Annotated in this window: 38 protein-coding genes and 1 riboswitch; of the genes, 7 read left to right on the top strand and 31 right to left on the bottom strand. The window is 42.5% G+C overall.

Going from position 1 to position 45,450, the window contains the following annotated elements:
• Positions 1 to 40 precede the first annotated feature (40 nt).
• The 5 genes from F947_RS07830 to acs form a co-directional block, all read right to left on the bottom strand.
• Positions 41 to 1,237: a Wadjet anti-phage system protein JetD domain-containing protein gene (locus F947_RS07830; protein ID WP_004974289.1), complete on the bottom strand. Its 1,197-nt coding sequence runs from the start codon at positions 1,235 to 1,237 to the stop codon at positions 41 to 43.
• Entirely contained in the window at positions 1,230 to 4,607 is a 3,378-nt protein-coding gene (locus F947_RS07825; protein WP_004974287.1) for an ATP-binding protein, read from the bottom strand. Before F947_RS07825 ends, F947_RS07830 begins: the two co-directional genes overlap by 8 nt.
• Positions 4,595 to 5,428: a DUF4194 domain-containing protein gene (locus F947_RS07820; RefSeq protein ID WP_004974284.1), complete on the bottom strand. Its 834-nt coding sequence runs from the start codon at positions 5,426 to 5,428 to the stop codon at positions 4,595 to 4,597. The genes F947_RS07825 and F947_RS07820 overlap by 13 nt, the downstream gene beginning before the upstream one ends.
• Positions 5,429 to 5,438: 10 nt before the next feature.
• Entirely contained in the window at positions 5,439 to 6,899 is a 1,461-nt protein-coding gene (locus F947_RS07815) for a DUF3375 domain-containing protein (RefSeq protein ID WP_004974283.1), read from the bottom strand.
• A gap of 192 nt (positions 6,900 to 7,091) precedes the next feature.
• The gene (gene acs / locus F947_RS07810) at positions 7,092 to 9,035 is read right to left on the bottom strand and encodes an acetate--CoA ligase (protein WP_004974281.1); all 1,944 of its coding nucleotides are present in this window, start codon (positions 9,033 to 9,035) and stop codon (positions 7,092 to 7,094) included.
• A 469-nt stretch (positions 9,036 to 9,504) separates the two neighbouring features.
• Here acs and F947_RS07805 point away from each other — a divergent pair, with 469 nt between their 5' ends.
• Positions 9,505 to 10,491 (top strand): mechanosensitive ion channel family protein, encoded by a 987-nt coding sequence (locus F947_RS07805; protein WP_004974276.1) that lies wholly within the window; start codon positions 9,505 to 9,507, stop codon positions 10,489 to 10,491.
• On the opposite strand, the gene F947_RS07800 is transcribed toward F947_RS07805, so the two are convergent.
• The 5 genes from F947_RS07800 to prfB form a co-directional block, all read right to left on the bottom strand.
• Entirely contained in the window at positions 10,465 to 11,178 is a 714-nt protein-coding gene (locus F947_RS07800) for a 16S rRNA (uracil(1498)-N(3))-methyltransferase (RefSeq protein ID WP_004974271.1), read from the bottom strand. The two genes, F947_RS07805 and F947_RS07800, sit on opposite strands and share 27 nt — an antisense overlap.
• 2 nt (positions 11,179 to 11,180) lie before the next feature.
• Positions 11,181 to 12,461 carry a 3-deoxy-D-manno-octulosonic acid transferase gene (locus F947_RS07795; protein WP_004974270.1) on the bottom strand — a complete coding sequence of 427 codons (1,281 nt, stop codon included), beginning with the start codon at positions 12,459 to 12,461 and terminating at the stop codon, positions 11,181 to 11,183.
• 84 nt (positions 12,462 to 12,545) lie between these two features.
• Positions 12,546 to 13,625 (bottom strand): alkene reductase, encoded by a 1,080-nt coding sequence (locus tag F947_RS07790; protein ID WP_004974267.1) that lies wholly within the window; start codon positions 13,623 to 13,625, stop codon positions 12,546 to 12,548.
• Positions 13,626 to 13,645: 20 nt separating this feature from the next.
• Positions 13,646 to 13,945 carry an ArsR/SmtB family transcription factor gene (locus tag F947_RS07785; protein WP_019837093.1) on the bottom strand — a complete coding sequence of 100 codons (300 nt, stop codon included), beginning with the start codon at positions 13,943 to 13,945 and terminating at the stop codon, positions 13,646 to 13,648.
• A gap of 157 nt (positions 13,946 to 14,102) precedes the next feature.
• Positions 14,103 to 15,198 (bottom strand): peptide chain release factor 2 gene (gene prfB / locus F947_RS07780; RefSeq protein ID WP_096901669.1). Its coding sequence is split into 2 segments (ribosomal slippage): positions 14,103 to 15,125 and positions 15,127 to 15,198, totalling 1,095 coding nucleotides; the frame shifts between segments, so codons are not numbered across the junction.
• A gap of 572 nt (positions 15,199 to 15,770) precedes the next feature.
• On the opposite strand from prfB, the gene F947_RS07775 reads away from it, so the two are divergent.
• Both F947_RS07775 and F947_RS07770 read left to right on the top strand, forming a co-directional pair.
• Entirely contained in the window at positions 15,771 to 16,547 is a 777-nt protein-coding gene (locus tag F947_RS07775; protein ID WP_004974263.1) for a putative porin, read from the top strand.
• Between the two features lie 174 nt (positions 16,548 to 16,721).
• Positions 16,722 to 17,471 carry a putative porin gene (locus tag F947_RS07770; protein WP_004974262.1) on the top strand — a complete coding sequence of 250 codons (750 nt, stop codon included), beginning with the start codon at positions 16,722 to 16,724 and terminating at the stop codon, positions 17,469 to 17,471.
• Between the two features lie 58 nt (positions 17,472 to 17,529).
• Here F947_RS07770 and recJ read toward each other — a convergent pair whose 3' ends face one another.
• The 10 genes from recJ to F947_RS07720 form a co-directional block, all read right to left on the bottom strand.
• Entirely contained in the window at positions 17,530 to 19,233 is a 1,704-nt protein-coding gene (recJ, locus tag F947_RS07765) for a single-stranded-DNA-specific exonuclease RecJ (RefSeq protein WP_004974261.1), read from the bottom strand.
• 13 nt (positions 19,234 to 19,246) lie between these two features.
• The gene (gene pdxH, locus F947_RS07760; protein ID WP_004974260.1) at positions 19,247 to 19,903 is read right to left on the bottom strand and encodes a pyridoxamine 5'-phosphate oxidase; all 657 of its coding nucleotides are present in this window, start codon (positions 19,901 to 19,903) and stop codon (positions 19,247 to 19,249) included.
• A gap of 13 nt (positions 19,904 to 19,916) precedes the next feature.
• Complete coding sequence (gene glmM / locus F947_RS07755) at positions 19,917 to 21,248, bottom strand: phosphoglucosamine mutase (protein ID WP_004974259.1); 1,332 nt, start codon at positions 21,246 to 21,248, stop codon at positions 19,917 to 19,919.
• 142 nt (positions 21,249 to 21,390) lie between these two features.
• A complete protein-coding gene (gene guaB, locus F947_RS07750; RefSeq protein ID WP_004974257.1) occupies positions 21,391 to 22,857 on the bottom strand; it encodes an IMP dehydrogenase in 1,467 nt (488 codons plus the stop codon).
• Between the two features lie 328 nt (positions 22,858 to 23,185).
• Positions 23,186 to 23,551: a YkgJ family cysteine cluster protein gene (locus tag F947_RS07745; protein ID WP_004974255.1), complete on the bottom strand. Its 366-nt coding sequence runs from the start codon at positions 23,549 to 23,551 to the stop codon at positions 23,186 to 23,188.
• Positions 23,552 to 23,657: 106 nt separating this feature from the next.
• Entirely contained in the window at positions 23,658 to 24,455 is a 798-nt protein-coding gene (locus F947_RS07740) for an oxygen-binding di-iron domain-containing protein (RefSeq protein WP_004974253.1), read from the bottom strand.
• A gap of 185 nt (positions 24,456 to 24,640) precedes the next feature.
• On the bottom strand, positions 24,641 to 25,216 hold the full coding sequence (locus F947_RS07735; RefSeq protein ID WP_004974251.1) for a TMEM165/GDT1 family protein: 576 nt from the start codon (positions 25,214 to 25,216) through the stop codon (positions 24,641 to 24,643).
• Between the two features lie 71 nt (positions 25,217 to 25,287).
• A riboswitch (yybP-ykoY riboswitch) is annotated at positions 25,288 to 25,448 on the bottom strand.
• Between the two features lie 98 nt (positions 25,449 to 25,546).
• The gene (locus tag F947_RS07730) at positions 25,547 to 27,529 is read right to left on the bottom strand and encodes a 2-oxo acid dehydrogenase subunit E2 (RefSeq protein WP_004974249.1); all 1,983 of its coding nucleotides are present in this window, start codon (positions 27,527 to 27,529) and stop codon (positions 25,547 to 25,549) included.
• A 2-nt stretch (positions 27,530 to 27,531) separates the two neighbouring features.
• On the bottom strand, positions 27,532 to 30,234 hold the full coding sequence (gene aceE / locus F947_RS07725) for a pyruvate dehydrogenase (acetyl-transferring), homodimeric type (protein WP_004974248.1): 2,703 nt from the start codon (positions 30,232 to 30,234) through the stop codon (positions 27,532 to 27,534).
• 368 nt (positions 30,235 to 30,602) lie between these two features.
• Entirely contained in the window at positions 30,603 to 31,286 is a 684-nt protein-coding gene (locus F947_RS07720; RefSeq protein ID WP_004974246.1) for a M23 family metallopeptidase, read from the bottom strand.
• Positions 31,287 to 31,392: 106 nt separating this feature from the next.
• Between F947_RS07720 and F947_RS07715 the strand changes: the two genes are divergently transcribed.
• Entirely contained in the window at positions 31,393 to 31,833 is a 441-nt protein-coding gene (locus tag F947_RS07715) for a DciA family protein (protein WP_004974242.1), read from the top strand.
• 97 nt (positions 31,834 to 31,930) lie between these two features.
• Here the strand turns inward: F947_RS07715 and lpxC are convergent, their stop codons facing one another.
• From lpxC to gshB, 8 genes are all read right to left on the bottom strand, one after another.
• The gene (gene lpxC, locus F947_RS07710) at positions 31,931 to 32,833 is read right to left on the bottom strand and encodes a UDP-3-O-acyl-N-acetylglucosamine deacetylase (protein ID WP_004974240.1); all 903 of its coding nucleotides are present in this window, start codon (positions 32,831 to 32,833) and stop codon (positions 31,931 to 31,933) included.
• Positions 32,834 to 32,956: 123 nt separating this feature from the next.
• A complete protein-coding gene (gene ftsZ / locus F947_RS07705; protein WP_004974238.1) occupies positions 32,957 to 34,138 on the bottom strand; it encodes a cell division protein FtsZ in 1,182 nt (393 codons plus the stop codon).
• A gap of 159 nt (positions 34,139 to 34,297) precedes the next feature.
• Entirely contained in the window at positions 34,298 to 35,560 is a 1,263-nt protein-coding gene (gene ftsA, locus F947_RS07700; protein ID WP_004974236.1) for a cell division protein FtsA, read from the bottom strand.
• 67 nt (positions 35,561 to 35,627) lie between these two features.
• Positions 35,628 to 36,482, bottom strand: a complete 855-nt coding sequence (locus tag F947_RS07695; RefSeq protein WP_004974235.1) for a cell division protein FtsQ/DivIB — start codon at positions 36,480 to 36,482, stop codon at positions 35,628 to 35,630.
• Positions 36,483 to 36,484: 2 nt separating this feature from the next.
• Entirely contained in the window at positions 36,485 to 37,414 is a 930-nt protein-coding gene (locus F947_RS07690) for a D-alanine--D-alanine ligase (protein ID WP_004974232.1), read from the bottom strand.
• Positions 37,415 to 37,470: 56 nt separating this feature from the next.
• Positions 37,471 to 38,919, bottom strand: a complete 1,449-nt coding sequence (gene murC / locus F947_RS07685) for a UDP-N-acetylmuramate--L-alanine ligase (RefSeq protein WP_004974230.1) — start codon at positions 38,917 to 38,919, stop codon at positions 37,471 to 37,473.
• A 3-nt stretch (positions 38,920 to 38,922) separates the two neighbouring features.
• Positions 38,923 to 40,026, bottom strand: a complete 1,104-nt coding sequence (murG, locus tag F947_RS07680) for an undecaprenyldiphospho-muramoylpentapeptide beta-N-acetylglucosaminyltransferase (RefSeq protein ID WP_004974229.1) — start codon at positions 40,024 to 40,026, stop codon at positions 38,923 to 38,925.
• 319 nt (positions 40,027 to 40,345) lie between these two features.
• A complete protein-coding gene (gene gshB / locus F947_RS07675; RefSeq protein WP_004974228.1) occupies positions 40,346 to 41,290 on the bottom strand; it encodes a glutathione synthase in 945 nt (314 codons plus the stop codon).
• Between the two features lie 116 nt (positions 41,291 to 41,406).
• Here gshB and F947_RS07670 point away from each other — a divergent pair, with 116 nt between their 5' ends.
• Both F947_RS07670 and F947_RS07665 read left to right on the top strand, forming a co-directional pair.
• Positions 41,407 to 41,604 (top strand): DUF3565 domain-containing protein, encoded by a 198-nt coding sequence (locus F947_RS07670; protein ID WP_004974221.1) that lies wholly within the window; start codon positions 41,407 to 41,409, stop codon positions 41,602 to 41,604.
• 85 nt (positions 41,605 to 41,689) lie between these two features.
• Positions 41,690 to 42,568, top strand: a complete 879-nt coding sequence (locus F947_RS07665; protein ID WP_004974219.1) for a viperin family antiviral radical SAM protein — start codon at positions 41,690 to 41,692, stop codon at positions 42,566 to 42,568.
• An 8-nt stretch (positions 42,569 to 42,576) separates the two neighbouring features.
• Here the strand turns inward: F947_RS07665 and F947_RS07660 are convergent, their stop codons facing one another.
• The 3 genes from F947_RS07660 to pyrE are packed head-to-tail and all read right to left on the bottom strand — an operon-like array spanning position 42,577 to position 43,991.
• On the bottom strand, positions 42,577 to 42,864 hold the full coding sequence (locus tag F947_RS07660) for a hypothetical protein (RefSeq protein WP_004974218.1): 288 nt from the start codon (positions 42,862 to 42,864) through the stop codon (positions 42,577 to 42,579).
• Positions 42,833 to 43,285 (bottom strand): hypothetical protein, encoded by a 453-nt coding sequence (locus F947_RS07655; RefSeq protein WP_004974216.1) that lies wholly within the window; start codon positions 43,283 to 43,285, stop codon positions 42,833 to 42,835. Before F947_RS07655 ends, F947_RS07660 begins: the two co-directional genes overlap by 32 nt.
• Positions 43,286 to 43,340: 55 nt before the next feature.
• A complete protein-coding gene (gene pyrE / locus F947_RS07650; protein WP_004974213.1) occupies positions 43,341 to 43,991 on the bottom strand; it encodes an orotate phosphoribosyltransferase in 651 nt (216 codons plus the stop codon).
• A gap of 39 nt (positions 43,992 to 44,030) precedes the next feature.
• On the opposite strand from pyrE, the gene F947_RS07645 reads away from it, so the two are divergent.
• The gene (locus tag F947_RS07645; protein ID WP_004974212.1) at positions 44,031 to 44,849 is read left to right on the top strand and encodes an exodeoxyribonuclease III; all 819 of its coding nucleotides are present in this window, start codon (positions 44,031 to 44,033) and stop codon (positions 44,847 to 44,849) included.
• Positions 44,850 to 45,450 lie beyond the last annotated feature (601 nt).

Below are 45,450 nucleotides of genomic sequence, written 5' to 3'. Positions count from 1 at the left end.
GTTTAAACATTACACCCCTTATTATCAATCAAATTAATTTTCAAAGTAACTCTAAATAACGATGCACCCAATCAACCGAAATGCGCTCTTGCTCTAAACGCCTATTTTTAAATGTCTGTGCACGCAAATCATGAAATAATTTTAACTCGTCAGCAGTGAGATATTGTGGCTCACTAAAAATAGAGTCTGGTTCATCCACCATATGATTTTGGAACTGTAACACTGTGGCTTCATCCATCATTAAAGCAATCACGTGTGGAATTTTTTGCCGAACCATACTTAAAATATTTAAACCTTCAGAGTCGATATCTCCCCAATAAAAAACCTGTTTATACTGTAACCACTTGGCCTTCATCCATGTAATATTTTTACCCCCACCACAAACCACAATACTATTTTCCAAGTAAGGGCACGCTAAACCTGACTGAATATTTTCAACTACAATTATTCGTTCCGCAGGTAACTCAAATTGATCTAGCACCTCTGTAGACAATTGAAAAACGGGGAGTCCTCCCAATTTTTCCTGCACATTTGGGCAGACGGGTTTGATCGTCAACCAACCTTTGGGGCTATCTAAGCAATCTAGCCATGCCAACAACCCTCCAGCCAGTACGATCTCATCATCATAAAGTACATTGCAAATTGCCTCCGTCAGCAATAAGTTCTGCTCAAGAAACTTCGTGTTTACAGCGCTTAATGGCAAGGCCCTTAAATAAAGCCCTGCCCCCATATTCGGTTTCAGCTGTTCAATCAGCTGAATCAACCATTGCCATTCTTGTTGGCTATAGCGTTCTATCTGCTCTAAATGATGAATTAAAGTTTGAAATAAACGGTGCTGATGACGATCATGCACAAAAGACTGCTTCAAAAAGCTGGATATTTTATCCAACCAGTTTTCAAGTTGTTGCTCTGTTCCTAAAAGCTCAGTAAGCTGCTGTAAAGAAAAAATTCGTAACTTTACTGGAACACGTTGTTCTGAAAGTTGTCGATACTGCCGTTCTTGCCATTCAACCAGTTCAGGATAAGCAAAATCTGTCCACGCTTTAAAAAAAGCATGAAAATGACCCAAATTATCTCTAGCTTGTTGGTCTGTGGGCACTTTCAGTGAAATTTCGATTGGAAAAGGACGTTGATTTAACAACCGCTGCTTTAAATTTCGACGATTTTCCCATTCTTTTTTATGCAAAATACCCAAAACGGTATTTGGAAGTAATCCCCACTTCTCAATTTTAGGCATCTAACTGCACCCCAAACTGTTGTGCCTCTCTATGCAGTTGCTGTTGTTTTTGCGCCATTTTTTCATCAATTTCCTGCCAAGTAATTTCACATAAATGACTTTCATGTTTCTCAATATCTCGCTCGGCAATTAATAAAGAACGTGCTGACTCACGCGCTAAATTTAAGTTTTTATAAGGTGTGATTAAATTAACATGAATTTTCAACGCCTTAAATACTTTGAGTACTCGACGACTAACCGCTTCAGCTGTGTTTGAAAAAGCTTCATCTAAAAACACTGTACTGTAGATTGGATAATCATAGCCGTCTGGTGTTAATACATAAGCCAAACTCGCTGCCACAATGGTTCCAGCAAAAGATTCTTTTTCTCCGCCAGATTTACCACTCGATGACTCCAAAACATCTCGTATTTCTTCTGTGGCCAAATCGACTTCTTCTGCATAGAAAGACATTTGATGACGAGGATCAAGTAAACGCTGGCTTTCAAAAGTATGCGCTGTAACCGAGTTACTCGCTTTTTCTAAAATAGAAATTAATTCAGCTAACTTTTTAAAACGTTGTTCATATTCAATACTATTAATACTAGATATGACCCATTTTAGTTTTTGCTCAAAATCTATGACGTGTGGATACTTTTCCTTTTTGTATCCTAGTCTTAGATAGCTGCCAGACTTAAATTCTGTACGCCGTAAAACCTGATTAATTATGGCAATACGGTCAGTAATTTCTTCTCTATCTGCCTCAAGGCGATTCTGAATCACACTTAAAGACTGCATGGTATGTTTTTGCAGACGCTGTTCAAACTGTTCAACTAAGGCAGGCAAACCTTCCTTTTCTAGTTCATGAAAATAGGCAACGCAATCATCCAATGCGGCCAAACCAACTGCCCATTCACGTTGTAATGCAATATGTGACCATTTATCCTTGCCACGAAACTGACCAATAATGTACGTTGCGCTATTTTTTGCTGAGGTATTTTGGTTGCTGGTATGTTCAATTAAACGCTCTAGCTCTTTTTCCACAGCAGTAAGATAAGCATCCTCCAACCGAGGTGTTTCTCCTATACGCTGTAGCAACAGTTCTCTGGCTTGTTCTGGAACACCTTGGTTTGCTGCCTTTTGCGCTTGTTGTTGTTGTTTTTCTGCATCACTGAATTTCTGTTTGAGTTTCCCCCAAGTGTGTTGTAACTGTCCTTTCTGTTCCTGTAGTTGTTTTAATTCCTCTTTTGCAAGCTCCCAACGTTGTCGAGCTTGTTCAATATTGGTATCTGCCCGCTGTAAATGTTGCAAGTCATTGCTGGTCTGTTGCTGGCGCTCTGTCCAATAAGGAATATTTATCATATCCCATTGGTAACGTAACATTCGCTCCCACAAACTCTTATGCTGTGTTACCTGATCTAACACCTTACGCGATTGTGCAACACTCAAGGCATACTGTTCCAACTGTACCTCAAGTTGTTTCGCTTCATGCTTTAATAAATTTAAACGTGAAGTATTGGAAAATCCCAAACACCAAATTTTTCGATCATCAATCCGCTGTTGATCTTTTTTCTCAAAACGACCTTGCTCACGATGAATTAAGCCCTGTTGTGTCATAGAAAAAGGCGTTGTATTCATGATTGTTGTATCTGCCACACATTGCAGATCAAAGCGAAGCAGATGTTGTTTTAACCAATCACGATATGGATGCTCTCGCCAAACCAATTTCCGCAGAAAACCATTTTCTTTAAAATACACACTTTCTGTAGCATCAAGATGGATCACCTGTAAACGCACATGGGTTTTATTATGACGCGCATTCACCCATTGAGTGACCATCGAATAACGATCTTTCGGCACCAATAACGTTGTTTTTAAACCACCTAATGCTCGTTCAATTGCGCCTTGCCAGATTTTTTCAGCCTCTTTTACATCAATGAGCTCACCAATAAACATTAATTCATGTTCATCAAAATCTAAGTGCTGTCTAAGCTCATCTCTTAAACGCAATAAATGTACATCATGAATATTACTATTAGGTCTGGTTTCTATTTCCTGAATATCGCTTTGAGTTTCTTTCAGTTGCTGTTGCGTTTGTGCGTATTTGCTACTGACTTGAGCAAACTCATCTTGTCGTTGGGTTTTCTCTTGCCCAATATTTAGAAGCTGCTCATGGGCTATTTTTTGGTTATCAATTAAATTTTGCTCGGTTAAATCATCTTGCAATTGTAATTGCTGAGCATCTTCCTGATAGCGCGATGCCTCTATGGTTAATTGCTTTAACTGACGCTGTATCAGTTCTAGCTCTTTTTGTAAGTTTTCAATCCGATTACCGCCGACTTGTAAATAGTCTTCATGGCAGCGCTCTTGTCGTTTTTCCGCATCATGTTCTTGTTGTTCTAATTGCTTAAACTGCGTATGTAATCGCTGTATCTCTTGCTCCAGCTGATGTATTTTTTCAGTCCAAAACTGAACATACAATTCACCTAAATATGCAGGAAAAGCTTGTTTTTCGAGCTGTAGATTATTCAGTTGCAGAGTTAACGCTGTTATTTGAACAGCTAACTCAGGTAATTTCTGTAAATGTAGGACTTGTTCACGCGCATCTACCAAATGCTTATAGTTTGCCTCTAAGTCAGCAAACTCATTTACTGCAGTCTGTGCCAAAGCACGAACCTGGCTTGGTTCTAAAACCAACTCGCGAATTAATTTAGTCAAATCATCAATTTTCTTTAAGCCTAAAGCACGTGATAACAACGCAGGTGCATTTTTATTATCCATAAATAAATATTTACGATACATCTCCTGATAGTCTTCAAATTTGCTATCAAAATAATGCACGCGTGCATCTGTTTTAGGATTAAAATGTTGTTTTAGCTGGCGAGTATTACCGTCTGCAAATTTTTCTAACACTTCAGTCAGTTGCACATTACGACTTGCAATCATATATAAACGATTCACTTCACTCAGCGAATGTTGACCTTGTCCAACCCAAAACAATCCAATTAAAGTAATCATCGAACCGTCATCAGCGGTATATAGCGCTCTTAATGCTGTTGTCACTGCTTTTTCACGCTTATTTTTTACTCGCGTTCCAGCCCCATCATGTTCTGAACCAAAACTACCACGCATATAAGAGAGTAATGTACGGTCTGAGCGATCGCCCTGCGCAGCTGCTACGTTAAAACTAGCTTTACTTGCAGGTTGTAACAATGCCATTAAACCATCAATAAAGGTAGATTTACCTGCACCATTATCTCCCGTAATAAGTGTCCCTTCAGGATCAATACGTGCGGTATGCAAGTTATGGAAGGAGCCCCAGTTAAATACTGAAATTTCTGACAAGCGAATTTGGCCTTGTGCAAATAAAGTTGAGAGGGTCATTTCTTGCATGATGATTCTCCATATTCTTGTTCGGATTGCTGCAACTTGGCCTTTGCTGCTAATTGTTGATATTCAGATAATAAACTTTGTAAAAACTCGGCATTCACGACATAGCGGATAATTGGCGTAATTTCATAACGCCCTTCTTCACCACGCAGTCCCGTTAATACTTTTTTCTCAATAAATTTTTCTAATGCTGCATTTAGCTTTTTACGATCTTTGCTGTCATGATTCGTTAAAGGAATAAATGGAATTAAACTGCTCTGGATTCGCTCAACATCAATAATAATTTTTTGCTCACCCGCAGTTTCCCGCTCCTGATAATACTTCCGCAAAATAAGTAAAATTAAGGTGTCATATACAGTCAAAGTTCGTTTTCGTATCAGTACAGGAAAATCATCCAAAGGCTGGTTCTCATCTTCCTGTTCATCCTCAATACTTTTGAGATTGATGATATAAGCCACCCCTTGCTTGGCATCCAAAACCAACTGGATATAAACCTCTGCCAAATGTCTACGAATTTCCGCTTCATATCGGCACAATAAATCAAAAAGTTTTAAGTTTTCTGCTGCAAGAATAACCCCTTGACGCATGAGATAGACCAATACGCGTCGGGCTGCATGTGGCATAAGCGCATCTGTATCACGATCCTGAGCATGCTCCATCTCTGTTTGATTATCTGCATGTTGTTCCTCTGCCCCAGTTGTAGCAAACGAATCTTCTACAGGCTGATTAGCTTGGATTTCTATATTTTTCTCTGAATTTGAAGATGGTCTGCGTACCATTTCAAAGAAGTTGTCATGCTGTTGTATCTTATTTTCTGATTGCATCTCGATCTCCTTAAAGTGCCAGCTCATCTATATTTTTGGGAAATAAATCTGCACTCAAGTAATACACTGGAATACTGGCCTGCAAATGCACACCTGAACGATCCTTAAGTTCAACTTGCTCGGTATGCTGCATTTGTGGTGCTTTAATGGCTTTTGCTATACGCAAATAAGCAACAAGTTCTTCAAGCCCCGCTTGTAAAGGATGTTCATGTGTTAAGTGGGCAATACTCATCACCCCTTTCTGTGCGAGCGTTTGATATACTTTTTCAGCAACAGCACGAACCCGTACATTGTCTAAGTACTTCAGCATCTGATCACTAGGTTCAGTCTTGTTTTGTTGCTCTTCGACCTCACGTGTATCCATATGTTCTGTGGGACTTTTTAAAGCAAGACTTTCAGGCGAATTCAGCTGGATGGAACCCACGGCTAAATCCACTTGTACTTCTGTTTTTAAATCACACTCCGATTCCAACAATGCCACTGCATTTTTTTCTAATTCCGACAACAACTGATCAATCAAACGGTTGTCCAATGCTGCACCACTTTCAATATAAGCTCTCAAACCTTCTTCTGTACGACGTCGGACTTGGAAAACTCGGCTACTTTCGCGTCCTAACTCACGCATTAACTGACCTAAATATTTACGTTGAGATTCGCTTAATTGTTGTGCAATAGGATGATTCAAAATACTGCGTAACTGCTCTCTAAACTCAGTAGAACGATCTTGATCCTGAAGTAATTGACAAAACCCATCAAAAGCACTGCCTGCATCACTTTGGGCAAGCAACTGCTCTTTTTCCATTAAGCTCAGCAATACTTCTCCACGTGAATAAGCACCACTAATCATATCTAGACGCAACTCTTTATCTCGTAGACGAATCTCATCTTCGACCCGTCTAAAATCGCCTGTAAGAATGGAAGCAAGTTGATAAATTTCTCGTATTCTTTCTTTTTGTTCTGATTCTTCTAATTGTGTAACAACACCCGCCAACAAAGCATCTATTTCATTTTGAATCACTAATTTTTTTTGTTCGAGCAACTCCACTCGTTCTTCAATATTTTCACTCAATGCGACCACAAAATCACGAACCGCATCCTGCACAATTCTTAAATGTGATGCTGTGGTATGGGTTGCTCGCTCATCCAAGCCCTGACAAAAACGTAATACGGTTTCGCTAATATCCGTTTTACTCAGCTTGCCATCTATTTCTCTGAGCCAGCCTGAATGAATCCAATGATTTAAATAATGCGCTGCATTATTTTCTGTCTGCCAAATACCCTGCTCACGACTAGATTTAATCAACTCATCCAAGACATTTCTTGCACGGCCATAAGGGACTTCATTTTGTTCTGCAAATAAGTCAACAATGAACGCTAAAATATGTGGTGCGTTATCTGCTCTTAATAATTTCCAAATTGAGTTTTCATGATATAAACGCCGATACTTGGCCTGTAACCCTAGAATATTCATGCCATTCCACATCATCTGTATGATGGTTATTTATTCTACAGTTATTTTTTAATCACCCAAGCAAATTACCAAGCAAGACGACACGAGTTGTCGCATAAAGTAAGATGATATAAACAATCACCTTACTTCATCGAAAAAAATAAAAAACAAACCTTATCTAACTTCTTTGTGTACAGTGACAGCAACCTTAACCTACCTCTCCCCATACACCGTTGCAATCAAATGCTCCACCACTTGCGGCTCAGCCAAAGTCGAAGTATCTCCTAAACTATCCAATTCATTCGCTGCAATTTTCCGCAAAATACGGCGCATGATTTTACCTGAGCGGGTTTTAGGTAAAGCAGGTGCCCAATGCAGCGCATCAGGCGTTGCCACAGGCCCCAAAATTTTGCGTACCCAGTTGACTAATTCCTCACGCAATTCCTCTGACTCGGGTGTACCAACTTGTAAGGTTACAAAGGTACAAATCCCCTGTCCTTTAATTTCATGAGGCATGCCCACCACGGCCGCTTCAGCTACAGCTTCATGCGCCACCAAGGCACTTTCAATTTCTGCAGTCCCTAAACGGTGCCCTGAAATATTCAGGACATCATCCACACGCCCCGTAATCCAGTAATAGCCATCTTCATCACGGCGTGCACCATCTCCTGTAAAATACGCACCCGGATAGGTCGAAAAATACGCTTCAATAAAACGTGCAGGATCACCCCAAATACCACGCATCTGCCCTGGCCATGAATCTTTCATAATTAAATTACCTTCGGTCGCTCCTTCCAGTTCATGACCTTCGGCATCAACAATTGCAGGTTGTACCCCAAATAAAGGGCGTGTTGCCGAACCGGGTTTCAGTGGCGTTGCACCTGGCAATGCTGAAATTAATATGCCCCCTGTTTCGGTTTGCCACCATGTATCTACAATTGGGCAACGTCCTTCGCCTACTACGTTGTAATACCAGTTCCATGCTTCAGGATTAATCGGCTCACCGACTGAACCGAGTAAACGCAAACTACTACGGTCACTTTCACGTACGAAATGATCTCCCTCTCGCATCATGGCGCGAATGGCAGTTGGCGCAGTGTATAAAATGGTGATGTTGTGTTTATCAACAATATGCCCTGTGCGCCCCCAACTCGGATAGTTCGGTACTCCTTCAAACATCACAGTGGATGTACCATTCGATAAGGGACCATACAAAACATAGGAATGCCCTGTAATCCAGCCTACATCAGCGGTACACCAAAACACATCATCCTGTTTCAGGTCAAAAACCTCCCTAAACGTACTGTTCACATAGGTCAAATAACCGCCTGTGGTATGCAAAACGCCTTTGGGTTTTCCAGTAGAACCTGAGGTATATAAAATAAATAGTGGATCTTCTGCATTCATTGGCTCGGGTGGGCAGATATCATTCACCGACATAATTTCCATGTGATACCACACGTCGCGTTCAGGCAACATCTCAATCGGATTGCCTGTACGATGCACCACAATCACATTTTGCACACAGTCAGTACCTGCTACTTTTAGGGCAGCATCGACATTAGCTTTTAAATAAATTGGCTTACCACCACGCATGGCCGAGTCGGCAGTGACAATTAACTTGGCCTGACAATCTTCAATTCGGCTAGCCAAAGCATCGGGAGAAAAACCACCAAAAACCACACAATGCACTGCACCAATCCGCGCGCAGGCTAGCATGGCAATCGCAGCTTCGGAAACCATTGGCATGTACAGCACCACCCGATCACCTTTTTGCACCCCGTTCTTTTTCAGCACGTTGGCAAAACGACAGGTTTCATCATGCAAAGAAGCAAAAGAAACCACTTTATGCCGAGAAGGATGATCTCCTTCCCAAATAATTGCAGGTTTATGCGGATGTTCTTTTAAATGACGGTCTAAGCAATTGGCACTGACATTCAGTTGCCCATCGGCAAACCATTCAATTTTAAAATGCTCGGGGTCAAAGTTGGTATTTTTGACTTGAGTAAAAGGTTTAATCCAATCTAAGCGTTGGGCTTGCTCTGCCCAATAAGTATCAGGGTCATCTATAGATTGTTGATAGCGTTGAAAATATTCTGCCTCAGTGGTGCGGGCAGTCTTTTTAAATTCATCTGGAACAGGATATACGTCTTTCATCTGCTACTTCCTTGATGTTCTTGCATCTCTCACGAGATGTATGCCACGTTATTGATTATTATTTCTGCATATTTACAGTATGAACTTTCTTTTTTATGGCTCACCATTCGGCTTTAGTCGCATAAATTTTATACAAACAAGAGCATGCCAAATCGTTGATCGAATGCCATGTCCTTGCATTCATACTTTTCAGGTTTACATTCCACTGTACTGCGCATTGCATTATTTTTAAAGAAAATATCGTCCAATAATCGCGAGTATTAACATTTTTTTACGCAGCTAATCCTTCATACCTGCGACCCTGTCTTACAGATAAAACCACATACAACCAGCAGTTTAAGTGCTACAAAATAGTGTGCTCATCACATCTATCCAAGTTGTCTAAAATACTCGCAAGTAAGTATCGCTGCATTAACCAAATTGAGTTTTTCAGGCAAAATAGTCACTTCATTTTGAATTCGGAATTATCGTGGCAGAATCCAAACCCTCACTCAGTGAAGTTTCTGAAAACACCAGCCAGCTGTTGCAGGAAGCCACTGAAAAAACCACGCAAACCGTGATCAATCATACGGCCAAGTACAATGACGCCTACTCCACCATCGACAAAATTATGGAAGGATTTTGGGAGCGTGTGCCGTATTTAATGATTGCAGCCGTGGTGCTGATTCTGTTTTGGCTGCTTGCCCGTGTGTTTAAATGGTTTGTCCGCAAGACCCTAAACAATCGTTCCTATACCCGACAAAATCTGGTTTTGGTGCTGAATCGGGTCGGTAGTTCCGCAATTATTTTCTTTGGTTTTCTGATTGCGATGGTGATTGCAATTCCGGGTTTTACCCCAAGCCAACTGATGAGTGCTTTGGGTCTAGGCTCTGTTGCAATTGGTTTTGCTTTTAAAGATATTTTCCAGAATTTATTATCGGGCGTGCTGATTTTGATTGGTGAGCCATTTAAAATTGGTGATGACATTATCGTAAATAATATGGAAGGTACGGTAGAAGATATTCAGATTCGTGCCACCTTCCTGCGCTCTCCCGATGGACGTCGCATCGTGATTCCAAATGCGACAGTGTATACCAGTGCCGTGACGGTCAATACGGCTTATACCCGTCGTCGTTGCGAGTTTGTGGTCGGTATTGGATATGAAGATGACGTACAAAAAGCCAAAGATATTATTTTGGCCATTTTAGACCGTGACATAAAAATCTTGAGCCAACCTGCATTTAGCGTCAATGTCACTGCCTTGGCCGATTTTTCGATTAATTTAAATGTGCGTTGGTGGGTAAATACGACGGAAACCACCACTTCAGCATCCATCAGTGAAGTGCAAGAACGGGTAATTGCCGCTTTTGCCGAACATCACATTTCGATTCCTTATCCTGTGCAGGAAGTGAAAGTTTATCGTGGTGATGCAGCAGTCAATGAAGATGATTCAGCCCGCACTAAACAAACGCCCTAAAACATAAGCAATCACAGTTTCAGTACGAATAATACGGTTGCCCAAGTGCCGCGCTTGGCAGCCGTTTTTTTCGAGCAAATCAATTTCGTAGGGAATAAATCCACCTTCTGGACCAATCACAATACTGCATGGATGTTGAATGGCATGTGGCATAGCTTGATCAGTATAAGGATGCGCCACATAAGCAGGACAATCGGCAGAAATCAAACTGGGTAAGACATCTTCCACAAAAGGTTTAAAGCGTTTATAAAGCTGAATCTCAGGTGCAATGGTATCGCCTGCTTGTTCCAAACCCAAAGTTACATATTGATCGAGTTGTTGCAAAAATGGTGTTTGCCAATAGCTTTTATCGACCCGATAACTGTGCAGCAAAATAATTTTTTCCACACCTAGCGTCACGCTATCCATAATTAAACGACGTAATACTTTAGGGCGTGGTAAAGCCACAATCAGGGTCACAGGCAGTTTTTTCGGTACAGCTTCTTCATACAGGGCTTTGACTTGAATCCGCTGCTCACTAACGTCCACCACTTCGGTCAAATAACGCTTGCCACCGCGAATCCCGACTTTTAAGCTGTCACCGACTTGTACACCGACATGCGTGTGTAAATGCTGCACTTGGCGCTGGGCGCTAATAGACCACACTTCATTTGTGGTCTGCCGAGGGTCAAGCAAAACGATATTCATATTTAAAGATACTGATTCATCACGTGAATATGCTCAGTCAAAGAGCCACGATTTTTATACATAATCACTTGAGCATTTTGATTCAGCTGAGCACGCAACGCAGGTTCAAACAACAATTGCGTTAACGTATTTACAGCTTGTTCAGCATTTTCGACCACATACACGGCTTCTGCTGCAACAAACTCATCCACAATACTTTGAAAGTTAAAATAATTTTTGCCCAATACCGTGGCGACATTTAAGGCCAAAGGCTCTAAAATATTATGCCCACCGCCAGGTTCATTCAGCGAACCACCGACATAACAGGCCTGACTTAAGGCGTACCACAACCACATTTCACCCATGCTATCGGCTAAATACACTTGTGTTTCGGGTTGAATCGCTTCAGCCAAACTACGGCGCTGCATATTGAGTTGCAGTTTTTTCACCTGCACAGCCACTTCATCAAAACGCTCTGGATGGCGCGGCACAACAATACATAACAGTTCAGGATGCTGTGCGAAATAAGGTTTCAAAGCAGTCAATAATTGCTGTTCTTCAGGCGCATGGGTACTGGCAAGGGTGATAATTTTGCGATGTGCCAATTGCCATGTCTGTTGCAACTGCGCGGCTTGCTCTACAAAATCTTCTGGCGCAGTAATATCAAATTTAATATTACCCACCACGTTTGTACGCTCGGCAGGCATCCCCAATGCGATAAAACGCTGCTGTGTGGCAGAGTCTTGCGCCAAAAGTTGCTGCAAATTTTGCAACATGCCACGAGTCAATCCTTTAACTTTGGCATAGCCTTTGGCCGATTTTTCCGAAAGCCGCGCATTAATCAACAAACACGGGACTTGAAAATGCTGCGCCTGATCAATCAAATTAGGCCACAATTCTGTTTCGACCAGTGCCAATAATTTAGGCTGATATTTCTGATAAAACTCACGAATTAAATGTACCTGATCGGCAGGTAAATACACAGCTTGAAATAAATCTAAATACGGTGCTTTTAAAAATAATGATTTGGCGCGTGCCTGCCCTGTTTTGGTGGTATTGGTGACTAAAACAGGATGCCCCGCTTTTAAATAATGTTCAATTAGAGGTTGCGCGGCATTGGTTTCTCCCACCGACACCACATGAAACCAAATGGCATGTAAATTTTTAGCGGGCTGAAATGGGCCAAAACGCTCAAGCAGTTCTTGTTGTAATTGCTCAGGATGTTCGGCACGTTTACGAATACGTGACTGATAAATCGGTTTTAACAGCGCCAAGGCTGCGTTATACCAAAATGGAGTAGCCAAAAGATGCGCCCCAAAGAAAGATTATCGGCAAAATATAACAGAGCCACACGCGCATGTTAATTGCATGTGGCGCTATACTAGCTTTTATTCTACAGTGTGTTGTGTTTCCGCCAAAGTTGGATAATCGATATAGCCTTCTGCAACGGCTGTACCAATCATGTTTTCCAGCTTGAGTTCGTTTAAAGGTACATCTGCCAATAAACGCTCATACAAGTCTGGATTGGCAATATACGCCTTACCAAATGACACCGCATCGGCCTTGCCCGAAGCCAATAATTCCACGGCATCAGCACGACTTAAACGCATGTTCGCGATATATGGCACACCGCCTGAACGTACTTTCATTTCTTGGGAAATGCTGTCTTCGGCTAAATATTCGCGGGTAAAGAAAAAGGCGATTTTACGCTGCCCCAATTGCTGCATGACATAGCCAAAGGTTTCACGTGGATCATCATCTCCCATGTCGTGCTCATCGCCACGTGGTGCTAAATGCACACCGACTCGACCTGCGCCCCAGACTTCAATTAAGGCGTCCATCACTTCTAACAAGAAACGCGCACGATTTTCAACCGAACCACCGTATTCATCGTCACGTTGGTTGGTTTTGCTTTGCAGGAATTGATCAATCAAATAACCATTGGCTGCATGCAACTCTACCCCATCAAATCCTGCTTCTTTGGCACGGATGGCGGCTTGTTTATATTGCTCGGTAATGGTGTGGATTTCTGCAATTTCTAAGGCACGTGGCAACACATATTCACGTTTAGGACGCAACAAACTGACATAACCTGCTTGTTGTACCGCACTTGCCGATACTGGTGTTGCACCATTGAGTAAATCTGGATGTGAAACACGACCTACATGCCACAGTTGCGCCACAATCAAACCACCTTTGGCATGCACGGCATCGGTAACGAGTTTCCAACCCTGCACTTGAGCATCGGTAAACAATCCTGGGGTATTTAAATAACCATTGGCTTCTTCAGAAATTACCGTTGCTTCTGAAAGAATCAAACCTGCACTGGCACGCTGTGCATAATATTCTGCCATCATTGGCGTTGGAACACGGTCATCGCTGGCGCGGCTACGGGTTAAAGGTGCCATCACCACACGGTTTTTTAGATGCAGATCACCCAAAACTAAAGGAGAGTCTAATTCAGCCATTTTTGCCTCTAATCTCACAGTTAAAGTGAGTGTTTTAAATATTCGACATATTGCTGAATGAGTGCTTCATTACGAGAAAAATACGACCATTGTCCATATTTTTCTGCACGAATAAGACCTGCCTGTTGCAGTACCGATAAATGATTTGACATGGTCGATTGCGACACGTTGCCCAAACGCTCAATGTGTCCTGCACATACGCCACGCTTAAAGTCGCCACACTCATCTACCGACAAAAATTGTTCTGGTGCTTTTAACCATTCTAAAATTTGCCGACGGGTAGGATTGGCTAAGGCTTTAAAGATTAAATCGACATCCATCATTCAGACACATATTCGTAAGTATAAGCCCAATTCAGCAGCTGCTTTTAATATATCGTATTTTTTCGATATTAATATCGTTTTTTTACGATTTATATAATTTTTTAAGCAACTTCACTGAATTGGGCAGGCTCATTAGGATCTTACAGACCGTAACTTATAGACCCTGCTTTAAACTGGCTTCAATAAACTTGTCTAAATCACCATCTAAAACCGCACCTGTATTTGAAGTTTCCACGCCTGTACGCAAGTCTTTAATACGTGAATCATCCAATACATAAGAGCGAATTTGGCTTCCCCAACCAATATCAGACTTCGAGTCTTCCAGTGCTTGAGCCGCCTCATTACGTTTACTCATTTCCAGTTCATACAACTTGGCACGTAACTGTTTCCACGCATGGTCACGGTTGGCGTGTTGCGAACGTTGGTTCTGACAAGCAACCACAATACCTGTAGGTGCGTGGGTTAAACGTACCGCAGAGTCGGTTTTATTAATGTGCTGACCACCCGCACCCGATGCACGATACGTATCGGTACGAACATCGGCAGGGTTAATATCAATTTCAATATTGTCATCCACTTCTGGTGAAACAAACACTGCAGAAAATGACGTATGACGACGGTTACCTGAGTCAAATGGCGATTTACGCACTAAACGATGCACACCCGATTCAGTGCGCAACCAACCATAGGCATATTCGCCTTCTACGCGAATGGTCGCAGATTTAATCCCTGCCACATCACCATCCGATTCTTCCATCAATTCTGCTTTAAAGCCGTGACGTTCAATCCAGCGCATATACATACGCAACAGCATCGATGCCCAGTCTTGCGCTTCTGTACCACCCGAACCTGCCTGAATTTCAACATAGCATGGGTTTGGATCCATTGGATTACTGAACATACGACGGAATTCTAATTTCGCCAGTTCTTCTTCTGCAGAAGTCAATTCAGACTGTACATCCACCAATAAATCTTCATCATCGGCTTCAACGGCTAAGTCTAGCATGGCTTGGGCATCTTCTAACTGGGTCGCCAAACCTTCTAGGACATGAATCACGTTTTCAAGCTCGCCCTTTTCTTTGGCCATAGCTTGCGCACGACTTTGATCATTCCAGATTGCAGGATCTTCTAACTCGCGGAGAACCTCTTCTAAACGCTCTTTTTTCAGATCGTAGTCAAAGATACCCCCGTAGTGTTTGACTACGTTCGTTCAAGTCTTTTAATTGGTTTAGATAAGGATTAATTTCCACGTAAATTCTCTCAATTAACAATGAAGCTTATTAACTGATAATTGTAGCACAGACCTGTTCTGGCATTTCTATCCTGCTGTAAATTCCAGCATAACTTTTCAGCTTTTATAAGTTGAATGCTAAATGTGGTTAAAAATAAAGATCGCTTTAAACTTTTAAAGTGAAAGCCTGATGATATCCAACCTAAAATAGCATGCACGATTAACACGGATATTTATCTTAATGGCCGATCTATCGCCCTGATTTTTTGCCTGACACATTCAGCTGAAAACATGCTTAAAAAGTGGTGTATGGTAATTGCTTCAACCCGCCAAAATAAAACAAAGATGAAACAAGTTTGATGATTTAATGATCAACTTTAGTAAAATTCACAAAATACACATAGTTTTAATAAAACAAAACATTTAATTATTTCATTTTTATTTCAATCACTTAAACTCAAAATATTACACAAATTTACGCTTGTAACAAAGCGGCAACTTTCCTGTGATTGACGCTGATTTTTTTTCGCCTAGACTAAAAGTTGTAACAAAAAGTTTAACTGTTAACCAGATTTCAGAGGGGTACTTTCCATGAAAAAATTAGCAATCGCATCAGCCCTACTTTCAGCTTTGGCTATCACTGGTACTGCGAACGCATACCAAGCTGAAATTGGTGCATCAGCAGGACTGATTGATCCAGACAACGGCAGTTCAAGCGGTTCATTCGGTGTAGATGGTACTTATTACTTTAACCCTGTACAAACCCGTAATGCACCTTTGGCAGAAGCAGCGTTCCTTGATCGTGCTAGCAACGTAAATGCCAAATACCAATATGACGAAGTTGGCGACAATGAAGCGCATACTTACGGCGTAGGTGCAGAGTACTTTGTACCGAATTCAGACTTTTACTTAAGTGGTAATGTGAGCGGTCATGACTTGAAAGACAATGATGACCTAAACAATGATTTAACCACCTATGGTGCAGAAGTTGGTTATTTACCAGCACCAGGCTTGTTAATCGCAGCAGGTCTTAAAGGTTGGGATAATGACCGTGATGATGGTGTAGACCCGACTTTACGTGCTAAATACGTAACTACACTTTCGAATGGTAAAGACATCAACCTTGAAGCAGGTGCTGCTTTTGGTGATCTCGATGAATACAATCTTGCTGCGGATTACTTCATTGATAAAACGCTAAGTGTAGGTGTCGATTATTACAGCAACGATATCAACGATAATGATGAGTTTGGTGTGAGTGCACGTAAATTCTTTACACCACAAGTCAGTTTGGAAGGTCGTGTAGGCTTTGGTGAAGTGGGTAATGCTGACTACAACCGCTTTGGTGTCGCTGCGAAATATCGCTTCTAAGCTTAAGTCTAATTCCTTACTCAAATAGCACCCTTCTTCGGAAGGGTGCTTTTTTATGCCCTAAAATAAAGCAGTTAGGTAGAAATAGTGCATTGACGTGCTGAGTATTTTCCGTACAATCAGCAACAACTGTAACAAAACAGTCATATTTCTATAACAGAGGGAATCTCAATAATGTTTAAAAAACTTGCGCTTGCAACTGCTCTTCTAGCTGGTTTAAGTACTGCTCATGCGTATCAAGCTGAAATTGGTGGATCACTTTTCGTCATTGATCCTGATCACGCAGATACGTCTACAGGTTTTGCGCTTGATGGAACTTTTTACTTTAATCCAGTTCAAGTGAAGAACTCACCATTAAATGAAGCTGCGTTTTTAAATCGTGCGAGCAACGTTAGTGCCGCTATTAGTTATATGGATTTTGATGTAGCCGAAAGCACAACTTTTGGTATCGGTGTTGAATATTTTGTTCCAAATACAGACTTCTATGTAAGTGCTAGCATTGGTCAATCAACAATTGAAAAAGATGGTTCTGAGGATTTTGACACTACAAGTTATACAGCTGAGTTAGGTTACCTTCCAGTTTCAGGTTTACTCATTGCAGCGGGTATTGCTGGTTTTGATAACGATAATACTGATGATTCTGATGCAACATTACGCGCTAAATATGTTACTCAAGTCGGTGCATACGACATGAACTTTGAAGGTGGCGTTATTTTTGCTGATGATGAAATTTTCACCCTAGGTACTGATCTATATCTCGACAAAACATTTAGCATTGGCCTCGGTTATACCGATGACGGTGAAGATGATACCTTCCAAATTCGTGCTAAAAAATTCTTCAATCAACAAGTCAGCCTAGAAGGCTCTATTGACTTTGAAGAAAATGCAAATGTCTTCGGTCTTCGTGCTGCTTATCGCTTCTAATCCCTTACATTAAAAGCAAAAAAATCCGCTCAAATTTGAGCGGATTTTTTTATTTGGATTACTGCTCCAAATGCACAATCTGCAACTGCAAACTCACATTGCCATTAAACACATTGCGCTCTAACTCATAAACCAAACGCACATCATCCCGCATCGGGTTAAATTCAAATTTATCTTTAGCACCAAACGCAATCGCATCAACCACTTGCCCATTGTCCAATGCCAAACGCAATTTTAAATGACTGTCCTTCAACCATCTAAAATCAACCACTTTAAACCGTCCCTCAAACACAGGCTGCGGAAACTTTTGTCCCCACGGCGCCAAATGCTGTAATAAATCTACCGTGTGTAAATCAAAAGCTTCTTGCGGCAATTCACCATCTGTCCATAGCACAGCATGAAATAAATCCGCATCCATTTGCGCAATGATCTGTTCAAAGACCTGTTTAAATTCTGCAAAGTGCGCCTTTTTAATGGTCAAACCTGCCGCAGCCGCATGCCCACCAAAATGACTGACCAAATATGGATATTGCTCTGCGACCAATTCAATGGTGTCACGTATGTGAACCCCTTCAATTGAACGGGCAGAGCCTTTAATATGCTCACCATCTTCATCGGCAGCAAATACAATCGCAGGGCGATGAAACTGTTCCTTTAAGCGTCCTGCAACAATTCCAATTACACCTTGGTGCCAATGTTCTTCAAACATGATCAAGGCATGCGGTAAATCGCTTTGATCTAACTGCAGCTTTTCCAACTCTGCCAGCGCATCTTGTTTAATTTGCCCTTCAACCTGACGGCGTTCCTGATTCAAACTATTTAACTGACGCGCCAAAGCATAGGCACTTTGCATATCCGCCGACAGTAAACACTCGATTCCAATGTCCATGGTTTCCATGCGCCCTGCAGCATTAATGCGTGGCCCCAAGACAAAACCCAAATCCTGCGCTTTAAGCTGTGCGGGTTCACGTCCTGCCAAATCCAGCAATGCGCTAATCCCAGGACGACATAAATTCTGCTGTATCCGTTTTAAGCCTGCATCCACCAAAATACGGTTGTTATAATCCAGACTAGCGACATCGGCATAGGTGCCCAAGGCCACCAAATCTAAATATTGCGTTAAATTTGCAGCAGATTTGCCCTGTTTTTTACGCTGACTGGATAAGTTCGCCAACACATAAAATGCCACGCCCACACCTGCCAAAGCTTTACTTGGGAAATCACAACCCAATTGATTCGGATTCACCACAGCCTCTGCATTTGGAGTGGCTTTTGTAGTGAGGTGGTGATCGGTGATGATGACCTGCATCCCCAAAGCTTGCGCACGCTCCACACCTGCATGACTGGAAATTCCGTTATCTACCGTAATTAATAAATCAGGTGCATAACGCTCAAAAGCCAAATCGGCAATGGCGGGGGTTAAGCCATAACCATATTTAAAACGGTCAGGTACTAAATACTGCACGTGTGCGCCCATTTCGCGCAATGCCAAAATCATGAGTGTGGTACTGGTCGCGCCATCGGCATCGTAATCGCCCACAATTACAATTTTTTTCTGCTGATCAATCGCCTGATCCATCAGCTGAATGGCGTCAGGTAGACCTTTCATGCTTGGAGCAAGCAAGTGCTTCAGTTTAAGTTCCAGCTCCTGCTCAGACGCAACGCCACGGCGCGCTAAAATTTGGGCAACAAATGTAGAGACGCCCTGAAAGTTTTCAGGGCGTGTAAGTAAAGGTCTTTGCTTTATTAGAATTTTTGACATAATTTCCAGTGATTTAAGGCATCAAGCGTTGTAGTTTCCACTCACCTTCAATTTTTTCATAAGCTAAGCGGTCATGCAAACGGTTCGGACGGCCTTGCCAAAATTCGTAATAATCAGGCTGCAAGCGGTAACCGCCCCAAAATATAGGTTTTTGCAATTCAGATTGATCGCCCACTTGGGCATGCAAGTCTTGGAAACGCGCCTGTAGTTCTTCACGGCTGGCAATCACACCACTTTGCGGAGTGCTAATATGCGCAGCGATTTGGTTGTCACGTGGGCGTTTGTGATAATACGCTGTCGATTCTTGCTCATCAATTTTTTCGATATAACCGCTGACACGAATCTGACGTTCCAGTTCAGGCCAGTAAAATAACAATTCAGCATAAGGATTGGCCGCTAAATCCAACCCTTTTTGACTGTCATAATTGGTATAAAAGTCATAGCCTGCTTCGGTGGCTCCACGCAGCAACACAGTACGCACATGCGGACGACCTTGCGCATTGGCAGTCGCCAATGACATCGCATACGGTTCATGCAGCTTGGCTTCTAAGGCATGGTTAAACCAATTCAAAAACTGAATATGCGGATTGGCACTGACCTGTGCTTCTAGCAATTCACCTTTTTGGTAACTTAAACGCAGCTCACTTAAATCTTTAATTAAATCACTCACGATTTACCCCCCTTTAGACGGCATGACGACGTACAGCATCTGCTAAATCTTTCGCCATTGCCTTCACTTCAGCCAAATCATCACCTTCCACCATGACACGAATCACAGGTTCAGTGCCCGATTTACGAATCAATAAACGTCCACGACCTTTCAGCTGTTCCGTGGCACGGTCAAACTCTTCCACCAAGGCAGGAACAGTATATGGGTCAAACATATTTGCTAAACGCACATTTTCCAGCACATTTGGCAACAGTTTAAAATCTGCCACCAATTCATGCAGGGCTTTATTTTGTTCGACCATCACCGTTAACACTTGTAAGGCAGCAATAATTGCATCACCTGTGGTGCTCTTGTCCAAAGTCAAAATATGCCCCGATGGCTCACCACCAATAACCCAGCCATTTTTTTCCAGACCTTGTAGCACGTAACGGTCACCGACATTGGCACGCAATAATGGTACTTGGGCTTTTTCCAACGCCAATTCCAATGCCATATTGCTCATTAACGTCCCGACAATACCTGCAGGTTTTTTCGAGCCTTGTGTAGCAAGAATATATAAAATGTGGTCGCCATCAATTTGCTTGCCTTGACTGTCCACCAAAATCACACGGTCTGCATCACCATCAAATGCAACCCCCAAGTCCGCCTGATGCTCAAGCACTGCTTTTTGCAAACTTTCAGGATGGGTTGAGCCGCAATTTTCGTTGATGTTTAAACCATTTGGCTCATTGTGAATGGCAATCACTTTCGCGCCTAATTCACGAAATACCGCAGGGCCAACATTGTAGGCAGCACCATTGGCGCAATCGACCACAATAGTGAGGTCATTTAAATCTAAATGATATGGAAAGGTCGATTTACAAAACTCGATGTAACGCCCATTGGCATCTTTGACACGAACACTTTTACCCAAGTTGGCCGTATCTTCAATTTTTAATTCTTGCTGCAATTCTTGGTTAATTTCTTCTTGCAAGGCATCTGGCAGCTTTTTCCCTTCGCCCGAGAAGAATTTAATCCCGTTATCAAAATATGGATTATGCGATGCTGAAATCACAATACCTAAACTGGCATGCAAAGCACGGGTTAAGTGTGCAATGGCGGGCGTAGGCAAAGGACCGAGCAAATGCACATAGACACCTGCGGCATTTAAACCCGCCTGTAATGCTGCTTCTAAAATATAGCCTGAAAGACGTGTATCTTTACCCAATACCACAATAGGTTTATTTTTTTTGGTGTGTTTTTTTAAAACTTTACCTGCTGCAAAACCTAGTTTTAATGCAAAATCAGGTGTAATTGGTAACTCTCCAAACTTCCCTCGAATGCCGTCTGTACCAAAATAACTCATATTGTTCTCACTTCTTAGGGGTGATCTTTATCATCACTTTTTTACTGCGAGTTACTTTACACCAAAAATGAAAAAGCCGTCACATTGATGACGGCTTTTATTTGAAAATGCTACTAAATATCAACCAACGCGATAGTTCATATTAACCAACGCGATAGTTCGGCGCTTCTTTAGTAATCGTCACATCATGCACGTGAGATTCCTGCATACCTGCTGCAGTAATCTTCACGAATTTAGCATTTTGGCGTAGATCTTCAATGGTTGAAGAACCTGTATAACCCATAGATGAACGTAAACCACCCATCATCTGATGCACGATGTTGCCCATTGGGCCTTTGTACGGTACACGACCTTCAATACCTTCTGGTACAAGTTTTTCTGCACCTGCTTTCGAGTCTTGGAAATAACGGTCTGCAGAACCTGTTGCACCCGCCATTGCACCCAATGAACCCATACCACGGTATGCTTTGTAGTAACGACCTTGGAAGAATTCAACTTCGCCCGGTGCTTCTTCAGTACCAGCAAGCAATGAACCCACCATAATGGTACTTGCACCTGCACCAATCGCTTTGGCCATATCACCAGAGAAGCGAATACCACCATCGGCAATTAATGGAATCTGTTCTTTCAATGCATTGGCAACAGCGTCAATTGCAGAGATTTGCGGCATACCAATACCTGCCACAATACGTGTGGTACAGATTGAACCTGGGCCAATCCCCACTTTCACTGCGTCTGCGCCTGCATCTAACAATGCCAAAGCAGCATCGCCAGTTGCAATGTTACCGCCAATTACTTGAACTTGTGGATAGTTAGCTTTTACCCAACGTACACGCTCAATTACGCCTGCAGAGTGACCGTGTGCAGTATCAACCACAATCGCATCGACACCTGCTTCAACCAATGCTTCTACACGGCTTGGTGTTTCTGCGCCTGTACCCACTGCAGCACCCACGCGTAAACGACCTAAGTCATCTTTACAGCTGTTTGGATACAATTCTGCTTTACGGAAATCAGTGACCGTAATTAAGCCTTTTAATTCCTGCTGGTCATTCACCACCAAGACTTTTTCAATACGATGCTGTTGCAATAAAGCTTGAATGTTTTCTTTAGATTCGTCTTCGCGTACTGTCACTAAACGATCTTGACCTGTCATGATATTGCTGACAGGTTGTTCAAGGTTGGTTTCAAAACGTGTATCACGTCCTGTCACAATACCGACAACTTTGCCATCTTTTACTACAGGTACACCGCTAATATTATTGGCTTGAGTCAGCGCAATCAATTCACGTACTGTAGTTTCTGGCGTTACGGTAATCGGGTCTTTCACCATACCCGCTTCAAATTTTTTCACACGGCGCACTTCGGCTGCTTGCGCAACGATGTCCATGTTTTTATGCAAAATACCAATACCACCGTTTTGCGCCATCGCAATTGCCATACGAGATTCAGTCACCGTATCCATTGCTGCTGAAACCAAAGGAATATTCAGGTCAATGCCGCGCGTAAAACGTGTCTTTAAGGAGACATCTTTTGGGAGAACAGTAGAATAGGCAGGGAGTAATAAGACATCATCGAAGGTTAACGCTTCTTGAACGATGGTCAGCATAACAGTCTCACTGGTAATTTCCGTGAGCCATTATAAACAAATCTGGGCACAAATTTCATTTGTTCTCTAAGAAATATTTTTTATTCTGCCCTTCTGGGGGATGCGACATGAAAAAATCGGTAATTTTCATCTAAAAATTGAAGTTTTCATCCTTAGTTTGCTTTTTAGCCGTGCAGGTTTAAAACTTGCGATGTTTCATTTTTCAGGCAGATAAAGCCGCTTCAATGTGAACCATGATTGGCTATTTATCCAAAATTAGCCGTAAAAAAAAGCAAAGCCGCAGCTTTGCTTTTTCAATCTGGATTGCGATCAACAACTTAAAGCACCATTAAACCACTTGATCGAAGTCATCATCATTCACAGAAATGGCTGGATCGACTTGCACAAATGGAATCATGTTATGCGCACGACGTGCTTTATTGCATTGATCATCGGCAATTTGCACTTCTTTACAAGAGCTGCTGCGTAATTCATAAATCCCGCAGCTCACTTGCTGTCCAACTTCACCTTCTAAAGCGACACAACGCGGCTGACTCTGATTGGTACCACACATGCATGAATAGACTGCTGTTACTGGTTCCGTGTAGTGCTCAGGCATATTCATGCCTTCAGCCCAATAAAATGAAACACGGAAATAAGCGCAACACGCGCCGCAGCTTAAGCAGGCATCTGCTGTAGGTACTTGAGACAACATTCGTTAAGTTCTCGTCATCAAAAAAATCGTTTTTGGGCGAAAATCTTAAAAAAAGTTGTTTTTGCACTCAAGTTTTTTTTACAGTTTTTTCAGCTTTTTTTGTCGCTTATTCAGGGCAGCTAAAAACGTGTTCGTCCATCAAATCGACGCCACATTCCAGTGTTTCAATCCAGTCTAAGAATTGATTCACCTGTTCTTTGCCCACAAATGGCGTACCGTGTTGCGGCACAATCATTTCAACGTCCATGGTGCGTACCATATTCACCCAGAGGCGAATCACTTTATTGGAACACATATAGCGCTGATGGAAGCCTTTCATCGCAGGAATATGCGCAGCAAAATCAGTCAATGGAATTGAAGCATCTTCCACCATTGACGCACCCATATCACCAGAAAATAAAATTTTGGCGATAGGATCATAAAACTGGAAATTACCAACAGAGTGTAAGAAATGCGCAGGCACAGCAATAATTTTAGACTCGCCCAAAGGAATTGCCTGACCTTCATCTGGCAGTTCCACCAAACGATCTAACCAGTTGCCTTTCATACGGTCGCTCATAAAAGATGAGCTTAAGTGCGGCAAGAAACGCGCCCACAATTTTGATGCTACGATTTTTGCTTCGGTATAGACCAACCAACGCGGCATTGAAGTGATGATGTCTGGGTCTTGGTGCGATGCCATGACATAGTCAAGATTGGTCAAACGGGTATATTTGTTTAATTCCATGGTCAGTGGTACATAGGTCAGGTCGCCACCTGGGTCTAGCACTGCGGCACGGTTATTATCAATGATCAGAAATTGGTTGGCCTGAACACCTTCACCTTTGACCAAACTGGTAAAACTAATACATTTATGTGTCCCATTATCAAATAAGACCTGCGATGTTGTACGGTCAAATGCCATAACCAATCCCCAATTTTTTCATTTTAAAAATAGATTTTCTATCACTGAATAACATATAGCTATTTATGGAAAGTTACAATAAATAAAATGGCTCAGATTATCTGAAATATCAGTGAATTGCAGTACCATTCACATAAATAAATCCCGAGCAGTTTGCTCAGGATTTATGCATTTTAATGAATAATTTAGAATAAATAATGTTGCGCCAAAGTCGACACACCAATAATTAGGAAAATCAGTGCACCAATTTTATGAATTAAAGCAATTGGCAATCGGGTCGCTAATTTATTGCCAATAAATACCGCAGGTGCATTGGCCAGCATCATCCCCAAAGTGGTTCCAAGCATGACCCAAAACACGCTGTCATAACGTGCGGCTAAAGCCACTGTGGCAATTTGAGTTTTATCGCCAATTTCTGCCAAAAAGAACAATACAAAGGTCGCGCCAAATACACCGTATTTTTGCCACTTGTTGATGCTTTCAGTTTCATCATCTAGCTGGTCTGGAATAAGCATCCAAATCGCCATGCCAATAAAACCTAAAGACAAAATCCACAATAAAATTTCTGGGCTAAGTACCGTGGTAATCCACTGCCCTAAAACTGCAGAAAGTCCGTGGTTAATGAGTGTTGCCAGTAAAATAGCAACCAAGATTGGAGCAGGTTTACGAAAACGTGCCGCGAGTAATAAAGCCAATAGTTGGGTTTTATCACCCATTTCGGCTAAGGCGACAATGGCAGTCGAGATGAGGAATTCATACATGATGTTTTTCTCTGGCTAGCACACATACCAATGACCTATCCCTCCTGCTAGCCAAAATCTGCAGAGTGATAAATCAAAGGTCTTGCCAACAAAAGAAAGCTTGAAAAAGCAGACTTGGTTCTTTGCTATGATGACCATGTTCTGTGGAACAAATATGTTGACCATCACCTTTTTACTGCATTCAGTTGAAACAGAAATTAGTAAAAAGCGGCTACTCCCCAATGAAGTACAGCTATTCTAAACGGAATACTGCGGTTAAGCAAATTTAGCCGAATAACGGCAGTGACAAAAAACCCTGCCGCAGCAGGGTTTTATAAAGCTTTTCTGAGTTTAGAGCAGCAAGCTACGAATATCTGCCAACAACTGGGTCAGTTTATGGGTAAAACGTGCTGCATCTGCGCCATTAATTACCCGATGGTCATACGACAATGACAATGGCAACATCAAGCGCGGATCAAAGCCTTCACCATTCCAGACAGGCTGCATGGTCGCTGGTGAAATACCCAAAATCGCAACCTGCGGCCAGTTCACCAACGGCGTAAATGCCGTACCGCCAATCGAACCTAAACTGGTGATGGTAAAGTTTGCACCTTGTAAATCTTTAGGCGACAACTTTTTATCACGCGCTTTTTGACTCAACTCACCCAGTTCAATCGCAATTTGTTTAATCGATTTCTGATCTGGATTACGTAGTACAGGCACGGTTAAACCATCGGGGGTTGCCACCGCAATGCCCATGTGGATTTCTTTACGCAGCAGCACAGACTTTTGATCATCTGCCAAATGCGCAGCGAAATACGGTTCATCTTTCAGCAAATGCGCTACAGCTTTGGCAATGAACGCCAAAATGGTCAAGCTAACACCTTCTTTTTTGAAGTTAGCTTTCAATTCACTGCGCCACGCTTCTAGCTCAGTAATATCGGCCAAATCAAATTGCGTGACTTGTGGAATGTAATTGTTCAGGGACAATTGCGGAATTGACACTTGTTGTAAGCGCGTCAAACCTTTTTCTTCCACGCCACCAAATGCACTAAAATCAGGCAACTTTGGCAAACCTGTAACTTGCTGTGTTGTAGCAGCGACAGGAGCAGTCTGCGGCGCAGTAAGACGCGCTTTAACATAAGCCTTCAAGTCTTCTTTGAGTACACGCGCATGCGGGCCAGTGGCGTTTACATCGGCTAAAACAACACCTAACTCACGCGCCAGTTTACGCACAGCAGGGCCTGCATACACTTTTGCATTGGCTTCATTTTGCGCCTTGCTCAATTTGTCTACATTCGTATGTGCACTTGCTGCAACCGTTGTGGTTTGTGCTGTAGATGCAGCACTGACTGCTGGCGATGCACTTGGTGCAGAGGCAACTTGCGCTGCCGCAACTGCTGCTGGTGCAGCTGCGCCTGCAGTTACTATCGTCACTAAGGCATTGCCCTGCGCAACACTTTGTCCTAATTCCACGTGGATGGCTTGAATCACACCTGCGGTAGTACTTGGCACCTCAACCGTGGCTTTGTCTGATTCCACCACAATCAAACTTTGGTCAGCGGCGACTGTATCGCCTACTTGTACCAAAATTTCTGCCACTGTGGCTTTATCGACCCCTAAATCAGGCACTGCGACTTCAACCTGAGCTGATGCTGCAGTTTGTGGTGCAGATGCAGTTGCTGCGTTCACTGGTACAGCAGCCGCTTCTACTGGTGTCGCTTGAGGTGTTTCCACCTGTGCAACTGCGGCAGCAGCGGCAGTTTTCACTTTCAGAATCACCACACCTTCTTTTACCGTATCACCCGTAGTGATTTGGATCGCGGTAACTGTACCCGATACCGTACTCGGCACTTCTACCGTGGCTTTGTCCGACTCCACCACAATAATACTTTGATCAACATCAATCGCATCGCCCACTTGTACTAAAATTTCCCCAACAACGGCTTTTTCCACGCCAATGTCAGGTACTTGTACATCTACTTCTTGTGCTGTGGTTGATGTCGCCGAGCTTGGCGCTGCAGCGACCACTGGTTCAGCATCTTGCTTCGGTGCAGCGTCCACTTCGGCTTGCGGTGCAGCAACTTCTGTAGCAGCTGCGGTTTGAGCTTCAGTTTCTAGCTCAATTAGCACCGCACCTTCAGTCACTTCATCGCCTTGTTGTACCAAAATACTTTTCACTACCCCTGCAGCGGTGCTTGGTACTTCAACAGAGGCTTTGTCTGATTCCAACAGAACAATGCTGTCATCAACTGCAATCGTGTCGCCAACTTTCACAAGAATATCTGCAACTGTGGCTTTATCGACACCAATATCAGGCGTTTGAATTTGCATGATCAGTGCTCCTCTTTGTAGTCAGCAACCGCTTGTACTTCAGGAACCGCTTGCGGTGCCCACGCGACAGGACGATCTGTATCTAACTCAAATGTCGAGATTGCATCTTTGACCAAACGCGCATCGACTTCGCCTTCATCAGCCAGTTTTTTCAAGGTGGCTACCACAATGTGTGCAGCATCGACCCCAAAGTAGCTACGCAAGTTACCACGGGTATCGGAACGACCATAACCATCGGTACCTAAGGCAACAAATGGACGGTTGTCTGGCAAGTAACCGCGAATTTGCTCGCTATAGGCGCGCATGTGATCGGTTGCAGACACGACAATGCCATCTTTGCCACGTAACTGTTGTGAAATCCACGGCTCTTTGCTTTCTTCAGCCAATGGGTGCAAACGGTTGTATTCTTCACACGCCATACCATCACGCGCCAATTCGTTAAAACTGGTCACACTGTAGACATTCGAATGAATTTGATACTCTTCACGCAAGATTTTTGCCGCTTTGATGACTTCACGCAGAATCACACCTGAACCCAACAATTGAACTGTGGCTTTTTCATCTTCCTGCAGTAAGTACATGCCGCGCTTAATGCCTTCTTCCACACCTTGTGGCATTTCAGGATGCTCGTAGTTTTCATTCATTACGGTGAGATAATAGAACACGCGCTCCTGATTGACATACATGCGCTGCAAACCATCATGCACAATCACGGCAAGCTCATAACCAAAACATGGGTCATAGGACACACAGTTTGGAATGGTATTGGCTAAAATGTGCGAGTGACCATCTTGGTGTTGCAAGCCTTCACCATTCAGTGTAGTACGTCCTGCAGTGGCACCCAACAAGAAACCTTGCGCCTGCGCATCACCTGCCGCCCATGCAATATCCCCAATCCGCTGGAAACCAAACATGGAGTAATACATGTACATTGGGATCATAGGCAAGTTATTGGTCGAATAACTGGTACCTAAAGCTGCCCAAGCACTCATTGCACCTGCTTCGTTAATGCCTTCTTGCAGCATGTGACCGTCTTTGGCTTCACGATAATGCATCAACTGTTCTTGGTCTTCAGGGGTATATTTTTGCCCATGTGCAGCATAAATACCCAATTGACGGAACATGCCTTCTAAACCGAAAGTACGTGCTTCATCAGGTACAATGGGTACCACACGGTCTTTAATGGCTTTTTCTTTGAGCAAGGCAGAAATCAAACGTACCATCACCATCGTGGTCGATTGTTCTTTGCCACCTGAGCCTGCCAAGACCGAATCGAAAACTGATAATTCAGGAATCTGTAAAGCTTCGCTGTCTTTACGACGCGCAGGCAAATAACCACCCAACGCTTCGCGACGCGCTTTCATATATTTCAATTCAGGCGAATTTTCACTTGGACGATAGAACGGCACTTCTTCAAGTTGCTCATCGCTAAATGGCAAGTTAAAGCGGTCACGCACATATTTTAAAGAGTCCAACTGCATTTTTTTGATTTGGTGGGTTTTGTTCACCGCTTCAATTTCATCAGACAAACCATAACCTTTGACGGTTTTGGCTAAAATGACCGTTGGCTGACCTTTAGCTTTGGTCGCTTCTGCATAAGCCGCAAATACTTTGTACGGGTCGTGACCACCACGGTTCAGATTATCAATATCTTCATCGCTTAAATCTTTGACTAATTCTTTGGCTTCAGGATATTTACCAAAGAATTTCTCACGGGCGTATGCACCGCCTTTCACTTGCAAGCGCTGATAATCGCCATCCACCGCTTCTTCCATGATGGCTCTTAATGCACCTGTGTCGTCTTTGTCCAATAAAGCATCCCAATGACGCCCCCAGACCACTTTAATCACGCGCCAACCTGCGCCACGGAATAACGACTCAAGTTCTTGAATGATTTTACCGTTACCGCGTACAGGGCCATCTAAACGCTGTAAGTTACAGTTCACCACCCAAATCAGGTTATCTAGCTTTTCACGACCTGCCAGTGAAATTGCGCCCAGACTTTCTGGCTCATCCATTTCACCATCGCCTAGATATGCCCAGACTTTACGGTCTTCTTCTTTAATTAAACCGCGGTTCATTAAATATTTTTGAATATGTGCCTGATAAATTGACATGATTGGACCCAGACCCATCGATACCGTTGGGAACTGCCAATAGTCAGGCATTAAATAAGGATGTGGATAGCTAGGTAAACCGTTACCGCCCACTTCACGGCGGAAATTATTCAATTGATCTTCGGTTAAACGCCCTTCTAAAAATGAACGAGCATAAATACCAGGTGCACAGTGACCTTGGTAGTAAATCATGTCACCGCCAAAATGATCACTATTGGCGCGGAAGAAATGGTTAAAACCAACATCATATAATGTGGCTGAAGATGCGAAACTTGCAAGGTGACCACCTAAATCATCACCTGTTTTATTGGCACGCAATACCATCGCCAACGCATTCCAGCGAATTAGGGCGCGAATACGACGCTCCATATCCTGATCGCCCGGCATGGCAGGTTGTTCTTCCACTGAAATGGTATTGAGGTAGGGAGTATTTAATCGCTGAATGGGTACATGCTTTGCAATTGCACGTTGGTACAGTTTTTCGAGTAAAAATGCTGCCCGTTCAGTACCCATATGTTGTAACACAGCATCAAAGGCGTCTTGCCATTCTTGGGTTTCTTGTGAGTCCGTATCACCGTAAAACGCCATAATTCACTATTCCTAAGCCTAATCGTATGCTTTATATGTATCATAATTTAGACTTTAGTAGATATGGCTAATCTTAAATGCATATCCTGCATACTATTTAGAAAATAAATAGTGATTGACACATTCTTACAGCAAATAACAAAAAACCGCCAATTTAGGCGGTTTTTTATACAATAAAGCAGATACTGCGTGTTATTATTTTTTTAGGTGATAAGTTGATGTCTGAAATGTCTCACTAGATTTTGCTAAAAGCTAAAACGTGAGTATAAAGAAAAGCGACCTTTGCCGCTTTAATTTCATGTTTTAATTTGTAGTTCGCGTGTAGTTTACAGTGAGTGTGGCTAGAGCATGAATTTCTAGCCAAAACATTACGGCAACATTGCTAAATAGGTAGAAGGGTTCTTACGTTGACCATCTTTCACTACTTCATAATGTAAGTGAGGACCTGTACAACGACCTGTACAACCCACGTTGGCAATATGTTCGCCTGCATCTACACGGTCACCCACACGTGCAATTAAACGTGAAGCGTGTGCGTAGCGCGTGATATAACCATTACCGTGGTTAATTTCTACATATTGACCATAACCTGTGCCCCAGCCTGACTTGGTCACAATACCTGGGCCAGTCGCATAAATTGGAGTACCGCTTGGTGCAGCAAGGTCTAAGCCTGAATGGTTTTCAGCACGACCACTCATGACACGACCGCCATAGTTCGAGCTAATACGTGCATTTGGTAATGGATGTGACACTAACCAAGCATAAGGATTTGAAGAAGCAAAACGGGTGCTGGTATTGGTACCGTATTTTTTTGCTAAAGACGCATTGTTTAATTCTGTAGTCTTTTCACGAAGCTTAACGGTCATCTGCGTTTGTGCAGGAACATCAATGTCTTGTGTTTCTGTATAAGAACCTTGTGACAAGGTGCGGGTTAATTGCTCAATACGATCAGTCGATGAATTTTGAGAATCTAACTCAACTAAATCAGCAAATGCGACAGATGCTGCCGAAGCTGCCAGTGAAAACGCTAATAAAATACGGCGCGAATGCATAAAAAAACCTCTTAACTGTTCTTACTTGAAGTTCCTTGTGATCTCTTCCTTGATATCTACTGAAAGGAGCGCATAAGATTAGGGCATAAACATGAAGGAATGATGTATGTCCGAACCTGTGAATCTCTTTCAACAAACAAGAAAACACATAAAAACAGGAAACCTAACGTTTCTCTCAACCCAAGTTGCTGCATGGCAGAAACTTGGCAAACTTATTCAACCTTTACTGCCGCAACCAGAGCAATGGCAGGTGGTTTGTTATCAACAAGGTGTCTTAACCATTACTGGAACGAATCAAGCGATGGTCAGTCAACTTGCTTATTTGCAAAAGCAATACATTACTCAACTGTCACAACTGCATGAACTGAAAGACATACAAAAAATTCAAGTTCGTTTAAGAGTTGAATCTCAAACGCCCCCAAAAAGCGAAAAGCCTTTAAGAACACTTAGTCCAGAAACTCAAGATATGTTACGAGGTGCTGCTGACTTTGTGAGCGACCCTAAGCTTAGCCAAGCTTTGTTACGTTTGGCAAGCAATAAAAAATAATTGTTTGCAGAAAACACCAAAAACTCGTGCTCAAATTTGTGATGAAATTCACATATTATTGTTGTTACATTATAACGTAGTAAGAAAAGACAATGACTTATGTCACATGCACAAAAGTGATCGGGCAAGAATTTATGTCATCAAATGTTACAATTTCATAACTGCTTGGATCGCTCTGAACATTGCGTAATAACTGATTATTTAAGGCATGTCCTGATTTATAACCATCAAACTTGGCAATAATTTGATGTCCAAGCAAGTACAAATCCCCCACAGCATCTAAAATTTTATGCCGTACAAACTCGTCCGAGAAGCGCAAACCTTCTTCATTGACCACGCCTGTATCATCTACCCCAATGGCATTATCTAAACTCGCACCCAAAGCCAAATTATTGGCTTTTAAATAGTCCAAATCTTTCATAAAGCCAAAAGTACGTGCGCCACTGACTTCATAGACAAAGGTTTCTGTAGAAAAATCGATGGTGGCAGACTGATATTCTTTTTTAAAGGCAGGATGATCAAAGTCGATGGTGAAATTGAGCTGAAAACCTTCATGCGGACTGAACACCGCACGTTTATCGTCAATTAAAGCTTCTACAGGTTTTAAAATTTTGATGAACTTTTTCGCAGCATCCTGTTCTTTTAAACCACCCTGCATCAACAAATAAATAAAAGGCCCTGCACTGCCGTCCATAATGGGCACTTCAGAGGCAGACACTTCAATAATCAAGTTATCAATGCCCAACCCTGCAATTGCACTCATAACATGCTCAATAGTGCCAACTTTGGCATTATCCTGAACCAAATTCGAGCACATAAATGCTTCTTGAATCAGCATGGCATCGGCTGGAATATCGACAGGCGGATTTAAATCGATACGACGAAACACAATTCCCCCATCGGCATGATGCGGCACAAAGTTGATCAATACTTTTTGACCACTGTGCAGACCAATACCGCTCGCCTTGACGACACGTTGTAGGGTACGTTGTTTCAGCATGTTCTCAATTCATCTAAATTTTAAAACCGCTATACGTTAGCATATTTAGCCATTGATAAAAAACAAAAAAGGCAGTTTAAAACTGCCTTTTCCCGATCACACAATGAAATTGAGGATCTTGGCTTATTTACGCTGCTGATTTTTCAAATAGTCTTGAATACTCATTGGCGTTGGACGCGCAGAGCCTGATGTTGTTGTCGCACTAATTGCAGGCGCAGTTTCTGCCTGCTGACGCTGAATTGCAGGCACATCATCTTCTTCTACTGCCGCTGTTGGTGCTGCAGAAGTGGTTTGTGTCACGGTGCGTTTTGCAGGCTCTGGTGTATCGCCTGTGTTACGCGCTAAACCAGTAGCAATAACAGTCACGCTAATTTCGTCACGCGCTTCAGGATCAAATACCGTACCGTAGAATACTTGGGTTTGTTCGGTATCTGAAAGTTGATGAATCACGTCCATGATCTCTTCGATTTCACCGAAGGTCACATCATCACCACCCGTTACGTTAATCAACAAGCCTTTGGCATTGGCAATGGTTACGCTATCGAGCAATGGGCTACGAATCGCTTGTTCAGCCGCTTGACGCGCACGGTTTTCACCACGACCTGAACCAACACCCATCATCGCATAACCGCGCGTACTCATCGCAGTTTTCAAGTCAGCAAAGTCTAGGTTGATGTGACCTGGACGTACCACCAAATCAAAAATACTGCGTACACCGTTCAACAAAACGTCATCGGCTTTTTTATACGCATCTTTCATTGAAATGTCGCGGTAAACTTTCATTAAACGCTGGTTTGGAATAATGATTAAAGAGTCTACATGCTGTTCTAATGCCGCAATCCCTTTTTCCGCAGAAAGTAAGCGACGCTTACCCTCAAAGTTAAATGGCGTAGTCACCACACCAACAGTCAAAATGCCCATTTCTTTGGCAATTTCAGCCACAACTGGCGCAGCACCTGTACCTGTACCACCGCCCATCCCTGCAGTCACAAACACCATGTCTGTGCCTTCAAGTTGCTGACAGATCAGCTCGCGGCTTTCTTCCGCTGCAGTTTGACCCACTTGAGGATCACCGCCCGCGCCTAAACCACGTGTGCTTTGCTCACCTAGCTGGATTTTGAATTGCGAATTCATGCGATCCAATGCTTGTTTGTCCGTATTGGCACAAACAAATTTTACACCCTGAATATCCGACTCAAGCATGTGCTGCACAGCGTTACCACCTGCACCACCCACACCAAACACAGTGAAACGGGCTTGACCGTTGCTATCGGTTTGATCATCTATAAATTCAAATGAGGCCATGACCTTTAGATTTCCTAATACGTTATTGGCAGTCACTTAAGCCCGTATACTGCCTTGATCTTCATAAAAATTATTTTTAAGAATGCTGTTCAACTTCTGGCTTGTCAAGTACCAGTGATGATCCGTACAACTTCCTAACAATATTCCCAAAAAACTCAACTAAAAAATAGATTTTAACTTTTCGTTCAAGCCAGACCATGCCCGTCCGACACGCCCCCAAACCGATAAGGTTTCAGGGTCTTCATGTTCTACAATCGTGTCTTGAGTATAGTTTTGACTATAAAGCAATAAGCCTGAAGCTGTTGCATATTGTGAACGGCGTAAGGCGGCCTGATGCGGTTCATCGGCATAAACTTGTGAAGGATGATTCCCCAAGTGTGCCGAAACACCCAACATACGACGTACCAAGCTGATCATGCCTTCAATTTGTGAGGCATCACCCGCCAAAACCACACCATGATATAAACCATGAATGGCACCGCTCTTTTCGAGTTCCTGACGAATTTGTGCAAAAATTTCTTCATAACGCGCAATAATAATTTCCGCCAGTTCAATACGGCTAATGGTTTGCGGCCCATCAATGCCCTGAATCTGAATCATGTGATCAGGTTTGACCACTTTCATATCTACACAGCCATACAATAGCTTAATCCGTTCAGCTTCTTCAGTTGTGGTTTGTAACACCGCTGCAATATCGCGGGTGACATGCTCACCACCACGCTGCAAAGTGTGTGCCAAGGCCAAACGTCCATCTAAATAAACTGCAATACTGGTCGTACCTGCGCCAATATCTACCAGACACACACCGTATTCTTTTTCATCTTTAAGCAGACTGGCTTCTGCAGTGGCTAAATTTGACACCACCATTTTTTCGACACCAATATTGGCACCTTTTAAAGCACGGTCTAAATTCTGCATGGTGCTAATAGGCAACATCATCAATTGATAATGCCCCGTCATGCTATGTGCTGACATACGAATTGGGTTTTGTACCCATTCACCCGAATCATCTAAATCGAAACCGAGTGGTACTGCACTCACCAAATAATGGTCTGAGGTGAGGTGACTGGCTTTGGCCAAGTCCAAGGCGCGTACCACTTCACTGGTGGTAATGGTGTGATCACTACTTTCAATAGGTGTGCGACCTGAAGCATAAAAGCTTTTTAGCTCTGCACTAGGAATAGAAATCCATGCCGAATGCACACGGCATTCCGCCATATCTTCCGCTTCTTGCACGGCATTTTTAATTGCAGTAATCACTTTATCGAGACTGACAATTTTTCCCTTACTCATGCCTCGATTACGTGCGGTGGCCATACCAATGACTTGGATATTGTCTGGCGCATGGACCTTAGCAATCAAAACTGAAACTTTGTGCGTCCCAATGTCAATCGCAACAACCGAGGGAACAGCTTCACTCATTTATTCACTACCATTACCAGTATGTTTAATTTATGGCTTAATGCCTCTATTTTTTTAAAGCCCAATATTATGGCTTTGCTCTTATTCCCTCTGCAATGCTTGTGTCATCAATCGTTACAACAAAGTGACCATTTGCAATTTTTGGCGGAATTGAGTTTTTCCATTGAATGGCTAAACCATTGCGATAACGCAAATCGATGGCGGATATTTTAGACCATACAGGTTTCAAATCACTTTGTGCAAGATGCCCCAAGCGCTGCAGCTTACTCATGGTTTGATCTTTATCTACAATAACACGTAGACCTGAATCAAACTGCATAAACCACGTCATACGTTCTGTTAAATATAGTTCTTTTAAACGATCGTTGACGGGTAAGAATAATTGGTTAATTTCATTATAACGACGCATCATCATTTTAGATTGATGCGTTGGCCCGTGTAATAACGGTAAATGTTGATTATTTTGTGGCGTGACCTCGGTAAAGACTTCACCGCTGTCACTGAGCAAACGACCTGTCCCCCAACGTGCAATTGGATGACGCGGCATAACCCGCACACGAATAGCATTCGGCCACGCACGTGAAACCACCACTCGATCTACCCAAGACAACTCCAAAGCGGTATCGCGGATTTGCTCTAGGTCAGAGGTGAAATAGTTCTTGGTCATTACAGGGTTCACATGCGTCATCACTTGGCGGTGTTCAGCATCTGAACGTGTACCCACTACATCTAGCTTGGCAATTTGTGCATCGGTCATGACTTTGTATAGCCCGTACGCACCCACTGCCAACACGAGCACCGCAACGCACAGCATTACCCAACCGCCAAAATGAATCAGCTTTTCTTTGGCTGTTGGCGGTTTGTCATGAATCGAGGTAATCGCTGCCCGTTTACGGCGCAAGGATGCAGGAAGTTGAGCCATATTTAGTGTGCTTCACCTGTAAGGGTTTGTGCCAAAATTGCCACACACAGCTCATCAAAACTATAGCCGACTGCATTTGCCGCTTTCGGAACTAAAGAGTGGCTGGTCATTCCCGGCACGGTATTCACTTCCAATAGCCAGAAATTGCCGTTCTCATCTTGCATGGCATCAATACGACCCCAGCCACTTGCACCCACGGCTTGGAAGGCACGTAATGCCAAAGCTTGTAACTGTTGCTCTTCGGCAGTGCTTAAACCACACGGAATACCGTATTGCACATCATTACGTTGATATTTGGCTTCATAATCATAGAACGCCACATCTTTCGGTGGTTCTAAACGAATAATCGGTAAAGCCTGACCATTTAACAGCACGATGGTAAATTCACGTCCTGTAATCCATTTTTCAGCCATAACAATAGCGTCATGTGCAGTTGCTTTCGCTACAGCATCGGCAAAGTCTTCTACTTTTTCGACTTTGCTCATGCCAATACTTGAACCTTCATGTACAGGCTTGATGATGAGTGGTAAACCCAATTCGGCAACCACGTCTTCAATATTGGAATCTTTGCTAACAATACGATATGGCGCAGTTGGCAAGTCAGAACCTTGCCAAATTTGCTTGGTCTTCACTTTGTCCATGCCAATGGCTGAACCTTGCACGCCCGTACCCGTGTATGGAATATTCAACCATTCCAAAACACCTTGAATTTGACCATCTTCACCACCGCGCCCGTGTAACACAATAAAGGCACGATCATAATTGACCAATTCGGTCACGCTACGTGTTTGTGGATCAAATGCTTCTGCATTGACCCCAGAACGTAGCAGTGCTTCGAGTACTGCTTGACCGCTGTCTAGAGAAACCTCACGCTCAGCAGATTTTCCACCCAATAACACGGCAACTTTGCCGAACTTTGAAGCATTTGACACGTTTATATCCTTAAACTTTAAACTGGTCGATCAAATTCAAACATCACAGGTTGTGATTATTTTAAATATAAATGGTTTTGTGCAAGCTCGATTGAAATCGCCCCCACATTACCTGCACCTTGGGTCAATAACAAGTCATTGGCCTGTAACACTTGTTTCACAATATTCGGTAGGTTGCCGTCATTTGGATCGACCAAAATTGGCTCAACCTGACCACGCAAACGAATACTGCGTGCCAAAGTACGGCTATCTGCGCCAACAATTGGTTTTTCACCCGCAGGATAAACATCGAGCAATAACAATTGATCGACTTGTGACAACACTTCCACAAAGTCATCAAAACAGTCACGGGTGCGACTAAAACGGTGTGGCTGGAACAACATCACCAAACGGCGATCAGGATGACTTTGACGCGCAGCTTTAATGGTGGCTTCCACTTCTTTCGGGTGATGTCCGTAGTCATCTACCAATTTCACATTGCCGTCTGCTACCGCAAACTCACCTTGTACTTGGAAACGACGACCGACACCGCTAAAGCCTTCCAAAGCACGGCAAATTGCACCATCAGAAACGCCTTCATCGGTGGCAATTCCAATTGCAGCCAAGGCATTCAATACGTTATGCAGCCCCGGTTGATTCACCGTCACGCGTAACGGTTCGCGGTCTTTACGCAGTACAGTAAAGTGTGTGCGCATACCGTCTTGATCAACATCAACGGCACGAATATCGTTGTCTTCATTAAAACCATAGGTCAATACAGAGCGCCCGATACGCGGCATGATTTCACGAATATTGGCATCATCACCACACACCACAGCCAAACCGTAGAATGGCAGTTTGTGCAAAAATTGAATAAAGGTATCTTTTAAGGTATCGAAACTACCACCATAGGTGTCCATGTGGTCGGCATCAATATTGGTCACCACAGCCGCCATTGGCTCTAGGAATAAGAACGATGCATCAGATTCATCGGCTTCTGCCACGATATAACGGCTAGCACCCAATGCTGCATTGACCCCAGTACGGTTTAGCAAACCACCAATCACGTAAGTTGGATCCATGTTTTCTTCGGCCAACATACAGGTGATTAAACTGGTAGTGGTGGTTTTACCATGTGTACCCGCGACTGCAATACCATGACGGTAACGCATCAACTCGCCCAGCATTTCAGCACGACGCACCACAGGAATACGGGTGTCAATTGCTGTTTTAATTTCTGGGTTTTCTGGGTCAATTGCAGTAGACACCACCAACACATTGGCGCCTTTAATATTCTCTGCCGCATGCCCAATATAAACCTTGATGCCGTTTTCTTCTAATTGCGCTGTGGTTTTTGAAGCTTTGATGTCTGAACCCGACACTTTATAGCCTTGGTTTTTCAAGACTTCGGCAATACCACACATCCCCGCGCCACCAATACCCACAAAATGAATGTGTTTGATACGGCGCATTTCAGGCACTTTGATTAATTTTTTCGCTTGATCAGCGGGTGTAGATGGAGACATATTTTACTCGAACAATGCTTGAATAAGACGAACTACGTGTTGAGTTGCATCAGGCTGCGCCTGCTGACGGGCTTTGACCGCCATTTCAGACAACAATTGACGATTCATTAACGGGGTTAATAATGTTGTTAAACTTTCAGGTGTCATGCTGGCTTGCGGACAGATTTTTGCTGCACCAAGATCGGCTAAAAACTTGGCATTGGCAGTTTGGTGATCATCCACCGCACTAGGCAATGGTACAAATACTGCTGCAACACCTGCAGTCGCGACCTCGGTTACCGTGAGTGCGCCCGCACGACAAATAATTAAATCGGCATCACTATAGGCTTTGGCCATATCTTCAATAAAAGGCTGTACCTCAACCTGTAAGTGGTCAGGCTTGTGTGCATAACGTGCCTGCGTCGCTTCGGCATGGTTTTGCCCACATTGATGATAAACATCTAAAGCGACATTTAGTTGCTTTAACGCTTCAGGTACACATTCATTTAAGGCTTGTGCACCTAGTGAACCACCCACAATTAAAATACGAATTGGCAAGCCTGCTTTTTCACGTTCCTGATAGCGCCATGCAGGGCTTAAGGTCGCAGTGATTTCTTCACGAACAGGGTTGCCTGTGGTGACAATTTTGTTACTGTTTGGAAAGGTATTTGGGAAAGCCTGACACACGGTTTTTGCCACACGTGACAATTGAGTGTTGGTAAAACCCGCAACTGCATTTTGTTCGTGAATCAGCACAGGAATACCCAAAGCACGTGCTGCCAAGCCACCTGGCCCTGCCACATAACCACCAAAACCTGCAACAGCATCAACTTTTAATTGCTTCATGTAACGCACAGCACTGAGCGTTGCGCCTAAAATTTTAAATGGTGCAGCCAGTTTACGGATCAAACCGTTGCCACGTACACCTTGAATATTAATTTGGTAAATTGGGATATTATGATTTTTAAGCAGACGATTTTCCATGCCCGTTGGGGTCGCCAACCATGACACTTGAATCCCTTGTTGCTGTAATTGTTTTGCGACGGCCAAAGCGGGAAAAACATGTCCACCTGTACCTGCGGCCATCATCATGACATGTTTAGGCTGTTGTTGCTGTGCGTCAGTCACGGTTTAATTCTTCAACTCAAAATAAGGCAAATAAAAATCTTGTATAAGCTATCAATTGTAATCACAAACGCATGGGCTTGAAAGGTTATTTACTTTTTTTCACCAAGTGCTTGATTGTTTTTTTCTACAGATTTTCAAGTTTAAACTAGTTTTATTATTAATCTACGGAAAATGTTAAGTTTTATTCAATTTTACCTGCTTTGATTGATCTATTTTGCAAAGTGTTTAAGTTGTTTTTTGTATCCACGTCTCTAAAAACAAGGCCGCTTTCAAATAGAAAACGGCTTTTGTATTGATACAGTGAGCATAAAGCCCAAACTTAGTTGGGACGACCTGCTTCAAGTACGGTAAATAAATCATCGGCAATGGATGTACCAAACTGTGCATCAATTTCACGAATACACGTTGGACTGGTCACGTTGATTTCAGTGACATAGTTGCCAATCACATCTAATCCGACAAAAACCAAGCCTTTTTCACGTAAAAATGGCCCGACTTTGGCGGCAATGGCTTTGTCATTTTCAGTCAATGGACGTGCTTCGCCTAAACCACCTGCAGCTAAGTTGCCACGCACTTCGCCATTTTGTGGAATTCGTGCCAAACAATAAGGCACAGGCTCACCATTAACCATGAGGATGCGTTTATCACCATCTACAATTTCTGGAATATAGCGCTGCGCCATGATTGGCTGAGTGCCGTTGTTGGTCAGAATTTCAATGGTTGAGCCAATATTGACCCCATCTTGGTACAAACGGAAAATTCCCATGCCACCCATGCCATCGAGCGGTTTAACGATCACATCACCATGTTGCTGAATAAATTCACGAATCAGGCTTTGTTGTGAAGTGACCAATGTCGGAACTTGTAGTTCTGGGAATTGAGTCGCAAACAGCTTTTCATTACAGTCACGCAGGCTTTGCGGCTTGTTGATGATCCATGCGCCTTCGCGTTCAGCTTGCTCTAAAATATATGTGGTATAAACGAAATTCATGTCAAAAGGCGGGTCTTTACGCATGAGAATGACATCATAATCAGCTAAGGATTCTTTGCGTTTTTCGCCCAATTCGTAATAATGGTTATAATCTTCAAAGACTTTGAGCGATGCAATCAGACCAAATGCCTTGCCCTGATCAATATATAAGTCTTGCTGTAATGCATAGCCCAAGGTATGCCCACGACGGCTTGCCGCCCATAACATCGCCATGGTTGAGTCTTTTTTCAAATTGACACTTTCGATGGGATCCATCACAACAAGTACGCGCATATTTCGGTGCTCTTTTGAAGAATTGAATAAGCAAAAGTATAGCGGAGTTTGGCTTTGGTTTTGCTGCAATTTTCGTAACGCTTCATCCACAATCATCATGCACTTGGGAGTACGCGATGCAACAAGCAATTATTGGTTTTCATTTAGATGAAGAAAATGATTGGGTCGCAGATTTGGCCTGCGGTCACGGGCAGCATGTGCGGCATAATCCGCCGTGGCAAAACCGCCCGTGGGTAATCACAGAGCAAGGGCGCAAGGAAAAGTTGGGGGTGATGCTCGAGTGTAAGAAGTGTGAGGAGGAGACACCAATCTAAATCACTGTCTCCTTAGTGTCTCCGATACAATAATATTTCTCAATTAAATTTGTTACATCCAAAACAATTTAAAGGGGAAACTGAAATGCCAAAATTAACTAAAGAACTCGTAGTAAACTGGCATATTACAGAAGCATGCAACTACAAGTGTGATTATTGCTTCGCAAAATGGGATAGCGATAGTAAAGAGGTTTTGCACTCTCAAATAAAAATTGAAACTCTAATTGAGCAAATTGAAAACATTAGACATATATTAAACAAATCAAGTCAAACCGTTTATTTTGATCAATTACGTCTCAATTTAGTCGGAGGCGAGACTTTTCTTTATATGAAACAATTGAAAAATATTATCAATTTATCAAAAAAGTATAATTTCAGGCTTTCTGCGATTACTAATGGCAGTCTATTCAATGAAATTGATATGAAGTTTATTGCTCAGAATTTTTCGTCATTAGGTATTAGTGTAGATTCTATAAATGAATACACCAATTTAGCTATTGGACGTACATCTAAGCAAAATACCTTTAATCCGTCTCAAGTTTTAACAGCTATCAATAAAATTAAAAAGTATAACCCTATGATAGAAATAAAAATTAATACTGTCGTCAATAAGCTCAACGCATCTGAGGATTTAAGCTACTTTATTTCTCAAATCCAACCTAATAAATGGAAAATTTTTAAACTTTTACCTGTTTATTCAAATAAATTAGATATCACAGAGCAAGAGTTTCATCAATTTATTGAAAAACACTCAAGCTTCAAGTCTATTATCAGTTCAGAGAATAATAATGATATGACTGAATCATATTTAATGATTGATCCACTAGGACGTTTTTTTCAAAATGGTTACACGAGTGGGTATAAATATAGTTCTCCATTATGGCAAGTTTCAGCAGAAACTGCATTAAAGCAAATAAAATTTGATTCTCAAAAATTTGTCAATCGTTATAAAAAAATCTTTTAATTAAAAAGTTAGAAGAAGCTCTTAAACTCCATAAGAGCTTTTTTTTCATCCCAAGAACACTCTTGTTCTAATAACTTAAATTCCATAAATACAATATATTTTTTAAACTCATCAATTGTTTCCTGACTGATACTCTGATTCATCATGCGATGTCTAGCTTTTTGTACTCTTTTGTAAAAACTTTCCCCTCGATTTTTCACATCAAATTCAGAACAAAATTCTCTTAAATTACCTTTATAACATTGCTCTAGAAGAGTATTAAATTTATCGGTAACCTCTGTACTGCTGCCTACCACTTCGGCATTCCCCCTGTGATCGATTCATATAATATTGTGTAGATTTCACCACTTTGTCATAATCAATTTGAATAAGCTTATTTATCACACATTCACAATACTGTTCTGTTTCTAACAAGCTTAAATTGGATGTTTGGAATATTCTAGCCTCACATGCTTTTTCAAATTTTTGAATATTTTTATCCGTCCATGAATTATTATCTACCAAACTTTTATATCCCATAAAAGCTACTGGCAACCCTATTAATGTAGCCCAAATCCAATTTTTATACTTATGCTGTTTTTCTGTACCATAAAACATTAAATGAGATTGACAACCGCCACATTGGTAAAGACCTGTTTTTCGAGAGTCGATGATTAACCTGTTATCACGTCCACATTTCGGGCAACGTATATACGCATACTTTTCTAATTCAGACATAATAAAAATAAAAAAAGGGTGATAAAACACCCTATTTTATATAAAAAATAATGATTTAGATACCATACTTCACACGGTATGCTTCCATTTTCGCCAAGGCCTCTTTTTCACCTTTGACATCTAAATAATTCATTAAATCTTTCATGGTAATTAAAGCATGCACAGGAATTTCCAACTCTTTTTGCACTTCCTGAATCGCAGACAAATCGCCCTGACCTTTTTCTTGACGGTCTAAAGCGACCAATACACCCGCAATTTGTGCACCTGCATTTTTCAAAATGGTCACCACTTCACGAATAGCGGTACCCGCAGTGATCACATCATCAATAATCCATACTTTTTTACCCTCAACTGCAGCACCCACCAACACACCACCTTCACCATGGTCTTTGGCTTCTTTACGGTTAAAACCCCACGGCACACTTACGCCATGATTTTGTGATAAAGCCACTGCTGTAGCTGCTACAAAAGGAATACCTTTATAAGCAGGCCCAAAAATAACATCTACGTTTTTGCATTTCATGAGTTGATCTGCATAGCCCGAAGCCAATAGGGATAAAGCTTCGCCATCATTCAACAAACCTGCATTAAAAAAATAAGGACTCACACGACCCGATTTTAAAGTAAACTCACCAAATTTAAGCACACCACGTGATAAGGCGAGTTCGATAAAAGCTTGCGGGTTAAATTGAGCTGGCGATGTCATGAGGTGCTCCAAATTAATACATTGAGGTAAGACCTGAGCATGATACCAAAGAGTAGCTATCCGAGTGATCAAAAAATTCTTCGAGTGGTTTCAATTAACGTCAATGGGTTGCGTTCATCGATAAGCAAAGGCTTACTCGAATGGTTGGAAAAGTCTGAAGCAGACGTGATTTGCATGCAGGAAAGCCGCATCACACACGCCCAATGGACCGATAAATTTAAGCCAGAAGGCTGGCACACGCATCTTTTCCCTGCAGAACGCGCAGGCTACGCAGGGACAGCTATTTATAGCCGTTTGCCGTTTGTTTCTGTGCAAAATGGTTTAGGCTTTGAATTGGCCGATTCTCAGGGTCGCTTTATCAGTGCTGAATTTGATGTAGGACTGGATCACCCAATTTACATCTGTTCACTGTATTTGCCTTCTGGCTCTTCAGGTGAAGAAGCCCAAATGCGGAAAGATCACTTTTTAGAAGAGTATCAAAAAATTCTAAAACAGTGGCGTGAAGACAATAAATCGATCATTGTCTGTGGCGATTACAACATTGTGCATAAGCGCATTGATATTAAAAACTGGTCAGGTAACCAAAAGTCTTCAGGTTGCTTACCGCATGAACGTGCATGGTTAGATCATATTTATAATGACTTGGGCTATGTCGATACCTTCCGTGAAGTACGCCATGAAGCAGAGTTGTATTCTTGGTGGTCAAATCGCGGGCAAGCCCGTGCCAAGAACGTTGGTTGGCGGATTGATTATCATGCCTGTTCACCCGACTGGAAAGCACGCACTGTCAATGCTTGGGTGTATAAAGAAGAATGGTTTAGTGACCATGCTCCCGTGATTATTGATTATAAGATTTAGGGTCTATTGACATTTCATAAATGGTTTGCGCTGTAGGCTAAAACTGAGCAGATCAGGCATGAAACGCAGGGAATAGTGGGTCTATTGCCAAGTTTCATAACGCAATCTGAGAAAGTTTTAGCCACAGCCTGAGCAAAAACAAGCACTGCTTTGTTTGCAGCGCAAGGCGCAGCGAAGGACGAGCATATTTTTTTGCTGCTATTGCGTTATGTGCCAGTCATTTAGAATGGCTAAATTTCCTGTCCCATGCCTTATATCAGCTAAAAATATGCGTCGTCGCAAACATAGACGAATTGTCAATAGTCCCTTATTCACACAAATTTCACAGCCTACACGAGTGAACAGTTGTTCACTCAACTGAGGTTCAATTCGCACATAATCTGTCGACTTTGTGTATTTATCTTCAAGTCGATTCAGCGCATTATTGCATCACGGCAAAGGGACAGTCAGGATGACACAAAAGGATTGGAAGCCGAAGGATGGAAAATAAACTAACTGGTTTTGGTTAGTTTCAAGGATGTAACAATGGACGTTAAAATGAGACCCGCATAATCAGGATGATTAAATGCGGGTTTTCTCTTTTTATCATCTTATTTTCTGT

Origin of the sequence: Acinetobacter towneri DSM 14962 = CIP 107472, assembly GCF_000368785.1 — a bacterium.
GTDB classification, from domain to species: Bacteria; Pseudomonadota; Gammaproteobacteria; order Pseudomonadales; family Moraxellaceae; genus Acinetobacter; species Acinetobacter towneri.
The sequence above is the reverse complement of the archived record's forward strand: the minus strand, read 5'-3'. Positions and strand labels throughout refer to the sequence as shown.

What these genes read in the sequence shown, in the direction of transcription:
- F947_RS07830 (WP_004974289.1), bottom strand. Translation starts at nt 1,237, where the DNA reads ATGCCTAAAATTGAGAAGTGGGGATTACTTCCAAATACCGTTTTGGGT.
- F947_RS07825 (WP_004974287.1), bottom strand. Translation starts at nt 4,607, where the DNA reads ATGCAAGAAATGACCCTCTCAACTTTATTTGCACAAGGCCAAATTCGC.
- F947_RS07820 (WP_004974284.1), bottom strand. Translation starts at nt 5,428, where the DNA reads ATGCAATCAGAAAATAAGATACAACAGCATGACAACTTCTTTGAAATG.
- F947_RS07815 (WP_004974283.1), bottom strand. Translation starts at nt 6,899, where the DNA reads ATGAATATTCTAGGGTTACAGGCCAAGTATCGGCGTTTATATCATGAA.
- acs (WP_004974281.1), bottom strand. Translation starts at nt 9,035, where the DNA reads ATGAAAGACGTATATCCTGTTCCAGATGAATTTAAAAAGACTGCCCGC.
- F947_RS07800 (WP_004974271.1), bottom strand. Translation starts at nt 11,178, where the DNA reads ATGAATATCGTTTTGCTTGACCCTCGGCAGACCACAAATGAAGTGTGG.
- F947_RS07790 (WP_004974267.1), bottom strand. Translation starts at nt 13,625, where the DNA reads ATGGCTGAATTAGACTCTCCTTTAGTTTTGGGTGATCTGCATCTAAAA.
- F947_RS07785 (WP_019837093.1), bottom strand. Translation starts at nt 13,945, where the DNA reads ATGGATGTCGATTTAATCTTTAAAGCCTTAGCCAATCCTACCCGTCGG.
- F947_RS07775 (WP_004974263.1), top strand. Translation starts at nt 15,771, where the DNA reads ATGAAAAAATTAGCAATCGCATCAGCCCTACTTTCAGCTTTGGCTATC.
- F947_RS07770 (WP_004974262.1), top strand. Translation starts at nt 16,722, where the DNA reads ATGTTTAAAAAACTTGCGCTTGCAACTGCTCTTCTAGCTGGTTTAAGT.
- recJ (WP_004974261.1), bottom strand. Translation starts at nt 19,233, where the DNA reads ATGTCAAAAATTCTAATAAAGCAAAGACCTTTACTTACACGCCCTGAA.
- glmM (WP_004974259.1), bottom strand. Translation starts at nt 21,248, where the DNA reads ATGAGTTATTTTGGTACAGACGGCATTCGAGGGAAGTTTGGAGAGTTA.
- guaB (WP_004974257.1), bottom strand. Translation starts at nt 22,857, where the DNA reads ATGCTGACCATCGTTCAAGAAGCGTTAACCTTCGATGATGTCTTATTA.
- F947_RS07745 (WP_004974255.1), bottom strand. Translation starts at nt 23,551, where the DNA reads ATGTTGTCTCAAGTACCTACAGCAGATGCCTGCTTAAGCTGCGGCGCG.
- F947_RS07740 (WP_004974253.1), bottom strand. Translation starts at nt 24,455, where the DNA reads ATGGCATTTGACCGTACAACATCGCAGGTCTTATTTGATAATGGGACA.
- F947_RS07735 (WP_004974251.1), bottom strand. Translation starts at nt 25,216, where the DNA reads ATGTATGAATTCCTCATCTCGACTGCCATTGTCGCCTTAGCCGAAATG.
- F947_RS07730 (WP_004974249.1), bottom strand. Translation starts at nt 27,529, where the DNA reads ATGCAAATTCAAACGCCTGATATTGGTGTCGATAAAGCCACAGTTGCA.
- aceE (WP_004974248.1), bottom strand. Translation starts at nt 30,234, where the DNA reads ATGGCGTTTTACGGTGATACGGACTCACAAGAAACCCAAGAATGGCAA.
- F947_RS07720 (WP_004974246.1), bottom strand. Translation starts at nt 31,286, where the DNA reads ATGCATTCGCGCCGTATTTTATTAGCGTTTTCACTGGCAGCTTCGGCA.
- F947_RS07715 (WP_004974242.1), top strand. Translation starts at nt 31,393, where the DNA reads ATGTCCGAACCTGTGAATCTCTTTCAACAAACAAGAAAACACATAAAA.
- lpxC (WP_004974240.1), bottom strand. Translation starts at nt 32,833, where the DNA reads ATGCTGAAACAACGTACCCTACAACGTGTCGTCAAGGCGAGCGGTATT.
- ftsZ (WP_004974238.1), bottom strand. Translation starts at nt 34,138, where the DNA reads ATGGCCTCATTTGAATTTATAGATGATCAAACCGATAGCAACGGTCAA.
- ftsA (WP_004974236.1), bottom strand. Translation starts at nt 35,560, where the DNA reads ATGAGTGAAGCTGTTCCCTCGGTTGTTGCGATTGACATTGGGACGCAC.
- F947_RS07695 (WP_004974235.1), bottom strand. Translation starts at nt 36,482, where the DNA reads ATGGCTCAACTTCCTGCATCCTTGCGCCGTAAACGGGCAGCGATTACC.
- murC (WP_004974230.1), bottom strand. Translation starts at nt 38,919, where the DNA reads ATGTCTCCATCTACACCCGCTGATCAAGCGAAAAAATTAATCAAAGTG.
- gshB (WP_004974228.1), bottom strand. Translation starts at nt 41,290, where the DNA reads ATGCGCGTACTTGTTGTGATGGATCCCATCGAAAGTGTCAATTTGAAA.
- F947_RS07670 (WP_004974221.1), top strand. Translation starts at nt 41,407, where the DNA reads ATGCAACAAGCAATTATTGGTTTTCATTTAGATGAAGAAAATGATTGG.
- F947_RS07665 (WP_004974219.1), top strand. Translation starts at nt 41,690, where the DNA reads ATGCCAAAATTAACTAAAGAACTCGTAGTAAACTGGCATATTACAGAA.
- F947_RS07655 (WP_004974216.1), bottom strand. Translation starts at nt 43,285, where the DNA reads ATGTCTGAATTAGAAAAGTATGCGTATATACGTTGCCCGAAATGTGGA.
- pyrE (WP_004974213.1), bottom strand. Translation starts at nt 43,991, where the DNA reads ATGACATCGCCAGCTCAATTTAACCCGCAAGCTTTTATCGAACTCGCC.
- F947_RS07645 (WP_004974212.1), top strand. Translation starts at nt 44,031, where the DNA reads ATGATACCAAAGAGTAGCTATCCGAGTGATCAAAAAATTCTTCGAGTG.